The 49221-nt window shown below is 52.6% G+C and carries 44 protein-coding genes and 2 pseudogenes (1 of these 46 cut by a window edge); 30 read left to right on the forward strand and 16 right to left on the reverse strand.

The features are described from left to right. The 4 genes from NZ653_02120 to rpe form a co-directional block, all read left to right on the forward strand. Window positions 1-1350, forward strand: the final stretch of a protein-coding gene (locus NZ653_02120) for a GAF domain-containing protein (protein MCS7285928.1). It extends 2826 nt beyond the left edge of the window; only the last 1350 of its 4176 coding nucleotides appear in the window; the start codon falls outside the window, past its left edge; the stop codon is at window positions 1348-1350. Between the two features lie 179 nt (window positions 1351-1529). Further along, a complete protein-coding gene (locus tag NZ653_02125) occupies window positions 1530-2222 on the forward strand; it encodes a zinc metallopeptidase (GenBank protein MCS7285929.1) in 693 nt (230 codons plus the stop codon). A 38-nt stretch (window positions 2223-2260) separates the two neighbouring features. Then, the gene (gene rlmN / locus NZ653_02130; GenBank protein ID MCS7285930.1) at window positions 2261-3289 is read left to right on the forward strand and encodes a 23S rRNA (adenine(2503)-C(2))-methyltransferase RlmN; all 1029 of its coding nucleotides are present in this window, start codon (window positions 2261-2263) and stop codon (window positions 3287-3289) included. Then, window positions 3273-3953, forward strand: a complete 681-nt coding sequence (rpe, locus tag NZ653_02135) for a ribulose-phosphate 3-epimerase (protein MCS7285931.1) — start codon at window positions 3273-3275, stop codon at window positions 3951-3953. The genes rlmN and rpe overlap by 17 nt, the downstream gene beginning before the upstream one ends. On the opposite strand, the gene rpmB is transcribed toward rpe, so the two are convergent. The 8 genes from rpmB to hrcA form a co-directional block, all read right to left on the reverse strand. Next, a complete protein-coding gene (rpmB, locus tag NZ653_02140) occupies window positions 3950-4129 on the reverse strand; it encodes a 50S ribosomal protein L28 (GenBank protein ID MCS7285932.1) in 180 nt (59 codons plus the stop codon). The genes rpe and rpmB overlap by 4 nt on opposite strands. Before the next feature lie 214 nt (window positions 4130-4343). Beyond that, the gene (locus tag NZ653_02145; GenBank protein MCS7285933.1) at window positions 4344-5027 is read right to left on the reverse strand and encodes a Uma2 family endonuclease; all 684 of its coding nucleotides are present in this window, start codon (window positions 5025-5027) and stop codon (window positions 4344-4346) included. A 10-nt stretch (window positions 5028-5037) separates the two neighbouring features. Beyond that, entirely contained in the window at window positions 5038-6108 is a 1071-nt protein-coding gene (locus NZ653_02150) for a M50 family metallopeptidase (protein MCS7285934.1), read from the reverse strand. After that, window positions 6105-6833, reverse strand: coding sequence for a polyprenol monophosphomannose synthase (locus NZ653_02155; protein ID MCS7285935.1), 729 nt, complete (start codon window positions 6831-6833; stop codon window positions 6105-6107). The genes NZ653_02150 and NZ653_02155 overlap by 4 nt, the downstream gene beginning before the upstream one ends. Window positions 6834-6845: 12 nt before the next feature. Next, window positions 6846-8261 carry a 4-hydroxy-tetrahydrodipicolinate synthase gene (gene dapA / locus NZ653_02160; GenBank protein ID MCS7285936.1) on the reverse strand — a complete coding sequence of 472 codons (1416 nt, stop codon included), beginning with the start codon at window positions 8259-8261 and terminating at the stop codon, window positions 6846-6848. 121 nt (window positions 8262-8382) lie between these two features. Continuing rightward, the gene (gene dnaK, locus NZ653_02165; protein ID MCS7285937.1) at window positions 8383-10263 is read right to left on the reverse strand and encodes a molecular chaperone DnaK; all 1881 of its coding nucleotides are present in this window, start codon (window positions 10261-10263) and stop codon (window positions 8383-8385) included. After that, entirely contained in the window at window positions 10238-10828 is a 591-nt protein-coding gene (grpE, locus tag NZ653_02170; protein MCS7285938.1) for a nucleotide exchange factor GrpE, read from the reverse strand. The genes dnaK and grpE overlap by 26 nt, the downstream gene beginning before the upstream one ends. A 12-nt stretch (window positions 10829-10840) precedes the next feature. Next, window positions 10841-11860, reverse strand: coding sequence for a heat-inducible transcriptional repressor HrcA (hrcA, locus tag NZ653_02175; protein MCS7285939.1), 1020 nt, complete (start codon window positions 11858-11860; stop codon window positions 10841-10843). A gap of 230 nt (window positions 11861-12090) precedes the next feature. Here hrcA and NZ653_02180 point away from each other — a divergent pair, with 230 nt between their 5' ends. The 14 genes and pseudogenes from NZ653_02180 (at window position 12091) to NZ653_02245 (ending at window position 27696) form a co-directional block, all read left to right on the forward strand. After that, window positions 12091-12609, forward strand: coding sequence for a nitroreductase family protein (locus tag NZ653_02180; protein MCS7285940.1), 519 nt, complete (start codon window positions 12091-12093; stop codon window positions 12607-12609). Window positions 12610-12759: 150 nt separating this feature from the next. Further along, window positions 12760-12963 (forward strand): 30S ribosomal protein S21, encoded by a 204-nt coding sequence (rpsU, locus tag NZ653_02185; protein ID MCS7285941.1) that lies wholly within the window; start codon window positions 12760-12762, stop codon window positions 12961-12963. Between the two features lie 38 nt (window positions 12964-13001). After that, window positions 13002-13334, forward strand: a complete 333-nt coding sequence (locus NZ653_02190) for a TraR/DksA C4-type zinc finger protein (GenBank protein ID MCS7285942.1) — start codon at window positions 13002-13004, stop codon at window positions 13332-13334. Between the two features lie 6 nt (window positions 13335-13340). After that, window positions 13341-15953: a CBS domain-containing protein gene (locus NZ653_02195; GenBank protein MCS7285943.1), complete on the forward strand. Its 2613-nt coding sequence runs from the start codon at window positions 13341-13343 to the stop codon at window positions 15951-15953. Window positions 15954-15960: 7 nt separating this feature from the next. Next, a complete protein-coding gene (locus NZ653_02200; GenBank protein MCS7285944.1) occupies window positions 15961-16938 on the forward strand; it encodes a carbohydrate kinase family protein in 978 nt (325 codons plus the stop codon). 198 nt (window positions 16939-17136) lie between these two features. Continuing rightward, the gene (locus tag NZ653_02205) at window positions 17137-18027 is read left to right on the forward strand and encodes a peptidylprolyl isomerase (GenBank protein MCS7285945.1); all 891 of its coding nucleotides are present in this window, start codon (window positions 17137-17139) and stop codon (window positions 18025-18027) included. Next, window positions 18024-19214 carry a hypothetical protein gene (locus NZ653_02210; GenBank protein ID MCS7285946.1) on the forward strand — a complete coding sequence of 397 codons (1191 nt, stop codon included), beginning with the start codon at window positions 18024-18026 and terminating at the stop codon, window positions 19212-19214. Before NZ653_02205 ends, NZ653_02210 begins: the two co-directional genes overlap by 4 nt. Window positions 19215-19430: 216 nt before the next feature. After that, a pseudogene (locus NZ653_02215) lies at window positions 19431-19925 on the forward strand (carboxypeptidase-like regulatory domain-containing protein). Window positions 19926-19936: 11 nt separating this feature from the next. Next, complete coding sequence (locus NZ653_02220) at window positions 19937-20554, forward strand: hypothetical protein (protein ID MCS7285947.1); 618 nt, start codon at window positions 19937-19939, stop codon at window positions 20552-20554. After that, window positions 20506-20787: pseudogene (locus NZ653_02225) on the forward strand (hypothetical protein). Before NZ653_02220 ends, NZ653_02225 begins: the two are co-directional and overlap by 49 nt. Window positions 20788-20814: 27 nt before the next feature. Further along, entirely contained in the window at window positions 20815-23799 is a 2985-nt protein-coding gene (locus NZ653_02230; protein MCS7285948.1) for a hypothetical protein, read from the forward strand. 9 nt (window positions 23800-23808) lie between these two features. Further along, window positions 23809-24600 (forward strand): carbon monoxide dehydrogenase accessory protein CooC, encoded by a 792-nt coding sequence (locus NZ653_02235; protein MCS7285949.1) that lies wholly within the window; start codon window positions 23809-23811, stop codon window positions 24598-24600. Next, window positions 24584-26824 (forward strand): hypothetical protein, encoded by a 2241-nt coding sequence (locus NZ653_02240; GenBank protein MCS7285950.1) that lies wholly within the window; start codon window positions 24584-24586, stop codon window positions 26822-26824. Before NZ653_02235 ends, NZ653_02240 begins: the two co-directional genes overlap by 17 nt. 113 nt (window positions 26825-26937) lie before the next feature. Beyond that, complete coding sequence (locus tag NZ653_02245; protein ID MCS7285951.1) at window positions 26938-27696, forward strand: sulfite exporter TauE/SafE family protein; 759 nt, start codon at window positions 26938-26940, stop codon at window positions 27694-27696. Here NZ653_02245 and gcvPB read toward each other — a convergent pair. Then, complete coding sequence (gene gcvPB / locus NZ653_02250; protein MCS7285952.1) at window positions 27693-29123, reverse strand: aminomethyl-transferring glycine dehydrogenase subunit GcvPB; 1431 nt, start codon at window positions 29121-29123, stop codon at window positions 27693-27695. The genes NZ653_02245 and gcvPB overlap by 4 nt on opposite strands. A 149-nt stretch (window positions 29124-29272) precedes the next feature. Between gcvPB and NZ653_02255 the strand changes: the two genes are divergently transcribed. From NZ653_02255 to NZ653_02290, 8 genes are read left to right on the forward strand one after another with little or no spacing between them, the layout of a single operon-like run. Then, window positions 29273-29614 carry an Mth938-like domain-containing protein gene (locus tag NZ653_02255; protein ID MCS7285953.1) on the forward strand — a complete coding sequence of 114 codons (342 nt, stop codon included), beginning with the start codon at window positions 29273-29275 and terminating at the stop codon, window positions 29612-29614. 15 nt (window positions 29615-29629) lie between these two features. Beyond that, the gene (locus tag NZ653_02260; protein MCS7285954.1) at window positions 29630-30742 is read left to right on the forward strand and encodes a hypothetical protein; all 1113 of its coding nucleotides are present in this window, start codon (window positions 29630-29632) and stop codon (window positions 30740-30742) included. A gap of 32 nt (window positions 30743-30774) precedes the next feature. Further along, window positions 30775-31374 carry a guanylate kinase gene (locus NZ653_02265; GenBank protein MCS7285955.1) on the forward strand — a complete coding sequence of 200 codons (600 nt, stop codon included), beginning with the start codon at window positions 30775-30777 and terminating at the stop codon, window positions 31372-31374. 43 nt (window positions 31375-31417) lie between these two features. After that, the gene (locus NZ653_02270; GenBank protein ID MCS7285956.1) at window positions 31418-31951 is read left to right on the forward strand and encodes a sigma-70 family RNA polymerase sigma factor; all 534 of its coding nucleotides are present in this window, start codon (window positions 31418-31420) and stop codon (window positions 31949-31951) included. After that, the gene (locus NZ653_02275; protein MCS7285957.1) at window positions 31939-32463 is read left to right on the forward strand and encodes a hypothetical protein; all 525 of its coding nucleotides are present in this window, start codon (window positions 31939-31941) and stop codon (window positions 32461-32463) included. The genes NZ653_02270 and NZ653_02275 overlap by 13 nt, the downstream gene beginning before the upstream one ends. Further along, the gene (locus NZ653_02280; protein MCS7285958.1) at window positions 32450-33733 is read left to right on the forward strand and encodes a hypothetical protein; all 1284 of its coding nucleotides are present in this window, start codon (window positions 32450-32452) and stop codon (window positions 33731-33733) included. Before NZ653_02275 ends, NZ653_02280 begins: the two co-directional genes overlap by 14 nt. Before the next feature lie 37 nt (window positions 33734-33770). Further along, on the forward strand, window positions 33771-34709 hold the full coding sequence (locus NZ653_02285) for a polymer-forming cytoskeletal protein (protein ID MCS7285959.1): 939 nt from the start codon (window positions 33771-33773) through the stop codon (window positions 34707-34709). Then, window positions 34684-35691, forward strand: a complete 1008-nt coding sequence (locus tag NZ653_02290; GenBank protein MCS7285960.1) for an ABC transporter ATP-binding protein — start codon at window positions 34684-34686, stop codon at window positions 35689-35691. Before NZ653_02285 ends, NZ653_02290 begins: the two co-directional genes overlap by 26 nt. 112 nt (window positions 35692-35803) lie before the next feature. On the opposite strand, the gene NZ653_02295 is transcribed toward NZ653_02290, so the two are convergent. From NZ653_02295 to dapA (NZ653_02305), 3 genes are read right to left on the reverse strand one after another with little or no spacing between them, the layout of a single operon-like run. After that, entirely contained in the window at window positions 35804-36346 is a 543-nt protein-coding gene (locus NZ653_02295; GenBank protein ID MCS7285961.1) for a flavin reductase family protein, read from the reverse strand. Window positions 36347-36349: 3 nt separating this feature from the next. Further along, window positions 36350-36805: a GNAT family N-acetyltransferase gene (locus tag NZ653_02300; GenBank protein MCS7285962.1), complete on the reverse strand. Its 456-nt coding sequence runs from the start codon at window positions 36803-36805 to the stop codon at window positions 36350-36352. Next, entirely contained in the window at window positions 36795-38267 is a 1473-nt protein-coding gene (gene dapA / locus NZ653_02305) for a 4-hydroxy-tetrahydrodipicolinate synthase (protein MCS7285963.1), read from the reverse strand. Before dapA (NZ653_02305) ends, NZ653_02300 begins: the two co-directional genes overlap by 11 nt. A 164-nt stretch (window positions 38268-38431) precedes the next feature. Between dapA (NZ653_02305) and NZ653_02310 the strand changes: the two genes are divergently transcribed. Genes NZ653_02310 through NZ653_02325 form a run of 4 tightly spaced genes read left to right on the forward strand, consistent with a single transcriptional unit; the run spans window position 38432 to window position 45751 of the window. After that, entirely contained in the window at window positions 38432-39556 is a 1125-nt protein-coding gene (locus tag NZ653_02310) for a site-2 protease family protein (GenBank protein ID MCS7285964.1), read from the forward strand. A gap of 3 nt (window positions 39557-39559) precedes the next feature. Continuing rightward, complete coding sequence (locus NZ653_02315) at window positions 39560-40744, forward strand: 4Fe-4S binding protein (protein ID MCS7285965.1); 1185 nt, start codon at window positions 39560-39562, stop codon at window positions 40742-40744. Window positions 40745-40768: 24 nt separating this feature from the next. Next, window positions 40769-41761, forward strand: coding sequence for a hypothetical protein (locus tag NZ653_02320; protein MCS7285966.1), 993 nt, complete (start codon window positions 40769-40771; stop codon window positions 41759-41761). Between the two features lie 18 nt (window positions 41762-41779). Beyond that, window positions 41780-45751: an oligosaccharide flippase family protein gene (locus NZ653_02325; protein MCS7285967.1), complete on the forward strand. Its 3972-nt coding sequence runs from the start codon at window positions 41780-41782 to the stop codon at window positions 45749-45751. Here the strand turns inward: NZ653_02325 and NZ653_02330 are convergent. From NZ653_02330 to NZ653_02345, 4 genes are all read right to left on the reverse strand, one after another. Next, window positions 45714-46958, reverse strand: a complete 1245-nt coding sequence (locus NZ653_02330) for an alcohol dehydrogenase catalytic domain-containing protein (GenBank protein ID MCS7285968.1) — start codon at window positions 46956-46958, stop codon at window positions 45714-45716. The two genes, NZ653_02325 and NZ653_02330, sit on opposite strands and share 38 nt — an antisense overlap. A 111-nt stretch (window positions 46959-47069) precedes the next feature. Next, window positions 47070-48698 (reverse strand): chaperonin GroEL, encoded by a 1629-nt coding sequence (gene groL, locus NZ653_02335; protein ID MCS7285969.1) that lies wholly within the window; start codon window positions 48696-48698, stop codon window positions 47070-47072. Window positions 48699-48722: 24 nt separating this feature from the next. Then, window positions 48723-49013 carry a co-chaperone GroES gene (gene groES / locus NZ653_02340; GenBank protein MCS7285970.1) on the reverse strand — a complete coding sequence of 97 codons (291 nt, stop codon included), beginning with the start codon at window positions 49011-49013 and terminating at the stop codon, window positions 48723-48725. Window positions 49014-49036: 23 nt separating this feature from the next. Continuing rightward, window positions 49037-49221, reverse strand: a 185-nt coding sequence (locus NZ653_02345; GenBank protein MCS7285971.1) for a hypothetical protein, incomplete at its 5' end; no start/stop codon positions are given.

Here is a 49221-nt window from a genome sequence, read left to right on the forward strand (position 1 = left end):
TTCAAATGCTATACCCTCGTCCACGGAACCAGGGAGCCTACTCCGGATTGCCCTTTCAATAAAATGTTAGCAACCCAGAAGCCAGTATCGGAAGAAATTGAAGAACCACACCTCAAGCGAATCCTCTCCATTGGCTTGTTCCCCGTCTTTAACCAAGAAGGACAGATAGTTTCCTTCGTTCACTCCATAAGGGATGTCACAGCCGAAAGAGAATTCAGAGAGCGCCTCTTCCAGGCCGAAAAGCTCGCTTCCATAGGCCAATTGATCTCCGGGGTTGCCCATGAACTCAACAATCCTTTGACTTCGGTACTGGCCCATGCTCAGCTTTTGAGCCTGGACCCTTCCATGCCTGAAAGTGCCCGTGAAAGCCTTAAGTGGATAGAAGAAGAAGCCCGCAGAGCCGCCAGTATCGTTCAGAACCTGCTGGATTTTGTTAGAAGGCGTCCTCCGAAAAGGGAAATGACCGATATAAACGAACTCATCCGCAAAACCATATCTCTCAGAGCTTACGAAATGCGAGTGGAGAATATAGAAACTAAAACCGAGCTGGCGCCTTTCCTCCCATTAACTCTGGCAGACCCTCAACAGCTTCAGCAGGTTTTCCTCAACATCATCATAAATGCTGAGCAGGCGATGTATGAAGCCCACAGGGGTGGGACTTTGATTGTCAGAACTTCTCTAACTCCAGAAAACTACATCCGGATTGAATTTTGCGATGACGGCCCTGGCATCCCCAAGGAGCATATGTCTCGCATCTTTGACCCCTTCTTCACTACGAAGGAGAAGGGAACGGGAATGGGGTTGACCATTGCCTACAATTTGGTGAAAGAGCACGGGGGGAGGATTTGGGCTCGCAATAACACTCCTGAACCGGGTGTCACCTTCTTTGTGGAAATCCCTTTAACGGCCGGGGAAGAGGAAAAGTGGGCTGAAGAGCTTTTAAAGCAATTGGAGGAGAAATTGCCCTCCGCTCGAGCGCTGGTGGTGGAGGATGAAAAGGCTATAGCTATCGTGCTGGAAACTTTCTTGATGCGGGAAGGCATAGAGGTGCATACAGTGGCGGATGGAGAAGAGGCCCTTAAAATCCTGGAAAACCAAGATTTTGACCTTATAATTTCAGACGTGCGTTTGCCGAAGCTCAGCGGCATGGCCCTGTATGATATGGTCAAGGCTAGCAAGCCCCATCTTGCTGACCGCTTCGTTTTCATAACTGGTGATGTCCTTACCCCGGCCACCGAAGCCTTCCTCCACTCCACCGGTTCCCTCTATTTAATGAAGCCCTTCAGCATCAGTCAGCTCAGGGAAGTCACAGAAAAGGCCCTCAGGAAACGGCGAGATGCTGTCTGCTGAGAAGAGGTTGAGTTTTACAAGTTCTCCGAAGTTACGCCCTCCAGAGGTTCACAACTCAACACCGTTTACTGTTAACCCCGATTTTCAAGCCGCCTCGCCGATTTTTGACGATGCACCGTCTCTTCGGTATAATAAATTAAGATTGGTTTACCCAACTTTTGAGGGGAGGTGAGCTTAAGATGTGGCTTTGGGACCCAATTTACTTTATATTTGCCTTACCGGCTTTGCTCTTTGCTTTATACGCTCAGTATAAAGTTCATAGCTCTTATTCCCGCTACTCACGCATCCGCAACCGTCTGGGTGTCGAGGGGGTGAGGGCTGCTGAGATCTTGCTCAGGTATAACGGTTTACAGGGGGTAAATATTGAAGGAGTACCCGGAACCTTAACGGACCATTATGACCCTCGCACCAAAACTTTGAGGTTGTCTGCCGAAGTGGCAAGGATGCCTTCAATAGCTGCCATAGGAATTGTTGCCCACGAAGTGGGCCATGCAGTTCAGGATGCTGAAAATTACCCGCCTTTAAGGCTTCGCGCTGGCCTTGTCCCAATGGTTAACCTCGGCTCCTGGCTGGGCCCAATCCTCTTTTTTGTAGGATTGCTTCTCAACGCCTTTGATCTGGCAGCTATAGGCCTGATCCTCTTCTCTCTGGGAGCAGTCTTCGCCCTGGTTACTCTCCCGGTAGAATTTAACGCTTCTAAACGCGCTATGAGGATGCTGCAGGAAACAGGCCTTGTTTCCCTTGAAGACCTCAAAGGGGTAAAAAGCGTCCTTTCGGCTGCAGCTCTGACCTATGTGGCAGCTCTTGCTCAGGCAATCTCCACCCTTTTCTATTACGCTTTCCTGCTTTTTGGCCTTAGGAGGGAGGAGTAATAAAGAAGAAAGGGTTACTGGATCTGGATTATAGCGAGCTGGAAAGGCTCCTTACCGGGTGGGGAGAGCCCCCTTACCGTGTTAAGCAACTCTGGGAGTGGATTTACAAACATTTAATTGATGACTTCCGGCAAATGACCAACCTCCCCAAGGAGCTGCGTCAGCGCCTTGGGGATGAGTTTTTCATTAAACCTTTAGAACCTGTTGAAACTTTAGAGTCTGCTGATGGCTCCACCCGCAAAGTCCTTTTCCGATTACCGGATGGGGAGACTATTGAAAGCGTCTTCATGCATTACCAGCAGAGAAGAACAGTGTGTGTTTCAACTCAGGTGGGATGTCCTATAGGGTGCCCATTCTGTGCCACGGGGCGAAGCGGCTTCCGGCGCAACCTCAAGCCAGGTGAAATAATAGCTCAGGTCCTGCACTTTGCCCGTGAAGTTAAGAGAGTTCAAGGAGACACCATAAAACCTGTAACAAATGTAGTGTTCATGGGCATGGGAGAACCTTTCCTTAACTATGAAGCCACTCTCCAATCGGTTAAAATCCTGAACGACCAAAAAGGCTTCAACTTGGGAGCAAGGCGCTTTACTATATCAACCGTAGGAATTGTGCCGGGAATAAGGCGCCTGGCGGAAGAAGGCCTTCAAGTTGAACTGGCGGTTTCCCTGCACGCATCCAATGATGAGATAAGGGATAAACTGGTGCCGGTGAACAAGGGTTACCCGATAAAGCGCCTGCTTGTAGCCTGTCAGGAGTATATTAAAAAAACCAACAGACGCATTACTTTCGAATATGTGCTCATAAACGGTATTAATGATAGCATCGCTCATGCCCGTGAGCTAGCAGCTATTCTCGGGGATATGCTTTGCCATATAAACCTCATCCCTATGAACCCTGTCCCAGGCGTGTCAATGGGACCACCTCCGAGGCATCGGGTGCTGGCCTTTGAAGAGGAGCTCAAACGCCACGGCCTGTCAGTAACCTTGAGGACAAGTAAAGGAACTGATATCCAGGCCGGATGCGGTCAACTAAGACTGAGAACTTTAAGCGATGTCCAAGGCAATTAAAATTGCTCCATCCATACTTTCGGCAGACTTCACCCGTCTTGGGGAGCAGGTAAAAGAAGCAGAAGCGGCAGGAGCCGATTACATCCACGTAGACGTAATGGATGGCCATTTTGTCCCCAACATAACTGTTGGCCCTTTGGTAGTCAAAGCATTGAGGCGCATCACCCCTCTGCCTCTGGACGTCCACCTTATGATAGAAAAGCCAGAACGATTTGTAGAAGAATTTTCCAGAGCTGGTGCAGATATAATCACGGTGCACTGGGAAGCTTGCCCTCACATTTACAGGGTTTTGTGGAAAATACGAGAACTGGGTAAAAGGGCAGGGGTATCTATAAGCCCGGCTACTCCGGTTTGGGTGCTGGAAGAAATCCTTGAAGAAACAGATCTCATCCTGGTTATGACGGTAAGCCCTGGCTTTGGAGGGCAGAAATTAATCCCAAACGCACTGGCTAAGGTGGAGAAACTCAAAGATATGCTCAAACAGAAAAACGTAGCCCCCGAAATAGAAGTAGATGGGGGCATAAACGAAGAAACAGCCCCCTTAGCTGTGCGAGCGGGAGCACAGGTGCTCGTAGCAGGAGCTGCTATCTTTGAATCGCCCTTCGGAGTAAGAGAAGCAATCCGGCGGATCAGAGCCGCGGCTTTGGCGGCTATTGAATCTTAGGTTTTGCTCAAAGCTTTGAGACATTTAGTGCAAATATAAACACGCCTCTTACGGCCCCCTTCGTGAATGATTTTGCGCTGAACATTAGGGAGCCATTTCCTCTTAGTAGCGTGTTTGGAATGGCTAACATTGTGCCCAAATTGAACGCCCTTACCGCACACCTCACACACTGCCACTTCTACAGCCCTCCTTTAAAAATTTGAAGCTATGATAGCACAAAAGGCAAAAGGGAGCAAGTTGCCGGAGTTTTAGTGCTGAGAGGCCTCTTACATTGCCTGCGGAAACTCTCAGGGAGCCAGATGCGTCAAAAGAGCTTCCTCTAAAGCCAAAAGTTTTCAGACATGCTGCCTGCACTCAAGGCCAGAATTACTTTTGGGGAGAACGCGCACTTTATGGCAAAACCCCAAGTTCCTTTAGGGCTTCCAGGACAGGGGGCGGACTCCACAACCACTCTATCTTCAACCAGAATCCTTCTACAACTTTGCTTTCGTATTTCCCTTCGCTCCCCTCCATCCTCAGCTGGAACCTCCCGGAGGCAGATAGCTCCCAGAATTCGGCCTTTTTCTTTTCCGGGTCAATAAGCCAGTACTCCTTTACCCCTCCCTCCTGATATTCCCAGAATTTCTCACCACGATCTCTCCTTTCGCTTTCCGGAGAAACCACTTCCACCACCAGGTCTGCCGGGCCGTCAAGGTAAGCATCCTTGAGCCTGCTCAGGTTTTCTCTCGCTACAAACAAAAGGTCAGGCTCCCTGCCTGAACTCGCCAGTTTCATCTGAAAAGGTGGAAGCAGAACCACTCCTAAACCGTGAAATTCCGCATAGAGGCCGAGGAGAGCCCCCAGAAAACGAACCACATTCTGGTGCAAAAGGGAGGCAGGCGTATAAATTACAACCTTTCCATCCACCCACTCAGCCAGAGTGTCCTCATCGGCCCAATCCAGAAATTCCTCATAGGTCATCTTTCTCCTTTCAGGGGGAAAAACCAGAAGTTCCATAATCGCTCGCTTGAGCTCATCGGTGAGGATCCCAGGCTCTTTCAGCCTCTTCAAGATTTCTTCTCTGCGTCTGTCCATAAGCCCTCTTCTAAAAAAGGTCCCATTCCATTTCTTCGAGAGGGGCCGCAATGTCAAAGAAGGTGATCACGAGCATGAGGATCAGAAGGATGGCCACACCTATCATGTGAATCCAGCTTTCCCTTCTCGGGTCAATTCTATGTCCTTTTATAGCTTCAAAGGCCACGAAAAGCAACCTTCCTCCATCCAAACCCGGAATGGGCAAGAGGTTGCTCACGGCCAGGGCCACATTCAGAAGGGCAGATACGAATAAGAAGGGGAACCACCACCCCATAAGGGAGCTTTGTTCAGCCACATCGGTCATTACCTGGAGAGCCCCCACTGGCCCCACTGGCCTTAAGGCGGCAAGGGGAAGTAAGCCGGAAATCACCTGGATCGGAATGGTGATTATAAGGACTACGGCCCTGAGGATGCTAAACGCCGAAAGGAAGAGAGCTTCAAAAGGTGAGGCTTGCTTTTTAACGTAAGCCATGCCTATTTTGACCCCCATCGGTCCCTCCCCGGCGGGGGGAGAAGGCCTTGGGACCAGCCGGACGGTGAACAGTTCTTCGCCTCTTTTGATTTGAAGGGTAATTTCCTGCCCCAGATGTTTGTCAGTGTAGTTTGAAAGCTCTTCAGGCGTGCGGAAGTTGACCCCATTAGCAGAGAGGATGATATCTCCTGGTTTGATTCCAGCGGCCTCAGCTGGAGAGCCAGGGGCTACTCCGAAAACTTTAACCTGATATAGAGGGGATGGATAGCCGCTCATGAAGGCCCCAGTAAAAAGGGTAAAAGCCAAAAGCAGGTTCATCCCTGCACCAGCCAGGAGGACTTTAGCTCTAACTCCTTTGGGCTTGGAGGCAAGGCCTCCCTCTATTGAAGGGTCATCTTCGCCCACTACCTTTACAAAGCCTCCGAAGGGGATGGCATTGAGAGAGAATACAGTCTCTTCCCATCGGGCCAGTGGTATTAACCTGGGGGGAAAACCTATCCCAAACTCCTCGACTCTTACCCCGTTCCTCTTGGCCAGGATAAAGTGACCCAGCTCGTGGGCAATTATGGACAAACTGAGAAATAGAAGGGCCAATATAAGCCAGTTCATTTCACCACCCTCTTATTTAGATTGCGATAGCGCCACTTTATCTCCCAAACTCTGAAGGCAGCTTCTACCTTTACTGGAAAATTCAATTTGGATTTCCCTATGCGTCTGTCTTCAAAATAGATGGGTATCTCCAGCACCCTGAACCCCAGCTTTTCGCACAGGTAGATCATTTCCACCTGAAAAACATAACCGTTAGAACGAACCCTGGAAAAGTCAATGGCCTCTAAAACCTCACGGCGGAAACACCGGAAGCCGGAGGTGGCATCTTTGACTTTGAGCTTGAGGATCAGAGGGATGTAGACGGCATTAGCCCACCAACTTAGAAGAACCCGATTTAGACCCCAACGCTCATCCACCCTCCCTCCAGGTATATATCGGGAGCCTATCACCACATCGTACTCCTGGATTTTTTCCAGCATGATAGGGATGTAGGAAGGGGAGTGGGAGAAGTCTGCATCCATCTGAATTACATAGCGAGCTCCCTTATCCAGAGCGTAGCGGAAGCCTGTTATATAAGCTGTGCCCAGGCCCAATTTGGCTGGCCTTTGGATTACATGAACTATGTCAGGGTGCCTTGCAGCTATTTCCCGGGCAATCTCACCAGTCCCATCGGGAGAATTGTCGTCCACAATCAGGATGCTGAGGTTCGGGATAGCAAGAGCGAAAAGTTCCCCGACAAGTTTGGGGACGTTTTCGGCTTCGTTATAGGTGGGAATCACTACCATCGTTTCCAAAGTCTACCTCCAGGCCATTTTAATGGCTTCTTTGGCCGCTTTGTAGACGCTGTGGTAAAGTTTATGGCGGTCTAAAGCTTGTGGATTTATAGTGACAAGGGCGATGATGAGCTCATTATCCATAGCCTCTTGAGGGATTATCCCCTCGCTCAGGGAATCAGCTACGGCTCTGGCGATAGCTGCCTGAGTGGGGCCGTAAACCATGTTAGCCTGACGAAGGTTACGCAGCTCCACCGTGGGCACTATGAGGGTGGGTGGGCGAACGGTAAGGTTGGGTTCCAGGATAGCAGTGAGAGCTTCCCTGTAGGGCAGCGGGTAAGTAAGCTGGTAAGCGTAAGCTTCCCCCAGGACGCCATTGTGGTTTCCAGCTATGAGTTCAACCCTGGCCTTATCCAGCTTTTCCCCTGCTTCCCCGACTCCAAGCCGCAATCCTTCCCTTTCTATGTCTTCAGGGCTGATGCCGATTTCCCGGAAACGTTCCTTCAGAGGGGATGGGCTACTGTGGGAGAATACTTCTTCCGGCATTATCTTGCCCAATTTTTCCAGCTCCAGACGAATTTCGGCCCTGTCTTCATGGACTAGAGCCCCTCCCACTCCCTTCAGAGGCTGGCGGGGGTTCCCCACGTCAAACCCCATCATGTTCAGGGCAGCTTTTACTGCCACTGCCCCCCCGTAACGGGTGAAGATGCGGCTTAACTTTTGTACCTGAAACTGAAGTTCTCGGGCTTTATTCAGGTCCCCTTCCTGAACTGCTTTGTAAATTTCCCTCCAGATTTCCGGGTAAACATTTGCTGAGGCCAGGATCATACCAGATGCCCCTGCTGCCAGTGCTCCCACGACTATCTCGTCGTGTCCCACTAAAACTTGAAGGCGGTCTCCACAGTACTCCAGGATTTCCATCATGTAGGCGAGGTTGCCCGATGAATCTTTCAGCCCTACTATGTTGGGAATATCTGCCAAGTCCTCTATTACTCGGCGAGGAAGGTAAGTATCGGTAGTCTGGGGGATGTTGTAGAGGACTATCGGGATGTCCACAGCTCTGGCGATTTCGTAAAAGTGCTTGAATATTCCCTTTTCGGATGGGCGAATGAAATAAGGGGTGACCACAAGGCAAGCGTTAGCGCCAGCCTTCTGGGCTTCGCGCGCCAGTAAAATGGCCTCCCGAGTTGAGGCGGCGCCTGTCCCAGCAATGACTGGCTTTTGACCTTTTACTTCGTCCACCACGATTTCCAGAACCCTTCTCCTTTCCTCGTGGGTCATGTAAACAAATTCGCCCGTTGTCCCCACCGGGACGAAGCCATCCACGTTGGGCATCAGATACCGCACCAGTTTTCGGAGAGCCTCTTCGTTGATTTTTCCTTCTTTATCAAAAGGCGTGACCAAAGCTGGGAAAACTCCTCTAAGAGAAAGCTTTACCATTTTTAACCCCCTTCCCGAAAGGGAGAGATGTTTTGGGAGATTATAAAGCAAAAAGGGGAGGAAAGCAAAAAACTCCCCACCCTTTTTGCACCAAGGGTGGGGAGAAGGGCCAGCAAGGGGTCTAAACTTGACGGTATTCCCCTTCTACGGTTTCACCGCCGCCCTGTTCTCCGGGAGGAGTGGGCCCGCCAGGCCCCTGGCCGTACATGGTTGTCCCTATTTGCTGGAGGAGCTCACCAAGCTCCTGGGTTAACCGGCGGATGGTGTGGATTTCCGTTCCCTGCATTGCGGAGCGGACTTCGCTTATCTTTGCCTCTATCCGGCTCTTTAGGTCCGAGGGAATACGGGCTCCAAACTCCCGGAGGCTTTTTTCGGCAGTGTAGATTACAGCGTCAGCCTGGTTGCGAGCTTCCGCCAGCTCTTTCTTACGGCGGTCCTGCTCGGCGTAATGCTCGGCTTCTTTTATCATCCGTTGAATTTCTTCTTCCGTAAGGCCTGAGCTGGCTGTGATGGTTATCTTCTGCTCTCTACCAGTAGCCAGGTCCTTAGCCGAAACGTGCAGGATGCCGTCGGCGTCAATATCAAAGGTTACTTCTATCTTGGGAACCCCACGTGGGGCAGGGGGGATGCCATCCAGGATGAAACGCCCAAGGGTCTTGTTGTCCGCAGCCATAGGGCGCTCTCCCTGAACTACGTGGATTTCCACCTGCGTCTGGTTGTCCGTAGCGGTTGAGAAAATTTGGCTTTTGCGGACAGGTATAGTGGTGTTACGAGGTATTATGGGGGTAGCAATGCCTCCCAGGGTTTCCACGCTCAGGGTAAGCGGCGTTACATCCAGCAGCAGAATATCTCTAATTTCTCCGGCCAGGACTCCTGCCTGAATGGCAGCCCCAATGGCTACGACCTCATCGGGGTTTATTCCTTTGTGGGGTTCTTTGCCGAAAAATTCCCTCACCAGGCGCTGGACGGCTGGCATTCTGGTTTGACCGCCCACCAGGATTACTTCGGAGATATCAGCGGGAGTAATTTTGGCATCGGCAATGGCCTGCCTTACCGGGCCGAGGGTCCTCTGGATGAGGTCGTGGGCCAGCTGTTCCAGCTTGGCTCTGGTAAGGGTCATCTGGAGGTGTTTGGGACCGGAAGCATCGGCGGTTATGAAGGGGAGGTTTATCTCCGTTTCCATGACGGTAGAAAGCTCAATTTTGGCTTTTTCGGCAGCCTCCTTGAGGCGCTGAAGAGCCATGCGGTCCTGGCGCAGATCGATACCGTGCTCTTTCTTAAACTCCTCGCATATCCAGTTAATTATGAGCTGGTCTATATCGTCTCCGCCCAGGAAGGTATCTCCAGCTGTGGACCTTACCTGAAATACCCCTTCGGCTATTTCCAGGATAGAGATATCAAAAGTGCCTCCACCCAAATCGTAGACAGCGATCAGGCCTTCTTTCTTCTTATCCATCCCGTAGGCCAGGGCTGAAGCTGTGGGTTCATTTATTATCCTCAAAACTTCAAGGCCGGCAATTCTGCCAGCGTCTTTGGTGGCCTGACGCTGCGCATCGTTAAAGTAAGCGGGGACAGTTATCACCGCTTTGGTTATTTTCTCCCCGAGGTAAGCTTCGGCATCCTGCTTTAGCTTCTGAAGTATCATAGCAGAAATCTCCGGGGGTGAGTATTCCCGGTCACCCATGACCACCCATGCATCGCCGTTGGGTTTTTCAATTATTTTATATGGGAGGACCCGGCGGGCTTTCTGAACTTCGGGGTCATTGAACTTCCGGCCCATCAGGCGCTTGATGGAGAAAATGGTGTTTTCGGGGTTAGTTATGGCCTGACGTTTGGCCAGTTTGCCCACCAGGCGTTCTCCGGTCTTGGGGTTTATTGCTACTACTGAAGGTGTAAGCCTATCACCTTCAGCATTAGGGATTACAACTGGCTCTCCTCCCTCCATTACCGCCATCACTGAGTTAGTGGTTCCCAGATCAATCCCCAGAATCCTCTCCGGCATAGCCCTCCTCCTCCACTTTTTTCTCTTCTACTTCAGGGACCTGAGGGCTGGGCTTTTTCCTGGCAACTTTCACCAGAGCCGGCCTCAGGACCCTATCGTGAAGCAAGTAACCTTTCTGAATTTCACCGATAATTTGACCGTCTTCATAATGGTCAGTTTCTTCGTATGCGACGGCTTCGTGGTAGAAGGGGTCAAAGAATTGGCCCTCGGTCTTTATGGGCTTGAGGCCCTCTTGCTCCAGGATGTAGTGGAATTTGCGGTGGATAAGGAATATACCATCAAGCCACGTAAGTTTTGTGAGGTGAGAAGGGAGGGTCTGGAATGCTCTTTCAAAGTCGTCCAGAATCGGGAGAAGTTTAGCGATAAGGTTAGCGTTAGCATACCTGGCTTGTTCTGCCTGCTCCTTTTCAACTCGCTTCCGGTAGTTGGCAAAATCAGCAGCAGTGCGCCGCCACTGGTCCAGATACTCTTCCACTTTGTTCTGGAGCTCAGAGATTTTGGCTTCAAGCTCTTTGACCTTTTCTTCCAGGTTTTCGCCTCCCTTCTCTTCAGCCACTTCGGTCATCTTCCACCTCCTTCAGAAGAGTGTATTGACCATCTCGCTCATGAGATTAGCCACATAGCTTACGACAGAGATAGCTCTTTCATAAGCCATCCTCATGGGGCCCAGGACACCCAGCACCCCAGAGGCCTTCTCCCTGATTCCATACCGGGCCAGGACCATGCTGCAATCTTTCAATTCTTCCCACCTACCTTCTCCACCGATGATGATTTGGACCCCATTTGCCAATCGGATTTCATCCATAATGGACCGAAGGCAGGATTCATCTTTGAAGAAACGGACCAGTTTCAGGAACTTGACGGGTGAAGAGAATTCCGGTTCTCGGGTGATTTCTTCAATGCCTTCACAGTATATTGGCTCCTCAATTCTCTGGTCCAGTGCGTTCATAATTTCAGCGACTTTGAGGGCTATTTTGGAGGCAAAGGGCTCTAACCTTGAAGCAATTCCTTCAATTTCTGGAGCCGAAAGTCCATAGAGAAACTCCTCCAGGATTTCGGTGGTGCGGATCAATTCCGGTTCTCCTATATAGTAGGGCACAGGAAACCAGGCCTGCTTTATAACTCCTCCGCTCAGAACCAGGACCAGGAGAACGGCATTTTCACGATAGGGGATTAAATCAATGTGTTTGAGGCGGTATCTTGGGGGAGCAGGGGCAGTGACGACAGCAGGGTAATTGGTGAACCTGGCCAGAACCGAAGCGGCCAGGCGGCCCCATTGTTCTACATCCATGTGCACTTGGTAGAACTGATGCTGAATGGTAAGCTTTTCAGAGGGAGATAGTGGATATGTTTCCAGAAGTTTTTCCACAAAACAGCGGTAGCCCTTCTCGGTTGGCACTCTTCCAGCAGAGGTATGAGGATGCGTCAGGTACCCTTCGGCCTCCAGAAGAGCCATTTCGTTCCGCACAGTGGCCGGGCTTATGTTGAGCTTGTATTTTTGGACAAGGGTCTGAGAACCAACCGGCTGGGCTGTGCTTATATATTCTCTCACCACTAGGGAGAGTATCAGCTCTGCTCTCTTGCTCAGCTTCCTCATGATTTTTTAGCACTCCTAAGCAAAGAGTGCTAAGCTTTTCATTAAAGATAGTAACACCTCCAGAGCGATTTGTCAAGCTTGCTGGGCGGTATCCTGCTCCAGGCGATAGATAAGGCTTTGGTAGCGATGCGGCTTCCAGGATCTTACATGAGAGAAAGCCCCTGGTTTTGCCAAAGGGAAGCAGAAGCGGTATCATTCAAACTTGAAATCAAAGGTAAGGGAGGAGAAAAATGGACTTCTGGGAAGTAATAGAAAAACGACACAGTGTCAGGGATTTTCTCCCCGAGGATATCCCCGAAGAGGATGTAAAGAAAATCCTGCTGGCAGCTATAAAAGCTCCCTCGGCTGGGAACAGGCAACCATGGCATTTTTACGTGGTCAGGGACCCGCAGATAAAGAGAGGGCTCGCCCGAGCAGCTCTGAATCAGGATTTTGTGGCTAAGGCCCCAGTGGTAATAGTAGTGTGCGCTGAACCTGCCCGCTCAGCCGCGAGGTACGGTAGCCGGGGCTCAGAGCTTTACTGCCTCCAGGATACAGCTGCAGCCACAGAGCACATCCTTCTGGCTGCTACAGCCCTTGGTTATGGGAGCTGCTGGGTTGGGGCTTTCAATGAAGCAGAAGCCGCCGCCATCCTCAATCTCCCCAGAGGTTTACGCCCCGTGGCCATAATACCCATAGGGAAACCGGGCCGTGAGCCTTCCCTCCGCACTCCCAGGCGCCCTCTGGAGGAGGTCTGCACTTTCCTGTAATCTTACCCTGTCTATGAAACCCCAGAAGGCTGTAGCTCGGAGCCGGGAAATTTTCCCACGCCTTTCTTAATGTTTGACAGTTTTCTCTCTTCGGGATATAATATTCCTCGGTAAAGCCCTAAACCCTAAGAAAGGGGGTGCTTATTCAGAATGTCCGTTGTCCTTAGGCCAGGAGAAACTCAGGAAAGTCTTCTCAAGAGATTCCGGAAAGAAGTAGCGGAAGAAGGGATTCTCAGCATTGTCCGGAAAAAGAGGTGGTATATTTCCAAGAGCGAGATGAAGCGCATAAAGCTCCGCAAAGCCATCCGTAAAGCTCGTCGCCGCATGCTGCGGCAACTTAAACGGGAAGAGTAATCCCCGAAAGTTAAAGCGAGGGGAGGTTTTTCCACAATATGTCTGTTGATATTGAAAAAGTTCGCCAGCTTCTGGAAAAAGAACTGGAAGAAGCGGTTAAAGAGCTGGAGGAACTGGAAAAGAAGCTGGAAATAAAGGGTGATTACGGCCTGGGTATTGGGGATCCCAACATAATCCAGTGGGAGCTCAACCTTGCTCTGAGGGATAGGGCCGCGCAGAAGGTAAAAGAAGTGAAAAGGGCCCTGGATAAGCTTGCCAAAGGCTGTTACGGGATCTGTGAGGTGTGTGGGAAACCCATAGAAGAGGCCAGGCTTGAGCTTTTGCCTTATACTACGCTGTGCAGTAGATGCGCAGCACATCACCGGAGATAGGAATGGATGGAAATAATCCTTACCCACGAGAACGCCGACTTCGATGCGCTGGCTTCCCTTTTAGCAGCAGCCAAAGTTTATCCTCCAGCTATCCCTGTTCTCCCACACCGCCTCAACCGCAATGTGCGGGAGTTCCTTTCCCTTTACAGGGATGAGTTACCCTTTTTTTCACCCAAGGATTTGCCCCGCCTCCCTGTAACCAGGGTTATAGTCGTTGATACCCAGAGCTTTGTTTCCCTTAAAGGGATAAGCCCGCAAACTCACATCCTCTTTATTGACCATCACCCCCTTTCGCGAGAATTGGATGAAAGGATGAGCTACATCGGTGGGGATACAGGAGCTACCACCACTATCCTGGTGGAAAAGCTCCAGGAAATGAAGGTGGCCATAACTCCCCTTGAGGCTACCCTTTTCCTCCTGGGGATATATGAGGACACCGGGTTCCTCTCATATGCCGGCACAACTCCGAGGGATGTCCGATGCGTTGCTTGGCTTCTGGAGCGCGGGGCTGACCTTTCATCCGCCCCTTCTTTCCTGCGTTACCCCCTTTCGGAAGCGCAGAGGGAATTATACAATAAACTCCTCAACGGCTCTTACCCTTATGAGCTCCACGGTCACTCCATAATTATTTCCATGGCCCGGGCCCAGGGTTACGTTGAAGAAATTTCAACTCTTGCTCACCTCCTCCGGGACCTTCTGGAACCCGATGCTCTATTCGTCCTGGTGGATATGGGGGATAGAATCCAGATGGTAGCCCGCAGTTCGGTGGATAGCGTAGATGCGGGGCTCATAGCCGCCAGGATGGGAGGAGGAGGACATTCCAAAGCTGCTGCGGCCTTTCTCCAGGGATTAACCCTATCCCAGGCCCGGGATATGCTCCTGGAAATACTCAATTCTTCCATAAAACCTGGAATAACCGTATCCCGCATAATGTCTTATGGAGTCCACTCCCTTTCCCCGGAAACCACGGTGAATGAAGCCGCTGAAGCTATGAGAAAATACGGCCACGAAGGCTTCCCCGTGGTAGAGGACGGGAAGGTAGTGGGAATCTTAACCCGCCGCGAAATTGACAAAGCCTTACAGCACGGCCTTGGCCGAAATCCGATAAAGTTCTACATGCATAAAGGGGATGTAAGTGTCTCTCCTGATGATCCGGTGGAGAAGGTTCAGAAAGTTATGCTTGAACATGGCATAGGCCAGGTGCCAGTGGTATCAGAAGGAAAAGTCATCGGAATTGTAACCCGAACGGACCTCATAAAGCTCTGGAGCGGAGGCATAGCCACTAAGCCGGCCTCGGAAATCGCCCGAAAGTTGGAAAAAGCCTTACCACCACCCCTTATGGATATCCTGAAAAAGGCTGGAGAGAAAGCCCATCAGCTCGGCTTCTCGCTCTACATAGTTGGAGGATTTGTGCGGGACCTCCTTTTGGGCATGCCAACCCTCGATCTGGACCTGGTGGTGGAAGGAGATGCTATAGCTCTGGCCAAAGCCCTGGCCAGGGATTTTGACGGGAGGGTAAGGAGCCACACCCGCTTTGGGACCGCCAAACTTATAATTGAAAACCCTCAAAAGCTTGCCCTGGGTTACCCACACCACTTGGATTTTACCTCTGCCCGCATTGAGTTCTACGAACACCCTTCTGCCCTCCCCGAAGTGGAAATGAGCTCTATCAAACAGGACCTTTATCGACGGGATTTTACCATAAATACCCTGGCTATATCCCTGAATCCGGAAAGGTTTGGTGAACTCTACGACTTCTACGGAGGGCTTAAAGACCTGGAGAGAGGCCTTATTAGAGTGCTCCACAACCTCAGTTTTGTGGAGGATCCAACCCGCATCCTGAGGGCCGTGAGGCTTGAGCAACGCCTGGGCTTCCAGATAGAAAGCCGAACCCTGGAACTGGTGGACAACGCCCTGGATCTGCTGGACAAGGTAAGTGGCGAAAGGATTTACCACGAACTTCGCCTAACCCTTCAGGAAAGCGAGCCCGAGAAAGCTCTAAGGCGCCTTGAGGAAATAAAAGTTCTCAAGAAAATCCATCCCGCTCTGGATGGGAACGGATGGATAACTGAGAAGTTCCGAGCCTTGAGGGAGGAAATCCCCATCGCTCAGGAAATAGGCTATGACCTCTCTTCACCTTCCCCAAGCCGAAGAGCCCACTATGAGCCTATAGGCGCTCTCTATCTTGCCCTTCTAACTTACAGGATGAGGCCGGAAGATCTGGAAACCCTGATAAGGCGCCTACATCCTCCCCAAGATGATTCCTCCTTGATGCGGGAGCTTCAAGCCTTCAAGGAAATTCTCAAAGGGCTTTCGGAAGGCGACCTTCCACCCAGCGCTATCTACAGACTCCTTTCTCCCTACTCCGATAGAGCTCGTTTCCTGGCCCGCCTTCTGACTGATTCCTGGCTTGCGCGCCAACGGCTGGACCTTTACCAGCGAAATCTCCGTTTCGTCCGCCCTGAGATAGATGGGCATTATCTCCAAGAAGTAATGAAAATACCTCCAGGGCCTGTTTACCGCAAAATCCTCCTGGCCCTTAAAGATGCCAGGCTCGACGGCAAAGTCAGTTCTCTTGAAGAAGAAATAGCACTGGTGGAAAAAATCCTGGCCTCCTGAAAAGCCAATGGTAAACAGAGGCGCGGTCCTGGCCGTAGGAGATATAAACATTGACATAATCGCCCCCATCCCCTTTTACCCCCATAAAGGAAGAGAAGGGGTCACTGATAGGGCGGAAATTCACCTGGGAGGATCAGCCACCAATACTGCTGTGGTCTTAGCCCGTTTTGGGGTCAAAACCTACCTCTTAGGGCGAGTGGGGAAAGACCCTTTCGGAGATTACGCCCTCGCCCTTCTGGAAAGCGCTGGTGTTGATACGGGTCTGGTTCAGAGGGACCCGGAACTTACCACCGGAATAATGTTCATCGTCGTAACCCCTGATGGGGAAAGGACCATATTCGGCCATAGGGGGGCTAATGTCAACCTATCACCACTCTCCCTGGAAGGCGCAAACCTCAGGGAATTGGGCTGGGTCCATATCTCCGGTTACTCTTTCCTTCAGGAGCCGCAGCGTTCAACCGCCTTCAAAATCCTGAAGGAAGCTATGGAGCGGGGGATAAGCGTGAGCCTTGATGTGGGCATATGCGCGGCCTTCCAGGCTCGTGAGGATGTGGAAAAAGCCCTTCCCGGGCTCAGAGTCCTGCTTATGAGTCAGGAAGAAGCCCACGCCCTTACGGGTGAGGAGACCCCTGAAAAGGCTATAGAATATGCCTTAAGGCGCGGCGCAAAAAAAGTGGCCATTAAAATGGGAGGTAAAGGCTGCCTTTTGGGGGATGAGAGCACTATAATGGCCATCAGCTCTTTTCCCGTGAGGGTGGTGGATACAACAGGAGCAGGGGATGCTTTCAACGCTGGGGTAATCCTTGGAGAGCTCCACCGCAGGGACCTGGAGGAAAGTGGAGCCATGGGTAACCTTTTAGGGGCCCTGGCATGCACAGTAACAGGCGCCGGAGAACGCCTTCCCGGCCCGGAGGAAGCGAAGAGCTTTTTGAGGGCATATCCTTCTGCTGGCGAAGCAATCTTCGACTGGCTTATGAGCCTTTAAGCCTTGAAGGTATTGAAAGGGAGCACCACGGATTGCACAGCTTTCGCAGGCCTGAGGTTTCGGATTCTCTCACTGGCAGATTTAAAAGGTTGCCCTTTACCTTCGGGTAGCGACCCCCCTGGCGCAAGAGTTCTTTCGTCTTGCAATATCTACTCCTTGGGGCTATAATTGAAAAAAGCCTGAAACGGAGTCCAAACCATGGCAAAGGTCTGGTTTTTTATTTTAACCTTAGCCCTTTTCCTGAGCGCCTGCGCACCTGAGCCCATCCCTACTCCCTTTCCCCTCCCTACACCAACCCCCTCCCCACTTCCACAGGATGTAGTTGCCTTAGTTAATGATCAGCCCATATTTCGGAAAACTCTGGAAAAGCACCTTATGCTCCTGCAGAAAGCTATGGAGGCCTCCGGTGAAACGCCAGACCCTCAGACCGTGGAACAGATGCGCTATCAGATTCTGGAAGGGCTTATAGATCAGGCCATAATGGAACAGGCGGCGGCAAAATTGGGAATAAAAGTAACCGCTGAAGAGTTAGAGGAGCATGTTCAGAGAACTATTCAGGAGGGTGGAAAGGAAGATTTTAACCGATGGCTTGAAGAGAGCGGGCTTACTCTGGAAGAGTTCAGGGAAATGACCCGAATGCAACTGTTAAGCCTTAAACTCTTTGAGGCTGTTGTTCCACCACCTCCTCAAACTATGGAGCAGGTCCGTGCTCGCCATATCCTCCTGACCAGCGAGGAAGAGGCTGAAAGAATTCTGAAAAGGATTAAAAATGGTGAGGATTTTGCTTCCTTAGCCCGGCAGTATTCGCAGGACGAATTCACCAGAGAATCAGGAGGCGACCTGGGGTTCTTCCCCAGAGGGCTTTCTGGGCTTCCCCCCGAGTTGGAACAGGTGGCTTTCTCTCTAGCTCCCGGACAGGTAAGTGGAGTAGTAAAAAGCTACTACGGTTACCACATAATCCAGGTTCTGGAAAGAGATCCTACTCATCCGCTTTCCGAAGAAGCTAAAAGGCTTTTCAGGGAATGGAAATTCAAGGAATGGCTGGAAAAAGAGAGGGCCTCCGCACGTATCCAAAGGTTTTTAAAATGAAGATATTCTGGGGCTGGTTCCTCATAGCCTTGGGCGCCCTGCTCCTGGGAGCTGTGCTTTTTGTGGGGGTTCGTTTCTGGCTTTCCCACAGACCCTTTGAGCTTTACCCTAAGGGCGATATCCTCACAAGCTTTTCCCCCAGGGACGTGAACCCCTCTCTGGCCCTTCTTTCCCTGGCCGGCTACAGCGATGCTCAGGTCCTTCAGAGAGCTCTAGAAGAGGGAGAGCTGGAAACCGCATACGTAACTCTGGTTTTTTCCACATCCCTGAAAGATCAGGAAAAACTTGGAGGGTGGATCCACCTTGCTGATGCCTTCAGCACAAAGGGGCTGCGTCGGAAAGCCCTTCTTTCTTACGGCCAGGCTTACAACATAGCTACCCTTAGCCCATACCTCTCCGATTCCGAACGGGCTGAAGCCCTTATCGCAATTGAAAATGGTCTGAAAAGGCTCGGGGAAAAGGAGAAGGCTCTCTTCGTGCTGCGCCAGGTTGAGGCCCTGATCGCTTTCAGCCCTTACCTCAAGAAGGCTCAGCGGCTCGCTCTGGTCCAGAAGCTGGGAAAAGAGGTGAACCTTGAGGAAGTACCACCGGAATCCCCACAGCCAGCCTTGGTCATCAAGGACTTCGCTTTATTGCCGGCTCAGTATTACGACCCAAAAGACAGGGAAATTGCCGTTCTCTCCTTCGCTTCATCGCCTGGAGAGAAAAAGGCGCAAGCTCTGAGGGAAATCCTTAAAAATGAGGATCATGCCAGGCTTTCCCTCTATCGGGAGAAGATCTCTTCCGAAGGAGCCCTCGCCCAGAAGGCAGGGTGGGTTCTGGAAAAGATATCCTGGCTTACCCTAAAATACCGAATAGCAGTAAGAGGGTTTGGGGTTAGCCTTATGCCCGAATGGGAAAGGAATGCTGGCGCTATAAGGAGGGAACTTTCCCGCTCCTACGAAGAGCTTTTCGCCCTGTATGCCGAAGAAGCAGTCTCTTTCCCCCAGCCTCAGGAAACGGCGAAAGCCTGGATTGAAATAGCAACCCTTAAAGCCTATTACGTCCTGAATGGCTTTTACGCTGACGTTCCCCTGGAAAAGATTGCAGTTGAATTGAAAGAAGCCTACTCCCGGGGACAACCGGGGTCTTTACAGCTTGTTTTCCTGGAGGATTCACGGATCTTCGCCTACCATAGTGCAGAATAGGCCAAGGAGGCACTGATGCTGAGGAAAGTGAAAGTCAGCGACGCTTTGCTGAGGGGTTTAGCTTTGTTCTTTCTGATGCTGAGCTTTCTGGTAGGAGGTGTATATTTCATCATCTTCCTTAACCCCTATGTCCCCATCAACCCATTTCCTCCCCCTTCGGCCCAGCCGGTGGGCAAACTCACCCCTGAGAGCCCCATAGTGGAAATAACCTTTCCTCCAACCTGGACTCCTACCCCAACTTTCACCCCATCGCCAACTCCCACCCCAACCTCTACTCCAACTCCTACCCCCACCCACACTCCAACTCCCACACCCACATTTACTCCAACCTTCACCCCGACCCCACGTCCTCCGGCGCCGACTCCTACTCCTGTACCGCCACCTCCTTACGAACCAATAAACTGGGGAGTGAGGACCAACTGCTCCTGGCGTGGGGTCCATGGAACAATATGGGGAGCTCACGGTTTGCCCCTGGCCGGAATTTACGTTAAAATCTGGGACGATGCCGGGCGTTCGGTTATGGCAGGCCCTACCAATGCCGATGGAATTTACTCGCTTTATATACCCCACTCAGCTCTCCCGGATGGAAGGTGGTGGCTTCAGGTCATAGAAGACGGTCGGCCGGCTTCCGCCCCCTGGGGAGTTTACGTAGGTGGAGGATGCATAAACGGCATCCATGAAGTCAAGGCCGACTGGCGCAGGAGATTTTAAGAGGCTTGAACATGGGTAAAAAGCTTTTACCGATTGCTCTGGTTTTTGCCGTTCTGGCAATAGCTTTCCTCCTGGCAAGAGCTTCTTCGGCTCAAACCCCTGAACCAACCCCCAGACCAACGCCTACCCCCCAGCCAGGTATATTCATAACCTCCGTCAACCCCGAAGAAGGAGTAGCAGGAACCCTTGTTACGGTAAGCGGAGAAACCTACTATGTCCCCATAGGAAGCGTGGTAACCATAAAGTGGGATACAGCGGTGGTGACCACTACCAGGACCTATGGTGTAGGCCTTTTCACCGCCTCTTTTACCGTCCCCATAACCGCTACCCCCGGGGTTTACACTATCCGGGCTGAAGTTACCGTAGATACCACCACCTACTACGACACCGCCACCTTCAGGGTGCTGGTCCCGACCCCAACTCCCACTCCCACCATAACTCCGACCCCTACTATAACTCCCACTCCTACCCCATCCCCGACTCCTCCCACTCCCACCCCAACTCCAACCTTTCGTCCAATAACCCCTGTGCCCTGGCCCGCAACTCCGACACCAACCCGTCCTCCCCCCCTTTCACTCCTCCTGCTCCTACTCCCACTCCTATCCCTCCGGGGGCAACCCCCGTGGTAATTTACACCCCAACCTTTACCCCAGTCCCCGGCACGCCACCTCCCACCCCGGTTCTCAGAACTCCTTCGCCCACTCCTACACCGGCGTTCTTCCCCATTGCTACGCCAACACCCACCCCAGCTCCGTCCTCTCTTGCAGCCACCGGGTGGCCTGGCCTTGTTTTCCTGGCAGGGGGAACGGTGCTTGCATTACTTTTGATAGCCGTCCGCTGGTTCAGGGGAAGGGTGGCTTAGTCCTACTTTATCCCGGAGGACAGGCGGATGAGAGAAAGGCTAATGGTTATAGCTTTTACAGTGGGAATTTTTCTGGTATTGAGCCTGATAGGAGGGATAAGCGAGGGAGAGAGCCCTCGCCCCACCCCTACTCCAGGAATCCCTGAGGAGGGCGAAATCTCAGCCCAGAGCGGATGGCCTGACCTCATCGTTAGCTCTATCAGCGTTACGCCTTTAACCCCTACGGTGGGGTCAAAGGCCATAATCCAAGTGACTATCACAAACAGGGGAGGCGACGTCCCTTCAGGCAACAACTTCTACGTTGACCTTTACATTGACCCTCCACACCCCCCCATCAAGTCGGAGCCTGGAATTTCCGCTACAGTGCCAGCCGAGACCTGTGGCATTCGGGTCAACAGTATTCCCTGGCCCGTCCAGTGGTATCAGGTTAGAGCAGGGAAAAGTTGCGTCCTTACCGCTGAATGGGTTTTCACCGATACAAAATCCTACGAATTATGGGCTCAGGTGGATACGGATAATAGAGTTATAGAGATGAATGAGGACAACAACATAAGCCGGCGCTATATAGTTTTTGTGGACACAAACCGCCGCATCGTCCACACAAGCCACGAGGATTTCATGAAAGGCCTGGCCAATTCCCTGGTGGTCTGGAGTATGAAAAGCGATGAAGTTAACCCATTAAAGCCACCTTATGTATTAGGTGATGGTGCAGATGCCACCTTAACTCTGGGCTTGTTCCGGGAGCCACCCTTTTACAGCCAGCCGCCTTTTGTAAATGGAGTGGTCAGCCCCACCATTAAGGACTACAACGCCATAAACCCCGACACACAAATTAACATTCGGGGCACGGGCGTTTACACCGATTACGATGCCCTCAACGCCTCCGTTGCTACGCCACGCATGCCTGCGGAGGAGTTCATTATAACCAGAGCCAATTTTGCCGTAGTGGTTTGGGAAGATGGCCGCAATGGTCCAATTTACAACAGGGACATTTATATGCGCTGGACATGGGATGGAGGAGCTACCTGGAGCGGGGAGATAAAAGTGAACGATGATCTGCTGAGCGAGTGCGGAAAATCTGGCACCGCTCAGGCGAATCAGCTTTCGCCCGTGGTGGCTATAAGCAAAGATGGAGTTGTGGTAGTGGCCTGGGCCGATAACCGGTGTGGGGATTATGATGTCTTTGTCCAGCAGTATCAGATCAATTTCAGTGCCCCCTCCCTAACTCCAATGGGGCAGAACAGACGCATAATAGCCGCCGCCGCTGACCAGAAATATCCGGATCTTACTGTGGATGAAGAAGGGATTTTCTACCTGGTGTGGGAGGACCACCGTCATGGCAACCCTGATATCTTTTTCACCCGCTCTATAACCTCTGGCGGGGTTCTGTTATGGAAACCTGAAACAAAGGTGAGCGATCCCACGGGTCCCACCTCCCAGGAAAAGCCTGCGGTGGAAGTCCTCAAAACCGAGGTGATTTCAGAGGTGCAGGTTATTTATTGTGATTGGGGACCACCACCTCGGGCAGAAGTTAGGATTATTACCAAAATCCTCTGGGTTGTAGCTGTGGCCTGGGAAGACGACCGGAATAACCCTTCACAAAATATGCATGACGTTTACATGGCTTTCTCCACCGACAGAGGCGATACCTTCAGCGAGGATAAAAGAGTTGATGATGACCTCAGTGGTGCTGAGCAAAAAGATGTTGATATTGCAATCTCTCAAGGCTATAAAGTGGTTGAAATATTGGTCAGCACCCCGTGTGGGCTTGCCGAGGTGCAATTGCTTGCACCAGTGGCAGATATGCATGTAGTTTGGCAGGATTTCCGCAATGGCCCCGATAATCCCGATATTTACTATGCGCCCATACACTACGAACCCTCCCCTGAGAATCCTACGTTTTACGTTCTAACCTTTGAACCCAATGAAAAAATAAATTGGGGCGATGAACTAGTATGGCTAAAGGGACGTAAACCCTGGCAAGGCGAGCCCACGGTTGCTGCTCGGCCCTCATGCCCCGAAGAGGGGGATTACTACTATGATGTTTACATAGCTTGGGCTGATGGGAGAAATTACGACGATTTCAACACGGACATCTTCATGGCTATGAAGAGCACATGCCCAGTTCCTCCGTGGCGAGATTGGAACACCGGCAACGGCTGGCTCAACTGGAACCTGAACAGTGGAGCCAGGATGCGAGCTGCCAATCTGCCTATCTACTCCAGATACACCCCCGATAACCCACCCCACGCCCAACAGAGACGGCCCGCTATAGCCGCTGCTACCCTTAACGCATGGCCTTCAACTCCGTGGGGTAAATTGTACCTGGCCTGGGACGATAACCGGAACGGGGGCAGGACAGGCTTGTGGCGGGAAAACAGGGATGTGTTTGTGGCCGCATCTTCCCTTAGCTTCGTGGATTATCTGCCTGAATCTCCTGGCTATACTTCCTCCGGCACCTACATTTCCCCTATAATAGACGCTGGCGAGCCAGTAACTTGGTATATCATATCCTGGACGGGTATACTGCCGGAATATACTTACATGACCATTCAAACCCGGGTTGGCAATGACCTTGCTGTGTTTACGGGGGATAGAAACTGGGTGCCATGGGATTTCCCGTGTGCCTCAATCCCCGTTTGCCTAGAGCGTCGCCCGTGCGGTGAGCCTATCCCGGGAGCATGCGGGCGTATATGCCCATATCCACCCAGCCCTGATGACTGCACCGGGAGGGAATCGGGAGCACCATTGCAGGGATACAAGGGCCCCGGACAGCGCATAAGGCTTCTGGGAATTCTGGCTGACGGTCAGAAGATCTACGACGTGGAAAATCAGGCGAACATCAGGGCAGCCGATGGTTCCTTCTTCCCGAGAGCCAGGTATATCCAGTATAAAATCAACTTCTGGACCCGACATTGGTCCCAGACGCCCTTTTTGAAAGAGGTGGTGCTTCACTATCAGGCTCCTTACAGGGTATACCTTCCGCTTGTCCTCAAAAACTACAGGCCTTAAGGAGGTCAGATGCCCAAGATAGCTATAAGTGGAAAAGGAGGTGTGGGGAAAAGCACTCTTGCGGCCCTACTGGCCTACATATACGCTCGCAAAGGCTTTAAGGTTATAGCAGTGGACGCCGACCCGGATGGGAACCTGGCTGTGGCTTTGGGTTTCCCCCAGGAAGTTGTGGCTAAGCTAACCCCCATAGCCAGGATGGAAGATCTCATTGAAGAGCGCACTGGTGCCAGGCCCGGTTCCTATGGCGTTTTCTTCAAGATGAACCCCAAAGTGGATGATATCCCCGACAGGTTTGCGGTAGAACATCGGGGAATTAAACTTCTGGTCATGGGCACCATTGAAAAAGGCGGCTCAGGGTGTGTATGTCCGGAGAGTGTGCTCCTAAAGAACCTGGTGGCTCATCTCCTCCTTCAGCGCCAGGAAGTTCTCATCATGGATATGGAAGCCGGGGTTGAGCATTTGGGGCGAGCTACCGCCAGAGCTGTTGATGCTTTCATCATCGTAGTTGAGCCAGGCCTCCGCAGCCTTCAGACCGCTCATGCCGTCCGGAAGCTTGCTGCTGACATAGGCGTGGAAAGGGTCTTTGTGGTGGGAAATAAAATCAAGGGTGAGGAAGATAAGGAGTTCCTCAAGGCCCATCTCCCGGGCTTCCCCTTCCTGGGATTTCTATCCTACAGTCCCCTGGCTCTGGAGGCTGATAAACTCGGGAGGCCTGTTTTTGAACTGGATGCGAACTTGGTTAAGGAAGCTGAAGAAATCGTAAAAAATCTGGAGGAGAACTTCCATGCAAGCGAAAATTAAACTGAAAACTATTCCTCCAATCCCTGAAGACCCCCTTCTGCATGCTAACCTTCTCTCGGAAACCATTGGAGGGGGCACCAATGCCATCGCTGCCCTCTCAAATGGGCGTCTCTCGGTGAGCATATCGCCCTGGGGTGAATTAACCCATCTCAGATGGCCTTCCCTCTCATGCTGCGATCATCTCCGCTACTTCACCGCCTATAAAGTCTTTAGTTTAATGGACCTTGCGGGTTTGCTTCGCGAAGAGGTTGCCCGGCCCTCTGAAGTTCGTTGGGGAGAAGAAGCCCCTTGCGAGGAGTGGAAAATCTACGGCAGGCCACTGGAGCCTTATCCGGAGCTGGGTTCCAGAGCTGGCGTCCTCACCCCCGGAGCTAACAGGCCTTTCTGGCTTAACGATCCAGTCTGGAGTTCACGGCGCAACTATGCCAGCGAGGACTCAGCGATCCTTATCACAACCCTTTCAGGCCCCGCTAACCTGGAGATAATGGATTGGATCGACCCGGAATGGGACCTGCTGGTCAGGGTGCACAGGGTAGAGGGAGCAAACCGATTTTTCTATCACTCCACCTTTGCGCCCTTTCTCAAACCTGTAAAGGGCCTCTTTGCTTCCCGGGATCCCAAAGGAGCGGGCTTTGGTGCCGTTTACTATCAGGATGAAGGCATCGTAATCCATTTCCAGCCCCGCCAGAAGAGGTGGGCATCGGGCGATTGGAGCCCGAAAAAACTGGATAGCTTTTACCCTGAAGGGGGAGTTTTCCTGGCATGGGGTTTTGATTCCCTCCCTTCTTCCTTCCAGATTGGGGCGGATAGAGCTGGCAGGAGGGTTCCTCCAGACGCTCCTCCCGGGGGAAGGCTTGACGCTGAAGACGGTATGCTCCAGGGGAATCCTGCATTCCGGGGCCCTGTGGATGCTGCCCTTTCCCTGGATCTGCCTGATTTGCGCGGCACTGTGGTGGTTTTCATCGCCCTTGGCAGCACTGCAACGGAAGCCGTTTCCCTCATACGTCAGGCCCGCGAGCTCGGAACTGAAGCCTTAATCCAGAGGGTGGAAAAAGTTTGGAAAGAAACAGGACGCAGGGTGTTTCTGCCGCTTGAGGAGAAGGATAAGACTATCCTCAGAGTGGCAAAGCGTTCCGTGCTCTCCCTCCTCATGGGCCAGGATGCAAGCTCAGGAGCTATTGTGGCTTCCCTCTCACGCCAGCCTGCCTACTATTTTGATTTCCCCCGGGATAGCGCTTTCTTTGACCTGGGCCTGGATGTGGCCGGCTTTCCGGAAAGAGTAGACCGCCACCTGGATTTCCTCATGAAGGTCCAGATGCGGGGTAAATGGGCTTTTGGGTGGATGTGGCTGGTGAACTTGAGGTGGCCTTTCTACCGCCCCGAAGGTCACTTCAAAGCCAATTACTCTGCCGATGGCTCCCCGGGTTCAATGCCTCACCCCTTTGAGATTGATTCAACGGGCCTGGCTATCTGGAACCTCTGGCGCCACGAGGCTTTCGTCCCGGACGAAAGGAAAGAGGGCTACCAGAAGAAAGCCTGGGAGGTCATTAAAAGGGGAGCTGAAGCGCTTATGGATTACGTGGACTTGCGCAACGGTTGGGTTCGCCCGGCTTTTGAGGATGACTCTTCAAGGCCTTCAGCTACTTTTCACGGGGCCAGTTCCACCCTTACAGCCCTTATGGCCGCAGCCGATGCCGCTCGCCGCTGGGTAAGAGAGGAAGAAAAAGCGCTGGTGTGGGAGAAGGCTGCCTCAGCTTTGAGGCGGAGCATGCTCAGAAAGCTTGAAGGGAAAGTCACCCGGGAGATTTTAGGCTGGCGAGGCCTTCACTGGTCCCTCTGGCCTGCCCCTCTTTTCAGGCCTGGCGACCACCGTTGCTATCTCCTTATGGAAATGCTGGCAAAGGAGATAACGGAGAAGGTGGAAGGCAAGAGGCCGGGTTTCTCCTACCTGGCTGAGCAACTTTTCGCTTTAGCTCTTGCTCCCGGCCGCACCCCCGAGCACGAGGCCCTGATCCGCAGGGGGCTTGAGTTTCTGGCCTACAGGGTAGCGACGCCAGGCACCGACCACTTCGGTGAAATTGCGCTGCGAAAGGGCGAATTCTATCAGAACCGCACTGCTATCCCCCATCTCTGGAATGGTATCCTCTTCTATCTGGCCTTCTTAGCCTTGCATAACCCTGAAATCTTCCACCGCCAGCGCCCTCCGTATCCTCCCGAGGATTAAAACATGAAAGCCTACTGCCTTAGAACTTTGGCAGGCCATGCACAGAACGAGCCAAAGGCTTTCAGCTTTTCGGTGAAAACGAAGTTAAGGTAAAATAAAGCTAAGGAGGAGGTATGAGCCCCGGCATTTTCTTGCTCCTGATGGTAGCAGGTTTTGTGGCGGGATTTGTAAACACCTTAGCTGGCAGCGGCTCACTCGTTTCCCTTCCCGCCCTTATGCTGGCGGGTCTTCCGGCCAACGTGGCCAATGGCACCAACAGGATATCCATCCTTCTACAGAGCCTCACCAGTTCCGGTGAGTTCAGGAGGCTGCGGGTTTTAGACCTCAGAGGTTCTCTCTACCTTGGCCTCCCTGCTACCTTAGGAGCCGTTGTGGGAGCTCAAATTGCCGTCAGTGTGCCTGAAGATATTATGCGCAAGGTTATAGGATTGGTGATGCTGGCCATGCTGGGGTCCATTATCTTCAACCCCGAGCAGTGGATAAAGGGGAGAGTTCAAAAGATGGAAAAGAGCCCCGGCTGGAAAGAGCTCCTTATATTTTTCGCCATAGGTGTTTATGGAGGTTTCATACAAGCAGGGGTGGGCATTTTCCTGCTGGCGGGGCTTGTTCTGGGGGTGGGTTACGACCTTGTAAGGGCCAATGCGGTAAAGATGGCTATCGTTCTAATCTATACCACCGTAGCTCTCCTGATATTTGCCGGAAACCATCAGGTTGAATGGAAATCCGGTTTAGTCTTGGCGCTGGGAAGTATGATAGGGGCCTGGGTGGCGACCCGTTTCAGTGTTGAGTGGGGTGCCGTTTGGGTGCGCCGGTTCCTTATCCTGGTTGTTTTATTTTCTGTCGTTTATCTTTTTGGTTTATTCAAAATTTAACCCGTCCACCGCAGTTTGGGCTGGCGGGCTGCTCTTACCTCGTCAAGCCTCCGGACTGGAGCAGTATGGGGTGCCTGATGTAAAAGTTCTGGATTCTCTTTGCCTTCCTGCGCGATCTTAAAGAGGGCTTCCACAAAAGCATCCAGCGTTTCCTTGCTTTCAGTTTCGGTGGGCTCAATCATTATGGCTTCGGGAACTATGAGGGGGAAGTAAATAGTTGGGGGATGGAAGCCGTAATCTATAAGCCGTTTAGCAATGTCTATCGTTCTAATACCGGGCGCATCGGGGAGCTTGCCGGAGAGGACAAACTCATGTTTGCAGAGGCGGTCGTAGGGCAGTGGGTAAACTTCTTTGAGGCGAACCCTCAAGTAATTAGCGTTGAGCACCGCGTTCTCGGCTACTTCTTTGAGGCCTTCAGCTCCCATCATCCGGATGTATACATATGCCTTGATGAAGACCAGGAAGTTACCGTAAAAGGCTTTGATTCTGCCGATAGATTTGGGAGGCCAGACAAATTTATATTTTTCTCCTTCCTTAGCCACGATAGGACCTGGCAGGAAATCCACCAGTTTCTCCGAAGCCCCCACAGGGCCAGCTCCAGGTCCCCCGCCCCCGTGGGGAGTGGAAAAAGTTTTATGGAGGTTAAAGTGGAGGACGTCAAAGCCCAGATCTCCGGGCTTCGTTATCCCTAACATGGCGTTGAGGTTGGCTCCATCTCCGTAAAGGAGCCCGCCTGCTTCATGGACAATTCTGGCCACCTCCAGAATCTGTTCCTCAAAGAGGCCAAGGGTGTTCGGGTTGGTGAGCATCAAGCCTATGAGGGTATCATCGCAGTGGCGCTTGAGCTCTTCCAGGTCAATATTTCCTCTTTCGTCGGATTTTATCTCCACCACAGTGCAGCCGCTCATGGCTGAAGAAGCGGGGTTTGTTCCATGGGCCGAGTCGGGGATGAGGACTTTGTGGCGTTTTGTGTCTCCTCTGGCCCAGTGGTAGGCTCTCATCATCAGTACGCCGCTGAATTCTCCGTGAGCTCCGGCTGCAGGCTGAAGGCTAACACCAGCAAAGCCCCCGATTTCCTTAAGGTATTCCTGGAGTTCGTACATTAACTTCAAAGCGCCCTGGACTGTGGACTCATCCTGATAGGGGTGAATGCGGGTGAAACCTGGCAGGGAAGCAGCTTCCTCATTCACTTTGGGGTTGTATTTCATAGTACAGCTACCGAGGGGGTAAAACCCTTTATCCACAGCGTAATTGAGCTGGGAAAGCCGGAGGTAATGGCGCACTACATCTACCTCGGAAACCTCGGGTAAGGGCAGTTCGTCCCGGAGGTACTCTTCAGGTAAATCCGAGGGAGGAACATCTAAAGCGGGAAGAGTAAAGGCCCTTCGGCCGGGTGAACTCAGCTCAAAAATTAAAGGCTCGCCCATGGCTGCCCTCCTGATGTTGCTGATAGAAGTTTACCAGAAAGCAGCGAAAGGGTCAAATTGGCTGCAGATGGTTGACGAACAACGCAACTTTGCGTTAAGCAACGGTTAGGCCTTATAATTATCCAGAACCTTCGGGGGAGGTTTTAGCTATGATTGAGCATTATGAGTTCGGCCGCATCGTGATCGGTGGGAAAAGTTATTCTTCTGATGTTATCATTTATCCTGATCGCGTTGATTCCGAATGGTGGAGGGAAGAAGGCCACAGGCTTTCCCCTGTAGACCTCTGGGATGTGGTTCAGGCTAAGCCGGAAATCCTGGTGGTGGGCACAGGCTATTCAGGGGTGATGGAAGTCCCAGCCGAAACCATCCGCTACCTGGAAGAAAAGGGGATAAAAGTGCTGGTGTACCGGACGGGAGAAGCCTGGAAGATATACAATCAGCTTTTGAAAGAAGGGAAAAAGGTGGTAGCTGCCCTCCACCTTACCTGTTGATGAAACGGAGGACTTATGAAAAGTGCTATTATCTTCATGGCTGATTCAGGAGGTGGTCACAGAAGTGCTGCCGAAGCTCTGAAAGAGGCCTTTGAAATCCTTGAACCAGACAAATGGCGCATCCATTTCATTGACGTTTTCTCTATACTCCCCTTTCCCTTAAACAAATCTGGCGGCTCTTACCGTCCTTTGGTCAGCTATACTCCCTGGCTCTGGTCTTTCCTCTGGACCCTCGCCCAGAAGGCTTGGTTCCTGAATTTAGCGTTTGGCTTCTTTACCCCTTTAGTCCGCGGAGCACTGCTCAAACTCATAAAGGACTATCAGCCAGATTTAGCTATTTCAGTGCATCAATTTTCCAATGTGCTCCCGGTTAAAATCTTTCGGGAAGGGGGATGGAAAGGCTTTTTCGCCACCGTTGTTACTGACCTGATCACCACTCCTTTTGCCTGGTTTTACCCTGGGGTTGACGCCTGTTTTGTGGCCACCTCCGAAGCCCGGGAAATGGCCATTAAAGCAGGCATTCATCCCGATAAGATTTACCTGAAGGGTTTCCCAGTTAGCCTGCGTTTCCGTCCCCCTGAGGATAAAAGAGCTGTAAGAAGAGCCCTCAGCCTTGAGGAGAATACTCCCACTCTGCTCCTGATAGGAGGCGGGGAAGGGATGGGAAAGATTTTCCCTGTGGCTTTAGCCATAAACGAAGCTTCCCTTTCCGCTCAGCTTCTAATCGTAACTGGAAGGAATGCGGGTTTACGCAGGGCGCTGGAACGAGTGAAGTGGAGAATACCCTGCCGGATTTACGGCTTTGTGAATTTTGTTCACCTTCTTATGCAAGCTTCGGATGTTGTGCTGACGAAAGCGGGCCCAGGGACTATCTACGAAGCCCTGACAGTAGAGGTGCCCATCCTGCTCATTGATTTTGTCCCCGGCCAGGAAAAGGGCAACGTGGATTTTGTGGAAAGAAATGGGATAGGGGTCTTCGCCTCCATCCCTGAAAGGGCCGTAATGATCCTCAGGGAATGGCTTGAGAATCCGGGGGTTTTAGAGGAAATGAAAGCAAAGGCCAGGCTTCTGGCAAACCCCCGCGCCTCTCTGGAGATCGTCTCAACGCTCCTGGAGAAGGTCCATTAGCCTGGCCCCGGTAAAAGGCCTGAGGGAAAGAAATGGGTCAGGGAAGCCCCCTCTTGGTCATAATATCTGGCCCATCGGGAGCCGGGAAGGATAGCGTCATCCGGAGGATGAGGGAGCTCGGGTTCCCTTTCCATTTCGTGGTTACCATGACAACGCGTCCTCCTCGCCCCGATGAAGTGAACGGCAAGGATTACTTTTTCGTTTCAGAAGAAGAGTTTGAAAGCCTTCTCCGGAGAAATGGTTTTCTGGAGAATGCTCTGGTTTACGGATACCGCTATGGTGTTCCGAAAGAGCAAGTGAAGAAGGCTCTGGAGAGTGGCAAAGACGTAATAATGAGGGTAGATGTGCAGGGGGCCAGAACCCTGCGCCGCCTTATCCCCGATGCTGTTTTTATCTTTCTGATTCCCGCTTCGGAAGAGGAACTGGCCCGAAGGCTGAGGGCGCGCCACACAGAAGGGGAAGAGGCATTGAAAACAAGGCTCGCCACGGCCAGGGAGGAAATGATGAGCATCGGAGAATTTGATTACGTAGTAGTCAACGCCGATGGCCACTTGGACGAAGCTGTCCAGGATATAATAGCCATAATAACCGCTGAGAAGTGCCGGACTAAGCCGAGAAGGATCTCCCTGTAACTTTTCCCCCCACTCGCACGTATATTCCTATGGGGAAGCTCCAATGGAGAAAGATCTGAGCCCTGTTATCCAGCGGGTTCTTGCAGGGGAATTTGAGGCTTTTGAAGAGATTGTGGAAGCTTGCCAAAAACCCGTGTACAATCTGGCTTTCCGTTTGCTACAGGACCATGAAGATGCCAAGGATGTGGCTCAGGAGGCGTTCCTCCGGGCTTTCAGAAACCTCAGCTTTTACGATTCAAAAAGACCTTTTATCCGATGGCTCCTGGCTATAGTTTACAATCTTTCCATGGATTGTCTGCGCCGGCGGACAAAGGAGAAGAAGGCGATGAAGGCGGCTTCATTTATGGCCAGGCATAAGAGCCAGAGCTTCAATCCTTCCGGGATAGAATGGCAGGAATTGCTCAATAAACTTGAGGAAGGGGATAGGGCTATCGTGATCCTTAAATACTGGCACGGATTTACCTGCAGCGAGATAGGGGAAATCGTGGGATTGGGGGAAGAAGCTGTTAAAGCGAGGCTTCACAGGGCAAGGCTTCGCCTGGCGGATGAGCTCAGGAGGGAAGGGTGGCTGCCCTGATATCCTGCCGGGAAGCTGCTGAAAAAATGATGGAGGCTTTAGAAGGGTTCCCAGCTACGGAACTCCTGCATCACCTGGCCTGCTGCGGAGATTGCCTCGCCCGCTGGAAAGCCCTTGAAAGTGTGCACGCCTTGTTGCAAGAATCTTACCCCGCTGTTGAGCCTCCTCCAGAACTCAAAGCCGGAGTGATGGCTGCCGTCAGGAGGGAAATGGCGGCAAGGAAAGCCTTCAGGATTCTGGTGGCTTTGGTGTTGATTCCCTTCGCTGGAATAACCCTGGCACTCATTCTATCCAGCGCAGCTTTTAGGTTCTGGACCATCCTGCCGGCCGTTAAGGTCATGTTGGAGATAGCTTCGGACTGGTTCTGGCGGTGGGCAGAGTTAATAGCGCTGATTTTGGGGATAGTCCAGCTCATCCCCGGGCTTGCCCTATATCCCGTTGCAGCCTTATTGCTTTTTCTGGCAACTCTTGTCAATCTTATCAAGAGGAGGACAAGACATGAAATGGCTTAAAGTGTTGCTCACAATCGCCGTCATCCTTTCCCTCGGTATGAGCATTGGCCCCGCCTTCGCCTTTGAAGGGCGAGGAGGGGAAAGGGTTGTGATTGAGGAGGGGCAGACTGTTGAAGATGATCTCTTTGTCGGCGCCCGCGAGTTTGTCCTAAAGGGTGTGGTCAAGGGTGACCTGATAGTTGCTGCCCAGGAAATAAAAATAGAAAAGTCAGGGGTTGTGGAAGGCGACCTTTTTGCTGCGGGTCAAACTATAGAGGTCAACGGGAAGATCACGGATGACATCATAGCGGCAGGGTATGCCATTTTTGTAGACGGGGATACAAGCGGTGATTTCATAGGAGCAGGCTTCAGTGTCAGTCTCACGGGCCGTCTTGGCCAGGATTTCCTGTTCATGGGCTATCAGGCCTTAGTAGCTGGCGATGTGGCGCGTCACCTTCGCTTCAGTGGCAATGGGATAAAGCTCTCGGGCCGCATAGGAGGTGATGCCGAAATAAGTGTAGGTGAAGCTGAGGAAGGAATTCCTCCTGGTCTCACCTTCTATTCAGACCTTCCCCCTGTCCCTCATGTTCCTCCGGGGCTCACCATTCAGGAGGGGGCTCGCATTGAAGGCCATCTGCGCTACACAGCTGTGGAGGAAGCCTCAATACCTCCGGGTGCAGTGGGAGGAAAAGTGGAGTTCAAGAAGCATGAGCCTCCCAGGAAAGAAGCTCCTCCTACCCACGCAAGGGCGATAAACTGGGGCCTTGACCGCCTGCGCTACCTTGTGAGCCTTCTCCTCATCGGGACATTAATGCTCCTTATAGCCCCAAACTGGACCCAGCAGCTGGCGGGAAACATCAGAGCGAAGCCCTTGCCCAGCCTCGGATGGGGCATAGTGACCCTGGTAGCTTTCGGGCTTTCAGTGTTGGTATTGGTTATTGCGGTTGTGATAGTAAGCCTGCTTTTGGGGCTTCTTACCATAAGGGAGCTTGTCGGTTGGTCCCTCTTTACCGGTTTTATGGCGGGAGCTGCGGCGCTCTGGGGTATGGGGCTGACCTGGATTTATTTGACAAGGGTTCTGGTGGGATTTGCCCTGGGAATGGGGATTTTCCGGGCTTTCAGGAGCCAGGTTACAGGCCGTGGGTGGTGGCCTTTGATCGTAGGGGCTGTAATTCTGGTGCTCATTACTTCGGTCCCTATCCTGGGGAGGCTTCTGGCCTGGGCAGCATCGCTGGTGGGCCTTGGAGCTTTCTGGCTATGGGCCAGAGAAAAACCCTCTCTCGCTGGTTAGAAAACCTATTGTTTCGCTGGGAATAAAGGAGGTAAAAGTGGTAAGGAAAGTGGCTTTGAGCTTGATTTTAGCCCTCTTTCTCTGGAGTCTGGCCCAGCCAGCCTTCGCCGAAGGGGGGAAAATGCTTTTCGGCGAGGACTTTACCCTCAGAAGCGGTGAAACATACCGAGGCGATGTGCTCATCTTCGGTGGAAACCTGGTCCTTGAAGAAGGAAGCCACCTTGAAGGAAACGTTGTTGTATTCGGGGGACGGGCAAAAGTAAGCGGTACCCTGGAGGGGGACCTGGCTGTTTTTGGAGGGGATGTAAAGGTTGAGAGCACCGGGAAAATAGAAGGCGACGTAGTCGTAATGGGCGGGAGGCTGGTTAAAGAAGAGGGGGCTGTTATAGAGGGGGAAGTTACAGAAGAGGCACCTTTCCTGCTGCCCCCTGTAGCACCCCCTTACTCATCCCTTAGAGACTTTGTTAACTGGCTGTTGTGGGGAAGTGTTCGTTTTATGCTCACCCTCATTGCCCTTATAGCGGCTTCAATCCTCATAATAAGCCTCTGGCCCGAGCAAGTCAAAGTTATCGCCGAAACGATAAACAAAGCCCCCTTAGAGAGCGGAGGAATAGGCCTGGGAGCCGTTGTCCTGGGTGTCCCGGCTGGGCTTGTGCTTCTTCTCTTCGCCTGTCTGGGCCTTCTGGTGTGGCTTGCGCTCCTTATCGCGGGGCTTTTCGGCCTTACAGCTCTGGCATACAGGCTGGGTGAAAAGGTCTTTGAATCAGCTGGGAGTCAAGGGCTTTCCCCTCTTTTGCAGGTTATACTGGGTGTTGCCTTGATCCAGCTTTTGGGCTTGATCCCGTGTCTGGGCTTTCTCTTGCAGCTTGTGATATACTCTCTCGGGATAGGAGCGGTGATCCTGAGCCGAGCTGGAACTTATCGGGGTTACTGCGAGAAAGGAGGACCGGTTGAGGCAAGCAGCAGTAGTAGCTGAGAACCTCACTAAAAAGTTCGGCGATTTCACAGCGGTTGACCATATAAGTTTCACTATAAAGCGAGGGGAAATTTTCGGCTTTCTGGGGCCAAATGGGGCAGGCAAGACTACCACCATAAGGATGCTTCTGGGACTGCTTCGCCCCACCGAGGGCCGGGCCTGGGTTCTGGGCTTTGATTCTCAGAGAGAGACGGAAGAAGTCCGCAAGCGCATCGGCTACATGACCCAGAAATTTAGCCTTTACAATGACCTTACAGTTGAAGAAAATTTGCGCTTTTACGGACGCGTCTATGGTCTTAGGGGTAAAGCGTTGGAAGAGAGGATAGATTATGCAGTTGAAATGGCCGGATTAAAGGGGAAAGAGAAAATGCTAACCGCTAACCTTTCAGGCGGATGGAAGCAGCGTCTGGCCTTCGGTTGTGCTATCCTCCATCAGCCTGAAATGCTTTTTCTGGATGAACCCACCGCGGGAGTCGATCCCATATCCAGAAGGGCTTTCTGGGACTTGCTCTACGAGCTGGCTGATAGGGGCATAACCATACTGGTGACTACCCACTACATGGATGAAGCCGAACACTGCCACAACCTGGTTTTGATCTACAATGGGCGTATAATTGCTCAGGGTTCTCCCCGGGAGCTGAAGGCCGAGATGAAAGGGTGGGTTCTGGAGATACGCTGCGATAAATACCAGGAAGCTCTAACGGCATTGAGGGAAAGGGCCCTGCCCGCAGAACCGGTCTCTCCCGAGCACCCGTTTTTGGCTCTGGGAGGCGAGGTCGCCCTTTACGGTTCAGCTATTCACCTTGTAACTCCCGAAGCTGAAAGTTACCGGGCCACCGTTGAGGAAATCCTCAAGAAGAAAGGCCTGAAGATTCACAGCATTGAAGCAATTGTTCCCTCTCTGGAAGATGTGTTCATTGCCAGAATCAGAGCCATTGAGGCCGCCCGGATCTACGAAAAAGCGCAATCCACAAAGGGTTGAGGACGGCGAAAGCCCCTTCCCACACCGGACGCTCACCTTACAGATAGGCCTCTTCAACGCCCTGCCCCGTGTGGGGGGAAGCCAGGGCACCTCAAGTTCGGCGGGGCAAATTTTACGGAAGCCTGGTTAAAACGGCATAGAAATCCTCTCCGAGGTGGTGGAGGGGCTTCAATTCATCGTTCTCCAACTTCCACACCTTATCAAAGGCTTCTTCCACAACCGAAGCAGCCACAACCTGGCCCACGAAGAGAGTGTGATCCCCTGTGGTGAAGGCATCGGTGAGCACACATTCTATGTGTCCGATGCACTCCTCCACCAGGGGCACGTCAATTTCCAAGGCATCAACGGGGGTTATTCCGGCCCTGGCAAATTTATCCACATCCCGGCCCGAGTAAGTCCCGCATATTTCCACAGCTTTAAGAAGGGAAACGCTGGGGATGTTCAGGGCAAATTGTTCGCTTTTTTTGATGAGATCGTGGGTGAAACGGACGGGGTGTATGGCTACCCCTATAAGGGGCGGAGAGAAACTCAGGGGGGTAATCCAGGAAGCGCTCATCACATTCTCCTTATCCTTGTAATGGGAGGTCACCAGAACTACCCCACCGGCGTTTATAAGCCTAAAGGCATGGGAAACAGGAATTTCAACCTTCTTCATGACTCACTCCCCCTCGTTCTTTCCCCTCTCCAGAAGTATCCCAACTTCGTAAAAACCAAGCTTGTGGTAGAATCCTCTGGCGGCGAAGTTGTCTGCTTCCGTTATAACCTCTACCTCAATGCAACCCCTTCGGAAGCAATGGTTCACCACGTATTTAAGGAGACAGGTGCCTACACCTTTACCTCTTTCGCCTTCAGTTACCACGAATTCATCAATGAGGGCGACCAGGCCTCCGTGGGATAAGCTTTCCCGATACCAGACAGTGGCTAACCCTTTGATGTCCCCTCTTTCCTCGGCTACAAAGGCTTCAAAGTTCGGAGAATCAAGGGCTTCCTCCCAACGCGGCGCAAATTCCTCATACGGAGAAGATTCCAGCCTCAGGAACTCCTGCAACTGAACGATAAGGTTCCAGACTCCTCTGGCATCCTCGCGGTTTGCTTTACGGATTTTAAGGTGCATATTTGAAGGGATGGCGAGCGGCATCTTTTTCATTCAGGATTTCTTCCAGTACCGGGCGCCCTTCAATGGCCTTGCGTATGGCCGCCCGCATGGCTTTGAAATTGTTGAGCTCAATGCGCTTTTCTATCGCCGCCGAAGGATGGACAAAAGCGTTCACTATCATGATGATTTTATCCAAAAGGGCCTCGGGCAGGGTCCCATCGTTAATCATCCAGTCAATGGCCCTGTTTATACCCCTGGCCGCCACCTCGTAAATCTGATGGCGCTGCCGGTCAGTGCGAACGGTTACCGTTGGAACCAAGATGACCATGGGACGGTCCCTGATTACGGCCAGTTCGTGGCCGGGCCGCTCCTCTTTAAGGGCTCGCGCAGCAGCTCTCCCCACGGGGCCATCCTTAGTCCCCATTACCAGGTCAATGTGAGCGATCTCATGGAAAGGAGGCCCCGAAAAGCCCTCACCCACCGCAAAGGTCAGGTCAAAGGTCCTCTTGTTCACCTGATACGCTACGGGGAAAGAGGTCCTTATAGTCTCATTGCCCAGGTGATATTCCACTTCCCGGCGGGGTATTTTGCCCAGAGCTTCCAGTTCAAACCGCATTTCCTCCTGATCTTCCCGCCGGAAAGCATCCCCCGGCATCATGGGAAGACGGGAGTCGCCCACCCTGAGGCCCATCATCATAAGGCCTTCTTTCACCGCCTGGGTAGAACCCTGCCTCACTATGATGCGAATTATTTTCTGAATCTTCCTCTGCCATTCTCTGGCGGTATCCAGGTCACCGGATTTCACTGCTCTGTAAATTTTTTGCCAGATGTCGGGCACAAGGTTGGCCGATGCCAGGATAGCTCCATCGGCTCCGGCCGCCAGGGCCGCAACTACCGTCTCATCGTGACCGGTGAAAATACCCACTTCGCCCCACACTTTCTCTATAAGGGCCATCAGGAACGGTATATCTCCGGATGAATCTTTTATGCCTATTACGTTTTCCAGGTCCAGCAGGGAGCCCTCGGCTGTCCACCATTCGTGGTGGGTGCCTGCGCACTGAGGTATGTTGTAAATGATTATGGGGATCCCCACTCTATCCACAGCCCGGTAGTGGTCGTAGATTTCGTTGTAGGTGGGCTTAAGGTAGAAAGGGGTAACCACCAGGGCGGCATCGGCTCCCGCATCTTTGGCGAAGCGGGTTAGCTCCAGAGTCTCCCTTGTAGAAGGGGCTCCCGTGCCCGCTATTACAGGCACTTTCCCCCCGGCTTCCTCCACCGCTATCTCTATGATTCTCTTCCTTTCTTCCGGCGCAAGGTAGACGAATTCACCGGTGGTGCCAGCCACCAGAAAGCCATCCACATCGGGCAGGAGAAACCGGATGAGTTCCCGGTAAGCTTCCTCATCCAGGGAGCCATCCTTCTTAAAAGGTGTTACCAAAGCCGGAATGATCCCTTTAAACCAGGCCGGTTTTTTCCCCATGGTAACCTCACCTTAAACCAGGTTGGACGTGGGTATTATATCATACCGGGAGTTAAAGACAAAACACCATCCAGATATGGGCTGGCCATCAGTTTAGGATCATTCCTGGCAAATCCGAGGGTTTTGTGCTAAAATTGAAAGTGAAAACGTAAAGGAGGAAGCTCTTGGTAGGTTCTATAAGGCTTGGTAAAATTTTCGGCATACCTATAATGGTCCATTATACCTGGTTCATCGTCTTCACCCTGATAGCCCTTTCCCTTTCCACCCAGTATTTCCCCTCTCGCTACCCCAATTGGAGCCAATGGATGTACTGGACAATGGGCATAGCTACAGGCCTACTGCTGTTCTTATCGGTCCTTGCGCATGAACTCGCTCACAGCCTGCTCTCCTCCTTGCAGGGCATACCGGTCCAGCGCATTACTCTTTTCCTCTTCGGAGGTGTGGCCAGCATCTCCAGGGAATCTGCTACCCCCCTGGGAGAGTTCCTGATGGCTTTATCCGGCCCCGTCGCCAGCCTTCTCATATCCGGAATATTCGGCTTCCTCTGGCTCTTTGCCAATTTCATCCTCAAAATTCAGGCCCTGGCGGCTCTGAGCGCTTACCTGGGTATTATAAACCTCAGCCTCGCCCTGTTTAACCTCATCCCCGGATTCCCCCTGGATGGCGGAAGGCTCCTGCGCTCTTTCCTCTGGGGAATAACCGGAAATTTCCGGAAAGCTACGGAAATAGCCATAACGGCGGGAAGGATAATAGCTTTCGCCTTTATCGTAGGGGGGATAGTCTGGGCTCTCACAGGCCACTGGCTCGATGGGATCTGGCTGGCTTTCATCGGGTGGTTCCTGGATAACGCTGCTACCCAGAGTTACAGGCAACTTGTGAGCAAAGAAACCCTCAAGGGCGTTAAAGTAAGGGAGCTGATGAGCCAGGAGTGCCCCATTGTCCCCGCCTCCCTCACCATCAACGACCTTGTTTACAACTATGTCTTACCCCACAGCACCCGATGCTTTTTCGTCCAGGAAGGGGAAAAGCTCAGGGGAATGGTCACCCTCCATCACCTTAAACTGGTCCCGCAGGCCAGGTGGTCCTCGGTAAAAGTGGCAGAGATTTTAACGCCTCTGGAAAAGTTGCTCAAAATAAGCCCGGACGATGACGCCCTGGACGCTCTGGAACTTATGGTGGAGAACGATGTGAACCAGATACCCGTTGTTGAGGGGGAAGAGGTTGTAGGACTTATCCGCCGGGATCATCTCCTCCAGTTTATCCGAACCAGGCTGGAGCTGGGGATTTAAAGCATGGTGGAAATGGACCTCTTTGACCTCCTGGAACAGGGCTCAGGGAGCCGACCCGTTTTCCATCGCGAACGTTGCCTGCGCTACCGTTATCACTTAAACCGCTGTAACCTATGCCTCAATAGCTGCCCTGCCGGGGCCATAAAGGAAAGTTTTTACTTTGAACTGGATGAGGAAAAGTGCACAGGTTGCGGAATCTGCTGGCAAATTTGCCTTACCGAAGCCTGGGCTTTCCCCAGAAATCCGGAGAAAATCCTGAGGGAAACCCTCCTTTCTCTGAAGGCCCCGGCGTTAGAACTTCTCTGCCACCGCAGTGCATCCGAAGGCCAGGTCCTCTCCAGAGCCCCTATCGCAATGAACACGAAACGATGTCTCGCCTCCCTTTCCCTGGCCTTCATCTTGGAAGCAGCCTCCATCACCTCCAGAGAACTCTGGCTCAACGAAGAATCATGCCCCCATTGCCCGATGGGTTCCGTGCATAATTTGATCCGGGAACAGGCCCGAAAGGCTAACTCCATCCTCAGGGCCTTTGGGAAAAAGGAGCTTGTTTTCCTTAAGTCCTCCCTATCCCAGAGAGATGGCCTTACTCCTGCCAGAATCCACCAGGGGGATGAGCCTCTGCTGGACCGCAGAGAAGCTTTTTCTTTACTCAGCGGGGAACTAATGGGGCTGGTCAGGAAAGTGCTGGGGGAAGGCCTGGAAAGCCTCTTCGGCCAGTTCATCCCGCCGGAGGGCTTACCCAGACATTTGCCCGAACACCGACTGAGGCTTGCAAGAATCCTGGCCCGCCTTGGCCCGCCAGAAGATGGGGAGTTTTCCACTTCAGAACTGCCTTTCGGGCTCCTGACCGTAGAAGGCCAGTGTACGGCCTGTGGCCTCTGCGCTCATCAGTGCCCCACGGGCGCTTTGCTCTTCCTGCAAGATGCGGAACGCTTTGCCCTTGAGTTCGTTCCCTTAGCCTGTATCGGGTGCAAAATATGCGAAGGCCTATGTCCCACAAAAGCTCTAAGGGTTAAGCCCTCTTTTTCCTTTTCCTCTCTCCTCAGGGCCTTGAAACTCAGGCTTCTGGAAGGGAAACTGAAGATATGTCAGCGGTGCAGCAGGCCCTTCAATCCTTTGGGCGAGGGGGAATTTTGTCCAGCCTGCCAGAAAATTTTCTACCCTTCCGGCGAAAGCCTTGCCGGGTAAACCCTATGGCAAGGAGGTGCTGCTATGAAGCTCCTTATGCTTTCGGCAGAAGAAGTGCGCAAAGCGGTTCCAATGGCTGAAGCGATAGAAATAGTGAAAGATGCCTTCGCCCAGCTTTCTACAGGAAAAGCCCACGTCCCTCTGAGGACCCAGCTTCCAGTGGAAAAACACGGAGGGGTTACCCTCTTCATGCCTGCCTACCTTTCGGAAAGCGATGCTCTGGGAGCAAAGGTTGTCTCCGTTTTCCCCAGGAACCTGGACAGAGGCCTTCCCACCATATTCGCCATCGTCATAGCGGTGGACTCAGAGACCGGTTGCCCAGTAGCTCTTATGGACGGAACTTACCTCACCGCTTTGAGGACAGGAGCGGCCTCGGGGGCAGCTACCGATCTACTTGCCCGCAAGGATGCCAGGGTGGCGGCCATCTTCGGAGCTGGCGCTCAGGCCAGGACTCAACTCCTGGCTGTGTGCGAGGTCAGGAAGATAGAAAAAGTGTGGGTCTACGATGTGGTAAGGGAAAGAGCCGAAGCTTACGTAGCTGAGATGAGAGGCTCTGGCCCCATCCCCATGGATTTAAGAGTTGCCTCCTCTCCCGAAGAGGCTGTCCGGGAAGCCGATATCATCTGCACAGCCACCACTTCTTCCACCCCTGTCTTCAATGGGGAAGACCTCAAGCCAGGAGCCCATATAAACGCCATTGGGTCTTTCACCCCCCAGATGCAGGAGGTGGATGAAATCACCATCCGGCGGGCAAATAAGATTGTGGTGGATTCTCGCCCGGCTTGCATGGCTGAAGCGGGTGATCTAATCATCCCCATAAGCAAAGGGATAATCTCCGAAAAGGACATCTACGCCGAACTTGGGGAAATAGCCGCTGGCCTTAAGCCCGGCCGGGAAAGGGACGATGAAATTACTTACTTCAAATCTGTAGGCAACGCTGTCCAAGATGTATCTGTTGCCAAGCGGGTTCTGGAGAAAGCCCGGGAGATGGGGCTCGGAAAAGAGGTGGAAATCTAAACCGCAAGGAGGGGCTCGGTGGAAAAGCTCAAAAGGCTCGGGCCGGACCTGCTGGTAGCCTTTTCCCTTTTATTGCCCCTGATTATCCTCTTCTGGCCTGTTACCTTCGGAGGTAAAACCCTCATCCCGGTTGATAACCTTTTCACCTTTGAACCCTGGAAGAGCTTCGCCAGGGATGTGGGGGTATCGGTGCCCCACAATGAACTTTTGAGCGACCTCATCCTGGAAAATTACGTCTGGAAGAAGTTCATTCTGGAATGCATCCAGAACGAGGAGCTTCCCCTCTGGAACCCTTACATTTTCACGGGGATGCCTTTCCTGGCCACAGGCCAGCACTCGGCGCTTTATCCTTTTTCCCTCATCTTTTACATCGTCCCTCTGCCCAGAGCTTACGGGCTTTTCACCCTGATCCAGCTCTGGATTGCGGGACTTTCCATGTACTTCCTGGCCAGGGTTCTGGGGATGAGCCGCTTCGGCAGCGTAACGGCTTCTCTGGCCTACGAACTCAGCGGGTTCTTCGTGGTAAGCGTCGTTTTCCCGATGATAATAGCCGCTGCGAGCTGGCTTCCCGCCATCCTGGCCTGCATTGAGATAACTTTACGCCGCCTTCAGGAAGGCCAGAAGTCGCCTGTACCCTTCGTTATCCTGGGTTCCCTCTTTATTGGCCTCCACTTCCTCGCCGGGCACCCCGAAATTTCCTACTACGTGGCAATGGTCGCAGCTTACTTCGCCCTGGTCAGAGTTCTAACCTTCTATTTCCGACAGCGCCAGCCCTCTTTTCTGTTGAAGTCTATTCTGGCCCTTGGAACAATGGCCATCACCGGAGCAGGCCTCGGAGCTGTCCAGCTTATACCCCTCTACGAAGTAGCAAGGCTCAACTTCCGGCAGGGAATGGTGACCCTCAAGGACGTATTAGGGTGGGCCTATCCAATCCGCCAGGTAATAACTTTCCTTATTCCCGATTTCTTCGGCAACCCCAGCCATCACGCCTACTTTGATCTGGTCACAAAAAAGTGGCTTCCCGTGACAGTGAACTATCGGGGGGAACCGATAAACTTCATTTTCTGGGGGATAAAAAATTACGTGGAAGCCGGAAGCTACATGGGCCTTCTGACCCTGTGCCTGGCCCTGGCCGGGATTCTCCTGGGCAAGGATCGGGGGATAAAATGGACCTTCTCAGCCCTGGCTGTTCTATCCCTTCTTTTCGCCTTCGGCACTCCGCTGTATGCTCTTCTCTACTATTTTTTGCCCGGCTACAACCAGCTTCACTCCCCCTTCCGCTGGGTTTTCCCCTATACTTTGAGCGTGGCTGTATTGGCGGGGATTGGCGTTGAAGAGCGGGGTAAACTAAAGCCCCTTTTCCCCTTAGCTTTAACCATCTTGGGTCTGCTGGGCCTTCTCTTCTGCCTTGTTTCCTTCCTCTACCCGGAACCCTTCTTCGCCCTGGCCGATCGCTTTCTCGCCCACTCGGACCTTGCCCAGGGAGCTTTTTCCGACGGGAGGATGTTTTTCTCCTATGAGTGGTGGAATTTCCTGCGTTTCTCCATCTTCCTGACCCTGGCAGGCGCAGCTCTGACGATAGCCGGCAGAGAACGCCTCAAAGCCTTTATCCCTGCCATCATCGCTGCCGACCTCCTCTGGGCATGGTGGGGATTCAACCCTGCCTCTGACCCTACCCTCCTCCAGTTCACCCCGCCGGTGGTGAATTTCCTGAAAAGTGACCCGGAACTTTACCGCATAACTTCCTTCAACCTTCCGGGAGAAAAGACCTTCTGGCCCAACGTGGGAATGCTCTTTGGGATCCACGATGTCCGGGGCTACGATTCCATAATCCTCAAACAATACGCCAGATTCATGGAACTTCTCTCCCCCCAGTGGGACTTGCTCTATAACCGCATCTCCCCCATATACACCCCCTTCCGGGAAGCTCTGAACTCCCCGCTGCTGGACCTTCTGAACGTTAAATACATCATAACCACCCAGGAGATAAATAACCCGGGCTATACCCTGGTTTACGAAGGTGAGGTGCGGGTCTACCGCAACGAAGATTACCTTCCGAGAGCCTTTGTTTCCTCCTGCGCCCTGACAGTTGAGGAAACGGAGCTTCCCCACGTCCTGCAGAAAATGACCTCTCCGAAATGCGTTGTTCTGGAAAAGGGCCCCAAGCCCTGGCAGTATAGTCCGGAAGATCCGCCTCTGCCCGAGGCATCCGGAGAAATAGAAAAAGCCCAGATTGTCTCTTACTCCCCAACTGAAGTGGTTGTATCCGCCACATTAAAGGAAAGGGGCCTGCTGGTTTTAACGGATGCCTTCTTCCCGGGCTGGAAGGCTCACGATGGAAAGAAAGAGCTAAAACTATTCAGGGCTTATGGCAATTTCCGGGCCGTAATCCTGGACTCTGGCACCCACCTGGTCCGCTTCAAATATAGCCCAATGTCCTTCAAACTGGGGCTTTACACCTCCTTCATAGCCTCCAGCGCGCTCCTTTTCCTCTTCCTCTACTGGCTGTGGCACAGGATTTACCGGGAAAAAGATGAGACAACCCTCAGCCGCGTGGCCAAGAACACCTTTATCCCCATGGGACTGGCCTTCGCCAATAAGCTTATTGACATGGCCTTTGCCATGCTCATGCTCCGCATTCTGGCTCCGGAAGGCGCAGGCCGCTACCAGTTCGCAGTTATATTCATCGGCTACTTTGAAATCCTCACCCGCTTCGGCCTGGGAGTACTCCTCACCAGAGAGGTCGCCAAAGACAAATCCCAAGCCAACCGCTACATCACCAATGTCACGCTTCTGAGGATTTTGCTTTGGCTTTCCTCCTGGCCTCTGATGGCTTTCATCCTGTTCTTATACGTCCGCTACGCTGGCCTGACCATGGATACGGCCTTTACCGTTGGCCTGTTCAGTCTGGCCCTGCTTCTGAGCCTGCTTTCCGATGTTATAAGCTCCGTTTTCATGGCCTGGGAGAAAATGGAATACCCCGCCTGGATAACCACCGTCACAACCCTTATGAGAGTTACTCTGGGGGCGATAGCACTTCTGGCGGGGTTTGGATACGTGGGCCTGGCTGGGGTCTCAGTGGTGGTAAATGCCATCACATTGGCCATCCTCTTCTACCTCATGGTCAACAAACTTTTCACGCCCCGCCCCGAACCCGACCTTTCTCTGGTTAAAGGCCTGTTGCGCCCGGCCTTCCCTCTCATGATAAACCACTTCCTGGCCACGGTCTTCTTCAGGATTGACATCCTCATCCTCCAGCCCTTGAAGGGGGATGCGACAGTGGGCTACTACACCGCTGCCTACAGATACATAGATGGCCTCAATATAATTCCCTCCTACTTCACCATGGCCCTCTTTCCCATGCTTTCCCGTTACGCCGAATCCTACAAGGAAGAGTTCATGCGGGTCTATAACACTGCCCTACGACTTTTAATCCTGGTAAGCATGCCCATATCAGTGCTCTTCACCTTCACTGCCCGGGAGCTTATCCTGCTTCTGGGGGGATCCGAATACCTGCCCCATTCCATGATAGCCCTGCAGCTTCTCATCTGGTTCTTCCCCTTCAGCTGTATAAACAGCGTAACCCAATACGTGCTCATAGCAATAAACCAGCAGAGCTTCCTGACCAAAGCCTTCCTCATCGGGGTAGCGTTCAACATCATCGGCAACCTTATCTTCATCCCACCTTATAGCTACAAAGGAGCGTCCGTAATGACAGTGCTTTCAGAGCTGGCTCTTTTTGCCCCCTTCTACTACTGCGTTCGGAAGAATCTGGGGCCACTGCCCTTGAAGGAACTTCTCTGGCGTCCGGCTCTGGCCTCCGGGCTCATGGCCCTCACCTTCTGGGCCGTTCAGAAGGTGAACCTCGTGCTGGCCATTACGGCCTCTATGGTAGTCTACCTTTCAGTAGTAGTAGCGTTGGGAGCTTTCACCAGGGAAGAGATAGAAAGAGTCATTGGAGGACTGCGCCGCCGGCTGGCGAGGGGGTAAAATCAAAAACAGCCTTCACCAGATTCTTCCGCCCTTTCCCCGTCACCCACTCCAGAGCTTTCCGGTAATCATCAATCCTGAACTTGTGGGTTACAAGAGGTGCAAGTTCCACCTCCTTTCGGGCCATGAAATCCAGAGCCATCTGGAAGGTATGCGCCCTTCTGCCTTCATAGTCCTCCACAGCGTAAGAGTAGGTCCCCACTATCTTGAGCTCCTTCAACCATACAGGAGTCCAGTCAATTCTGCCTGGAATGGAAGCCAGTCCCACCAGCACAATCCTGCCCCCCGTCCCTGTCAGGCGAAGGGCCAGATCGAGGCTTGCCCTGGAGCCCACACAGTCAAAGGTAATGGCTGGTCCGGATAGGGAGATGGGAGCCCCGAGAAGGGGCTTGAGGAACTTTGCTCCCGTTGCGTGAGCTAACTCCTCTTCCTGGCCCAGCTTCACCGCTGCATCTGCACCATAGTGGCGGGCCAGATCAGCCTGGAAGGGATATTTGTAGAGCACGATGATCCTGGCCTTTGAGCCCAGCACCCTTAAAGCAGCCACAGTGCAAATCCCTATAGTCCCTCCGCCTATGATGAGGACCGTATCCGTATCCCTGGGAAAATTGTTCCAGACGGCGTGAAGGGCCACAGCGAAAGGTTCCACCATGACCGCCTCTTCATCACTGACCCCATCGGGGACTGGGTAGACCTTGGAGTAATGGGCTACAAAATACTCTCCCCAGCTTCCTCCTGTATCCTGGCAGCTTCCTATCAGCAGGCCAGGAGCCAGATTGCCTTCGGTAACCCTGTGGCACAAGTTTTCTTTCCCCTCCTTACACATGGGACAGCGGTCCAGAAATCCTCTTGTCTCACAGGAAAGAGTGGGATCCACCACCACCCTCTGGCCCAGCTCCACCTCCCCTGCCTTCTCCCCTTTCTCTACCACTACTCCCACGTTTTCATGCCCCAAAACGAATACAGGCGATGAAATAGCTGAAAGCACAGGACTTGTATGTAGGGTAATAACTCCAAGGTCGCTCCCGCATATTCCCCCGTATGTGGTCTTGACTCTAACCCATTCCTGAGAGGGCAAAGAAGGCTCCGGAATTTGGCCGTACTGAAGGCAGGAGAGGGCACTCCAGAAAAAGCGTTTATCCAGACTTCCTGAGATTTTGGTCAGAACATAGCGGGGAATACTGGCGATAAAGTAGAGGGCTCGCATAATAACACCTCCCGATAAACTGTTTGCTAAATTAATTAACCCGGAAAGAAAGCCCCGGATTTTGGCCAAAACAAAAAGCCCCCTCCCGGAAGGGAGGGGGCCTCTGTGGCTTTAGTACTCGGGTGGAGTGGGCGGGGTCTTCTCTTTCTCGGGGATCTCGCTCACCAGGGCTTCGGTGGTCAGGATCATGGCCGCGATGCTGGCAGCGTTCTCCAGCGCCGCCCTGGTGACCTTGGCGGGATCGATTATACCGGCCTCGAACATATCCCTGTAATCCTCCGCCAGGACATCAAAACCAATATTGGGGTTATTCTTCTCCTTCTGGCGGCGCCTTATCTCCTGAACCACCACAGCTCCATCGTAACCGGCGTTTTCGGCCAATTGCCTGGCTGGCTCCTCAAGAGCCCTCCTGACGATCTCCACGCCCGTCTTCTCATCGGGAAACTCTATTTCGATTCCGTCCAGTTTTTCCTGGGCGTTGAGGAGGGCCACACCGCCGCCGGGCACGATCCCTTCCTCCACCGCTGCCCTGGTGGCGCTCAGAGCGTCTTCAACCCTGTGCTTCTTCTCCTTGAGCTCCACCTCGGTTGCCGCGCCCACTTTAATGACAGCGACCCCGCCAGCGAGTTTGGCCAGCCTTTCCTGGAGCTTCTCCCGGTCGTAATCGGAGGTGGTCTTCTCAATCTCCACCTTTATCTGCTCGATGCGCCCCTTAATTTGCTTGGGGTCGCCTTTGCCCTCGATAATAGTGGTATCATCCTTGGAAACCACTACCCTGCGGGCGCGGCCCAGGTCAGCGATAGTGACACTCTCCAGCTTGCGGCCGAGCTCCTCAGAGATAACCTGGCCACCGGTGAGGATAGCGATATCCTCCAGCATTCTCTTGCGCCTATCGCCGAAGCCGGGAGCCTTCACCGCCACACAGTTAATGACACCGCGGAGCTTATTGAGAATGAGGGTGGCCAGGGCCTCTCCCTCCACATCCTCAGCGATCACTAAAAGCTCCCTCTTGCCCACCTGGACCAGCCTCTCCAGGACCGGGACGATATCGGTGGCGGAGGAAATCTTCTTATCGTGGATGAGGATAAAAGGCTCTTCAAGGATTGCTTCCATAGTCTCAGGATTGGTGATGAAGTATGGGGAGATATAGCCGCGGTCAAACTGCATACCCTCTACGTACTCCACCTCAAACCCGAGCCCTTTACCCTCCTCCACAGTGATGACACCGTCCTTACCCACCTTATCCATCACCTCAGCGATGAGGTTGCCGATTTCCCGGTCGTTAGCGGAGATAGCGGCCACGTGGGCGATTTCCTCCTTGCTCTTCAGCTCCCTGGACATCTCCTTAATGATTTCCACCACCTTCTTGGTGGCCTTTTCAATACCTCGCTTCAGAAGCATGGGGTTAGCCCCAGCAGCGATATTCTTGAGGCCTTCGTTGACCATAATCTGGGCCAGGACAGTGGCAGTGGTGGTACCATCGCCGGCCACGTCGTTGGTCTTGGTAGCGGCCTCCTTGAGGAGTTGGGCCCCCATGTTCTGGAATGGATCCTTAAGCTCGATCTCCTTAGCCACGGTTACCCCGTCGTGGGTGACCGTGGGTGCGCCCCATTTCTTTTCCAGGGCTACGTTTCGGCCTTTGGGGCCCAGGGTAACCTTAACGGCGTTAGCCAGAGTATCAACTCCGATTTTAAGGTTGCGTCTTGCCTCTTCGGAAAACACCAGCTGCTTGGCGGCCATAATCCCACCTCCTTACCAGAGATTTTATTCTTCAATCACGGCCATAATATCGGACTCCCTCAGGATAAGGTATTTCTTATCGTTCAGCTTAACCTCAGTTCCGGCATATTTAGCGAAGATAACCCGGTCGCCCTCTTTTATATCAAGGGGTATTCTCTGGCCCTGGTCGTTGAGGCGTCCGGGCCCAACGGCAATAACCTTTCCCTCCTGGGGTTTCTCCTTAGCCGTTTCAGGGAGAATAATTCCGGAAGGAGTCCTTTCCTCCCTTTCAATAGGCTCCACCACGACCCTATCGCCGAGCGGTCTGAGCCTCATAGTGCCACCTCCTTTCCGAAGATTTAGCACTCTTGCCTTGAGAGTGCTAAATAATATATAGCATAAACTTGGGGAAAACGCAAATCCAGGCTCTCTCCATCAAGCAACTCCCAAGCCTCAAAAATCGGAGACAATCCGACAATCCTTCCAAAGGGCTTCTGGCTTTCGAGAACAGGCGTTAGCAGAAATCCGAGAACTGGAATTTGCT

The sequence above is a fragment of the Anaerolineae bacterium genome, from assembly GCA_025062375.1.
Lineage (GTDB): Bacteria > Chloroflexota > Anaerolineae > SpSt-600 > SpSt-600 > SpSt-600.

Excerpts from the sequence above, each read along its gene's own strand:
- NZ653_02125 (MCS7285929.1), top strand. The coding sequence starts at position 1,530 with ATGTGGCTTTGGGACCCAATTTACTTTATATTTGCCTTACCGGCTTTG.
- rpe (MCS7285931.1), top strand. The coding sequence starts at position 3,273 with ATGTCCAAGGCAATTAAAATTGCTCCATCCATACTTTCGGCAGACTTC.
- NZ653_02145 (MCS7285933.1), bottom strand. The coding sequence starts at position 5,027 with ATGGACAGACGCAGAGAAGAAATCTTGAAGAGGCTGAAAGAGCCTGGG.
- NZ653_02150 (MCS7285934.1), bottom strand. The coding sequence starts at position 6,108 with ATGAACTGGCTTATATTGGCCCTTCTATTTCTCAGTTTGTCCATAATT.
- NZ653_02155 (MCS7285935.1), bottom strand. The coding sequence starts at position 6,833 with ATGGTAGTGATTCCCACCTATAACGAAGCCGAAAACGTCCCCAAACTT.
- dapA (MCS7285936.1), bottom strand. The coding sequence starts at position 8,261 with ATGGTAAAGCTTTCTCTTAGAGGAGTTTTCCCAGCTTTGGTCACGCCT.
- dnaK (MCS7285937.1), bottom strand. The coding sequence starts at position 10,263 with ATGCCGGAGAGGATTCTGGGGATTGATCTGGGAACCACTAACTCAGTG.
- grpE (MCS7285938.1), bottom strand. The coding sequence starts at position 10,828 with ATGACCGAAGTGGCTGAAGAGAAGGGAGGCGAAAACCTGGAAGAAAAG.
- hrcA (MCS7285939.1), bottom strand. The coding sequence starts at position 11,860 with ATGAGGAAGCTGAGCAAGAGAGCAGAGCTGATACTCTCCCTAGTGGTG.
- NZ653_02180 (MCS7285940.1), top strand. The coding sequence starts at position 12,091 with ATGGACTTCTGGGAAGTAATAGAAAAACGACACAGTGTCAGGGATTTT.
- rpsU (MCS7285941.1), top strand. The coding sequence starts at position 12,760 with ATGTCCGTTGTCCTTAGGCCAGGAGAAACTCAGGAAAGTCTTCTCAAG.
- NZ653_02190 (MCS7285942.1), top strand. The coding sequence starts at position 13,002 with ATGTCTGTTGATATTGAAAAAGTTCGCCAGCTTCTGGAAAAAGAACTG.
- NZ653_02195 (MCS7285943.1), top strand. The coding sequence starts at position 13,341 with ATGGAAATAATCCTTACCCACGAGAACGCCGACTTCGATGCGCTGGCT.
- NZ653_02200 (MCS7285944.1), top strand. The coding sequence starts at position 15,961 with ATGGTAAACAGAGGCGCGGTCCTGGCCGTAGGAGATATAAACATTGAC.
- NZ653_02205 (MCS7285945.1), top strand. The coding sequence starts at position 17,137 with ATGGCAAAGGTCTGGTTTTTTATTTTAACCTTAGCCCTTTTCCTGAGC.
- NZ653_02210 (MCS7285946.1), top strand. The coding sequence starts at position 18,024 with ATGAAGATATTCTGGGGCTGGTTCCTCATAGCCTTGGGCGCCCTGCTC.
- NZ653_02220 (MCS7285947.1), top strand. The coding sequence starts at position 19,937 with ATGGGTAAAAAGCTTTTACCGATTGCTCTGGTTTTTGCCGTTCTGGCA.
- NZ653_02230 (MCS7285948.1), top strand. The coding sequence starts at position 20,815 with ATGAGAGAAAGGCTAATGGTTATAGCTTTTACAGTGGGAATTTTTCTG.
- NZ653_02235 (MCS7285949.1), top strand. The coding sequence starts at position 23,809 with ATGCCCAAGATAGCTATAAGTGGAAAAGGAGGTGTGGGGAAAAGCACT.
- NZ653_02240 (MCS7285950.1), top strand. The coding sequence starts at position 24,584 with ATGCAAGCGAAAATTAAACTGAAAACTATTCCTCCAATCCCTGAAGAC.
- NZ653_02245 (MCS7285951.1), top strand. The coding sequence starts at position 26,938 with ATGAGCCCCGGCATTTTCTTGCTCCTGATGGTAGCAGGTTTTGTGGCG.
- gcvPB (MCS7285952.1), bottom strand. The coding sequence starts at position 29,123 with ATGGGCGAGCCTTTAATTTTTGAGCTGAGTTCACCCGGCCGAAGGGCC.
- NZ653_02255 (MCS7285953.1), top strand. The coding sequence starts at position 29,273 with ATGATTGAGCATTATGAGTTCGGCCGCATCGTGATCGGTGGGAAAAGT.
- NZ653_02260 (MCS7285954.1), top strand. The coding sequence starts at position 29,630 with ATGAAAAGTGCTATTATCTTCATGGCTGATTCAGGAGGTGGTCACAGA.
- NZ653_02265 (MCS7285955.1), top strand. The coding sequence starts at position 30,775 with ATGGGTCAGGGAAGCCCCCTCTTGGTCATAATATCTGGCCCATCGGGA.
- NZ653_02270 (MCS7285956.1), top strand. The coding sequence starts at position 31,418 with ATGGAGAAAGATCTGAGCCCTGTTATCCAGCGGGTTCTTGCAGGGGAA.
- NZ653_02280 (MCS7285958.1), top strand. The coding sequence starts at position 32,450 with ATGAAATGGCTTAAAGTGTTGCTCACAATCGCCGTCATCCTTTCCCTC.
- NZ653_02295 (MCS7285961.1), bottom strand. The coding sequence starts at position 36,346 with ATGAAGAAGGTTGAAATTCCTGTTTCCCATGCCTTTAGGCTTATAAAC.
- NZ653_02300 (MCS7285962.1), bottom strand. The coding sequence starts at position 36,805 with ATGCACCTTAAAATCCGTAAAGCAAACCGCGAGGATGCCAGAGGAGTC.
- dapA (MCS7285963.1), bottom strand. The coding sequence starts at position 38,267 with ATGGGGAAAAAACCGGCCTGGTTTAAAGGGATCATTCCGGCTTTGGTA.
- NZ653_02315 (MCS7285965.1), top strand. The coding sequence starts at position 39,560 with ATGGTGGAAATGGACCTCTTTGACCTCCTGGAACAGGGCTCAGGGAGC.
- NZ653_02320 (MCS7285966.1), top strand. The coding sequence starts at position 40,769 with ATGAAGCTCCTTATGCTTTCGGCAGAAGAAGTGCGCAAAGCGGTTCCA.
- NZ653_02330 (MCS7285968.1), bottom strand. The coding sequence starts at position 46,958 with ATGCGAGCCCTCTACTTTATCGCCAGTATTCCCCGCTATGTTCTGACC.
- groL (MCS7285969.1), bottom strand. The coding sequence starts at position 48,698 with ATGGCCGCCAAGCAGCTGGTGTTTTCCGAAGAGGCAAGACGCAACCTT.
- groES (MCS7285970.1), bottom strand. The coding sequence starts at position 49,013 with ATGAGGCTCAGACCGCTCGGCGATAGGGTCGTGGTGGAGCCTATTGAA.